Annotated in this window: 50 protein-coding genes, 1 tRNA gene and 1 pseudogene (1 of these 52 cut by a window edge); 22 read left to right on the top strand and 30 right to left on the bottom strand. The window is 72.1% G+C overall.

Annotated elements, in window-relative coordinates; genetic code table 11:
• A protein-coding gene (gene pnp / locus ACLBYE_RS03945; protein WP_447693119.1) for a polyribonucleotide nucleotidyltransferase crosses the window boundary here: on the top strand, nucleotides 1–1,223 show its 3' portion. Its footprint begins 997 nt before the window's first position; only the last 1,223 of its 2,220 coding nucleotides appear in the window; its start codon lies off the left edge, out of view; the stop codon is at nucleotides 1,221–1,223.
• 172 nt (nucleotides 1,224–1,395) lie between these two features.
• Complete coding sequence (locus ACLBYE_RS03940; protein WP_447693118.1) at nucleotides 1,396–1,617, top strand: YgaP family membrane protein; 222 nt, start codon at nucleotides 1,396–1,398, stop codon at nucleotides 1,615–1,617.
• A gap of 226 nt (nucleotides 1,618–1,843) precedes the next feature.
• Here the strand turns inward: ACLBYE_RS03940 and ACLBYE_RS03935 are convergent, their stop codons facing one another.
• Entirely contained in the window at nucleotides 1,844–2,107 is a 264-nt protein-coding gene (locus ACLBYE_RS03935; RefSeq protein ID WP_010685302.1) for a GlsB/YeaQ/YmgE family stress response membrane protein, read from the bottom strand.
• A 181-nt stretch (nucleotides 2,108–2,288) separates the two neighbouring features.
• Between ACLBYE_RS03935 and ACLBYE_RS03930 the strand changes: the two genes are divergently transcribed.
• Both ACLBYE_RS03930 and ACLBYE_RS03925 read left to right on the top strand, forming a co-directional pair.
• Nucleotides 2,289–2,645 carry a RidA family protein gene (locus ACLBYE_RS03930; protein WP_020093741.1) on the top strand — a complete coding sequence of 119 codons (357 nt, stop codon included), beginning with the start codon at nucleotides 2,289–2,291 and terminating at the stop codon, nucleotides 2,643–2,645.
• Nucleotides 2,642–3,769 carry a polyamine ABC transporter substrate-binding protein gene (locus tag ACLBYE_RS03925; protein ID WP_447693117.1) on the top strand — a complete coding sequence of 376 codons (1,128 nt, stop codon included), beginning with the start codon at nucleotides 2,642–2,644 and terminating at the stop codon, nucleotides 3,767–3,769. The genes ACLBYE_RS03930 and ACLBYE_RS03925 overlap by 4 nt, the downstream gene beginning before the upstream one ends.
• Before the next feature lie 25 nt (nucleotides 3,770–3,794).
• Here the strand turns inward: ACLBYE_RS03925 and ACLBYE_RS03920 are convergent, their stop codons facing one another.
• The 4 genes from ACLBYE_RS03920 to ACLBYE_RS03905 all read right to left on the bottom strand — a co-directional run bounded on the left by ACLBYE_RS03920 (nucleotide 3,795) and on the right by ACLBYE_RS03905 (nucleotide 7,401).
• Nucleotides 3,795–4,466: an ankyrin repeat domain-containing protein gene (locus ACLBYE_RS03920; RefSeq protein WP_447693116.1), complete on the bottom strand. Its 672-nt coding sequence runs from the start codon at nucleotides 4,464–4,466 to the stop codon at nucleotides 3,795–3,797.
• A 205-nt stretch (nucleotides 4,467–4,671) separates the two neighbouring features.
• Nucleotides 4,672–5,082: a DUF3597 domain-containing protein gene (locus ACLBYE_RS03915; RefSeq protein WP_447693115.1), complete on the bottom strand. Its 411-nt coding sequence runs from the start codon at nucleotides 5,080–5,082 to the stop codon at nucleotides 4,672–4,674.
• A gap of 121 nt (nucleotides 5,083–5,203) precedes the next feature.
• The gene (locus ACLBYE_RS03910) at nucleotides 5,204–5,527 is read right to left on the bottom strand and encodes a hypothetical protein (protein ID WP_447693114.1); all 324 of its coding nucleotides are present in this window, start codon (nucleotides 5,525–5,527) and stop codon (nucleotides 5,204–5,206) included.
• Nucleotides 5,528–5,550: 23 nt separating this feature from the next.
• Nucleotides 5,551–7,401: a DEAD/DEAH box helicase gene (locus ACLBYE_RS03905; protein ID WP_447693113.1), complete on the bottom strand. Its 1,851-nt coding sequence runs from the start codon at nucleotides 7,399–7,401 to the stop codon at nucleotides 5,551–5,553.
• Nucleotides 7,402–7,690: 289 nt separating this feature from the next.
• Here ACLBYE_RS03905 and ACLBYE_RS03900 point away from each other — a divergent pair.
• A tRNA-Tyr gene (locus ACLBYE_RS03900) sits at nucleotides 7,691–7,774 on the top strand.
• A gap of 17 nt (nucleotides 7,775–7,791) precedes the next feature.
• Here the strand turns inward: ACLBYE_RS03900 and ruvC are convergent.
• Nucleotides 7,792–8,415, bottom strand: a complete 624-nt coding sequence (gene ruvC, locus ACLBYE_RS03895; RefSeq protein ID WP_447693112.1) for a crossover junction endodeoxyribonuclease RuvC — start codon at nucleotides 8,413–8,415, stop codon at nucleotides 7,792–7,794.
• Between the two features lie 123 nt (nucleotides 8,416–8,538).
• Complete coding sequence (locus tag ACLBYE_RS03890; protein ID WP_020093734.1) at nucleotides 8,539–8,859, bottom strand: YnfA family protein; 321 nt, start codon at nucleotides 8,857–8,859, stop codon at nucleotides 8,539–8,541.
• 104 nt (nucleotides 8,860–8,963) lie between these two features.
• Between ACLBYE_RS03890 and ACLBYE_RS03885 the strand changes: the two genes are divergently transcribed.
• On the top strand, nucleotides 8,964–9,944 hold the full coding sequence (locus ACLBYE_RS03885) for a tyrosine recombinase XerC (protein WP_447693111.1): 981 nt from the start codon (nucleotides 8,964–8,966) through the stop codon (nucleotides 9,942–9,944).
• Between the two features lie 189 nt (nucleotides 9,945–10,133).
• Complete coding sequence (locus tag ACLBYE_RS03880) at nucleotides 10,134–10,955, top strand: response regulator (protein ID WP_447693110.1); 822 nt, start codon at nucleotides 10,134–10,136, stop codon at nucleotides 10,953–10,955.
• A gap of 158 nt (nucleotides 10,956–11,113) precedes the next feature.
• Here the strand turns inward: ACLBYE_RS03880 and lpdA are convergent, their stop codons facing one another.
• From lpdA to gloB, 10 genes are all read right to left on the bottom strand, one after another.
• On the bottom strand, nucleotides 11,114–12,517 hold the full coding sequence (lpdA, locus tag ACLBYE_RS03875; protein WP_447693109.1) for a dihydrolipoyl dehydrogenase: 1,404 nt from the start codon (nucleotides 12,515–12,517) through the stop codon (nucleotides 11,114–11,116).
• 67 nt (nucleotides 12,518–12,584) lie between these two features.
• The gene (locus ACLBYE_RS03870; protein WP_020093730.1) at nucleotides 12,585–13,340 is read right to left on the bottom strand and encodes an SDR family oxidoreductase; all 756 of its coding nucleotides are present in this window, start codon (nucleotides 13,338–13,340) and stop codon (nucleotides 12,585–12,587) included.
• Between the two features lie 7 nt (nucleotides 13,341–13,347).
• On the bottom strand, nucleotides 13,348–14,667 hold the full coding sequence (odhB, locus tag ACLBYE_RS03865) for a 2-oxoglutarate dehydrogenase complex dihydrolipoyllysine-residue succinyltransferase (protein ID WP_447693108.1): 1,320 nt from the start codon (nucleotides 14,665–14,667) through the stop codon (nucleotides 13,348–13,350).
• 50 nt (nucleotides 14,668–14,717) lie between these two features.
• Complete coding sequence (locus tag ACLBYE_RS03860) at nucleotides 14,718–15,017, bottom strand: YciI family protein (RefSeq protein ID WP_042671905.1); 300 nt, start codon at nucleotides 15,015–15,017, stop codon at nucleotides 14,718–14,720.
• Nucleotides 15,018–15,027: 10 nt separating this feature from the next.
• Entirely contained in the window at nucleotides 15,028–18,018 is a 2,991-nt protein-coding gene (locus ACLBYE_RS03855; protein WP_447693107.1) for a 2-oxoglutarate dehydrogenase E1 component, read from the bottom strand.
• 271 nt (nucleotides 18,019–18,289) lie between these two features.
• On the bottom strand, nucleotides 18,290–19,174 hold the full coding sequence (gene sucD, locus ACLBYE_RS03850; protein WP_447693106.1) for a succinate--CoA ligase subunit alpha: 885 nt from the start codon (nucleotides 19,172–19,174) through the stop codon (nucleotides 18,290–18,292).
• A 2-nt stretch (nucleotides 19,175–19,176) separates the two neighbouring features.
• On the bottom strand, nucleotides 19,177–20,373 hold the full coding sequence (gene sucC, locus ACLBYE_RS03845; RefSeq protein ID WP_020093726.1) for an ADP-forming succinate--CoA ligase subunit beta: 1,197 nt from the start codon (nucleotides 20,371–20,373) through the stop codon (nucleotides 19,177–19,179).
• Between the two features lie 112 nt (nucleotides 20,374–20,485).
• The gene (gene mdh / locus ACLBYE_RS03840) at nucleotides 20,486–21,448 is read right to left on the bottom strand and encodes a malate dehydrogenase (protein WP_020093725.1); all 963 of its coding nucleotides are present in this window, start codon (nucleotides 21,446–21,448) and stop codon (nucleotides 20,486–20,488) included.
• 400 nt (nucleotides 21,449–21,848) lie between these two features.
• Nucleotides 21,849–22,424, bottom strand: coding sequence for a TetR family transcriptional regulator (locus ACLBYE_RS03835; protein WP_012317921.1), 576 nt, complete (start codon nucleotides 22,422–22,424; stop codon nucleotides 21,849–21,851).
• Nucleotides 22,425–22,772: 348 nt separating this feature from the next.
• Nucleotides 22,773–23,549 (bottom strand): hydroxyacylglutathione hydrolase, encoded by a 777-nt coding sequence (gene gloB / locus ACLBYE_RS03830; protein WP_447693105.1) that lies wholly within the window; start codon nucleotides 23,547–23,549, stop codon nucleotides 22,773–22,775.
• 160 nt (nucleotides 23,550–23,709) lie between these two features.
• Between gloB and ACLBYE_RS03825 the strand changes: the two genes are divergently transcribed.
• The 4 genes from ACLBYE_RS03825 (at nucleotide 23,710) to ACLBYE_RS03810 (ending at nucleotide 27,012) form a co-directional block, all read left to right on the top strand.
• The gene (locus ACLBYE_RS03825) at nucleotides 23,710–24,444 is read left to right on the top strand and encodes a class I SAM-dependent methyltransferase (RefSeq protein WP_042671901.1); all 735 of its coding nucleotides are present in this window, start codon (nucleotides 23,710–23,712) and stop codon (nucleotides 24,442–24,444) included.
• A 5-nt stretch (nucleotides 24,445–24,449) separates the two neighbouring features.
• Complete coding sequence (locus ACLBYE_RS03820) at nucleotides 24,450–25,163, top strand: MarC family protein (RefSeq protein WP_447693104.1); 714 nt, start codon at nucleotides 24,450–24,452, stop codon at nucleotides 25,161–25,163.
• Nucleotides 25,164–25,744: 581 nt separating this feature from the next.
• On the top strand, nucleotides 25,745–26,578 hold the full coding sequence (locus ACLBYE_RS03815; protein WP_447693103.1) for a nucleotide-binding protein: 834 nt from the start codon (nucleotides 25,745–25,747) through the stop codon (nucleotides 26,576–26,578).
• Nucleotides 26,575–27,012, top strand: coding sequence for a hypothetical protein (locus ACLBYE_RS03810; RefSeq protein WP_447693102.1), 438 nt, complete (start codon nucleotides 26,575–26,577; stop codon nucleotides 27,010–27,012). The genes ACLBYE_RS03815 and ACLBYE_RS03810 overlap by 4 nt, the downstream gene beginning before the upstream one ends.
• A 22-nt stretch (nucleotides 27,013–27,034) precedes the next feature.
• Here the strand turns inward: ACLBYE_RS03810 and pbpC are convergent, their stop codons facing one another.
• The 4 genes from pbpC to ACLBYE_RS03790 form a co-directional block, all read right to left on the bottom strand.
• A complete protein-coding gene (pbpC, locus tag ACLBYE_RS03805; RefSeq protein ID WP_447693101.1) occupies nucleotides 27,035–29,167 on the bottom strand; it encodes a penicillin-binding protein 1C in 2,133 nt (710 codons plus the stop codon).
• 390 nt (nucleotides 29,168–29,557) lie between these two features.
• Entirely contained in the window at nucleotides 29,558–29,773 is a 216-nt protein-coding gene (locus ACLBYE_RS03800) for a hypothetical protein (RefSeq protein ID WP_447693100.1), read from the bottom strand.
• A 154-nt stretch (nucleotides 29,774–29,927) separates the two neighbouring features.
• Nucleotides 29,928–33,341: an acyl-[ACP]--phospholipid O-acyltransferase gene (locus ACLBYE_RS03795; protein ID WP_447693099.1), complete on the bottom strand. Its 3,414-nt coding sequence runs from the start codon at nucleotides 33,339–33,341 to the stop codon at nucleotides 29,928–29,930.
• A 154-nt stretch (nucleotides 33,342–33,495) separates the two neighbouring features.
• A complete protein-coding gene (locus tag ACLBYE_RS03790; RefSeq protein ID WP_020093716.1) occupies nucleotides 33,496–33,765 on the bottom strand; it encodes a hypothetical protein in 270 nt (89 codons plus the stop codon).
• Nucleotides 33,766–33,967: 202 nt separating this feature from the next.
• Between ACLBYE_RS03790 and ACLBYE_RS03785 the strand changes: the two genes are divergently transcribed.
• Both ACLBYE_RS03785 and ACLBYE_RS03780 read left to right on the top strand, forming a co-directional pair.
• Entirely contained in the window at nucleotides 33,968–34,978 is a 1,011-nt protein-coding gene (locus tag ACLBYE_RS03785; protein ID WP_447693098.1) for an SDR family oxidoreductase, read from the top strand.
• 188 nt (nucleotides 34,979–35,166) lie between these two features.
• Entirely contained in the window at nucleotides 35,167–36,042 is an 876-nt protein-coding gene (locus ACLBYE_RS03780; RefSeq protein ID WP_447693097.1) for an MBL fold metallo-hydrolase, read from the top strand.
• On the opposite strand, the gene ACLBYE_RS03775 is transcribed toward ACLBYE_RS03780, so the two are convergent.
• Genes ACLBYE_RS03775 through nthA form a run of 3 tightly spaced genes read right to left on the bottom strand, consistent with a single transcriptional unit; the run spans nucleotide 36,030 to nucleotide 37,677 of the window.
• Entirely contained in the window at nucleotides 36,030–36,353 is a 324-nt protein-coding gene (locus ACLBYE_RS03775) for a nitrile hydratase accessory protein (RefSeq protein ID WP_447693096.1), read from the bottom strand. The two genes, ACLBYE_RS03780 and ACLBYE_RS03775, sit on opposite strands and share 13 nt — an antisense overlap.
• On the bottom strand, nucleotides 36,350–37,009 hold the full coding sequence (gene nthB, locus ACLBYE_RS03770; RefSeq protein ID WP_447693095.1) for a nitrile hydratase subunit beta: 660 nt from the start codon (nucleotides 37,007–37,009) through the stop codon (nucleotides 36,350–36,352). The genes ACLBYE_RS03775 and nthB overlap by 4 nt, the downstream gene beginning before the upstream one ends.
• Nucleotides 37,006–37,677, bottom strand: a complete 672-nt coding sequence (gene nthA, locus ACLBYE_RS03765) for a nitrile hydratase subunit alpha (RefSeq protein ID WP_447693094.1) — start codon at nucleotides 37,675–37,677, stop codon at nucleotides 37,006–37,008. The genes nthB and nthA overlap by 4 nt, the downstream gene beginning before the upstream one ends.
• Before the next feature lie 202 nt (nucleotides 37,678–37,879).
• Between nthA and ACLBYE_RS03760 the strand changes: the two genes are divergently transcribed.
• Nucleotides 37,880–38,584, top strand: coding sequence for a sigma-70 family RNA polymerase sigma factor (locus ACLBYE_RS03760; protein ID WP_447693093.1), 705 nt, complete (start codon nucleotides 37,880–37,882; stop codon nucleotides 38,582–38,584).
• Between the two features lie 178 nt (nucleotides 38,585–38,762).
• Nucleotides 38,763–39,050, top strand: coding sequence for a hypothetical protein (locus tag ACLBYE_RS03755; protein WP_447693092.1), 288 nt, complete (start codon nucleotides 38,763–38,765; stop codon nucleotides 39,048–39,050).
• Nucleotides 39,051–39,161: 111 nt separating this feature from the next.
• Here the strand turns inward: ACLBYE_RS03755 and ACLBYE_RS03750 are convergent, their stop codons facing one another.
• Nucleotides 39,162–40,553: an amidase gene (locus tag ACLBYE_RS03750; protein WP_447693091.1), complete on the bottom strand. Its 1,392-nt coding sequence runs from the start codon at nucleotides 40,551–40,553 to the stop codon at nucleotides 39,162–39,164.
• Nucleotides 40,554–40,557: 4 nt separating this feature from the next.
• A complete protein-coding gene (locus tag ACLBYE_RS03745) occupies nucleotides 40,558–42,159 on the bottom strand; it encodes an ABC transporter substrate-binding protein (protein WP_447693090.1) in 1,602 nt (533 codons plus the stop codon).
• A 210-nt stretch (nucleotides 42,160–42,369) separates the two neighbouring features.
• Here ACLBYE_RS03745 and ACLBYE_RS03740 point away from each other — a divergent pair, with 210 nt between their 5' ends.
• From ACLBYE_RS03740 to ACLBYE_RS03725, 4 genes are read left to right on the top strand one after another with little or no spacing between them, the layout of a single operon-like run.
• Complete coding sequence (locus ACLBYE_RS03740; protein WP_447693133.1) at nucleotides 42,370–43,914, top strand: acetolactate synthase large subunit; 1,545 nt, start codon at nucleotides 42,370–42,372, stop codon at nucleotides 43,912–43,914.
• Complete coding sequence (locus tag ACLBYE_RS03735) at nucleotides 43,911–46,268, top strand: penicillin acylase family protein (protein WP_447693089.1); 2,358 nt, start codon at nucleotides 43,911–43,913, stop codon at nucleotides 46,266–46,268. The genes ACLBYE_RS03740 and ACLBYE_RS03735 overlap by 4 nt, the downstream gene beginning before the upstream one ends.
• 31 nt (nucleotides 46,269–46,299) lie before the next feature.
• The gene (locus ACLBYE_RS03730) at nucleotides 46,300–47,772 is read left to right on the top strand and encodes a M81 family metallopeptidase (protein WP_447693088.1); all 1,473 of its coding nucleotides are present in this window, start codon (nucleotides 46,300–46,302) and stop codon (nucleotides 47,770–47,772) included.
• Between the two features lie 8 nt (nucleotides 47,773–47,780).
• The gene (locus ACLBYE_RS03725) at nucleotides 47,781–48,923 is read left to right on the top strand and encodes a M20/M25/M40 family metallo-hydrolase (protein ID WP_447693132.1); all 1,143 of its coding nucleotides are present in this window, start codon (nucleotides 47,781–47,783) and stop codon (nucleotides 48,921–48,923) included.
• 17 nt (nucleotides 48,924–48,940) lie between these two features.
• Here ACLBYE_RS03725 and ACLBYE_RS03720 read toward each other — a convergent pair whose 3' ends face one another.
• From ACLBYE_RS03720 to ACLBYE_RS03705, 4 genes and pseudogenes are all read right to left on the bottom strand, one after another.
• Complete coding sequence (locus tag ACLBYE_RS03720; protein WP_165923085.1) at nucleotides 48,941–49,105, bottom strand: hypothetical protein; 165 nt, start codon at nucleotides 49,103–49,105, stop codon at nucleotides 48,941–48,943.
• A 73-nt stretch (nucleotides 49,106–49,178) separates the two neighbouring features.
• A complete protein-coding gene (locus ACLBYE_RS03715) occupies nucleotides 49,179–50,573 on the bottom strand; it encodes an amidase family protein (protein ID WP_447693087.1) in 1,395 nt (464 codons plus the stop codon).
• 542 nt (nucleotides 50,574–51,115) lie between these two features.
• Nucleotides 51,116–52,039: a metallophosphoesterase family protein gene (locus tag ACLBYE_RS03710; RefSeq protein WP_447693086.1), complete on the bottom strand. Its 924-nt coding sequence runs from the start codon at nucleotides 52,037–52,039 to the stop codon at nucleotides 51,116–51,118.
• 61 nt (nucleotides 52,040–52,100) lie between these two features.
• A pseudogene (locus tag ACLBYE_RS03705) lies at nucleotides 52,101–52,592 on the bottom strand (VIT1/CCC1 transporter family protein); the annotation flags it as partial.
• Between the two features lie 295 nt (nucleotides 52,593–52,887).
• On the opposite strand from ACLBYE_RS03705, the gene ACLBYE_RS03700 reads away from it, so the two are divergent.
• The 3 genes from ACLBYE_RS03700 to lpxK all read left to right on the top strand — a co-directional run.
• The gene (locus ACLBYE_RS03700) at nucleotides 52,888–53,673 is read left to right on the top strand and encodes a lysophospholipid acyltransferase family protein (protein ID WP_447693085.1); all 786 of its coding nucleotides are present in this window, start codon (nucleotides 52,888–52,890) and stop codon (nucleotides 53,671–53,673) included.
• Nucleotides 53,670–55,001: a 3-deoxy-D-manno-octulosonic acid transferase gene (locus ACLBYE_RS03695; protein ID WP_447693084.1), complete on the top strand. Its 1,332-nt coding sequence runs from the start codon at nucleotides 53,670–53,672 to the stop codon at nucleotides 54,999–55,001. Before ACLBYE_RS03700 ends, ACLBYE_RS03695 begins: the two co-directional genes overlap by 4 nt.
• Nucleotides 55,001–55,558, top strand: a 558-nt coding sequence (gene lpxK, locus ACLBYE_RS03690; protein WP_447693083.1) for a tetraacyldisaccharide 4'-kinase, incomplete at its 3' end; no start/stop codon positions are given. The genes ACLBYE_RS03695 and lpxK, both read left to right, overlap by 1 nt.

The following is a 55,558-nucleotide window of genomic DNA, read 5'->3' as shown; positions in this document are numbered from 1 at the left end:
GCGTGCTGCCCCGCGCCCACGGCTCGGCCCTGTTCACCCGCGGCGAGACCCAGGCCCTCGTGGTCGCCACCCTCGGCACCGGCGAGGACGAGCAGTTCATCGACGCGCTGGAAGGAACCTACAAGGAGCGCTTCCTGCTCCACTACAACTTCCCTCCCTACAGCGTCGGCGAGACCGGCCGGATGGGCTCGCCGGGGCGCCGCGAGATCGGCCACGGCAAGCTCGCCTGGCGGGCGATCCGCCCGGTCCTGCCGCCGGCCCACGAGTTCCCGTACACGATCCGCGTCGTGTCGGAGATCACGGAGTCCAACGGCTCGTCCTCGATGGCCTCGGTCTGCGGCGGCTCGCTGTCGCTGATGGATGCCGGCGTGCCGCTGCGCCGCCCGGTGGCGGGCATCGCCATGGGCCTCATCCTCGAGGGTGAGCGCTTCGCGGTCCTGTCCGACATCCTCGGCGACGAGGACCACCTCGGCGACATGGACTTCAAGGTGGCCGGCACGGACGAGGGCGTCACCTCGCTCCAGATGGACATCAAGATCGCCGGCATCACCGAGGAGATCATGAAGATCGCCCTCGCCCAGGCGAAGGACGGCCGCGCCCACATCCTGGCCGAGATGGCCAAGGCCCTGACGGCCGCCCGTCCGGAGCTCGGCGAGTACGCCCCGCGCATCGAGACGATGCAGATCCCGACGGACAAGATCCGCGACGTGATCGGCACCGGCGGCAAGGTGATCCGCGAGATCGTCGAGAAGACCGGCGCCAAGATCAACATCGAGGACACGGGCGTCGTGAAGATCGCCTCGGCCGACGGCAAGGCGATCAAGGCGGCCTACAACTGGATCCGCTCGATCGTGGCGGAGCCGGAGGTCGGCGTGATCTACGACGGCACGATCGTGAAGTGCATGGAGTTCGGCGCCTTCGTGAACTTCTTCGGCGCCAAGGACGGCCTCGTCCACATCTCGGAGCTCGCCGCGAACCGCGTCGCCAAGGTGACGGACGTCGTCAAGGAAGGCGACAAGGTCAAGGTGAAGTTCCTCGGTCAGGACGACCGCGGCAAGATCCGCCTGTCCATGAAGGTCGTCGACCAGCAGACCGGCGAGGACATCACCGAGAAGGTGAAGGCCCAGCGCGACGCCGAGCGGGCCGAGCGCGGCGACGAGCCGCGCGAGCCCCGCGAGGGCGGCCGCCACCGCGGCGAGCGCCGCCGCGAGGCCGGCGAGTAAGCACGCGGGACGCCCGCGCCGGCCTCGGCCGGCGGGATTGTCTCAGATGGGCGCGGTCCTCCGGGGCCGCGCCCTTTTCGTTGCGCCGCCGGGAGGGGGCTCCGCCGGCCGTCGGCCGGGAACGGGGCGCCGGATGCCGCGTTCCCCCGCGACTTCCCAACCGGAGACCCTCATGGCCAACGACATGATGCACGACATCTTCAGCGGGCAGCCGAACCTGTCGACGACGGAGCGCGCCGTCTCGGTGACGCTGGGCCTCGGCATCGCCGCCGCCGCCGCGCAGCCCCGTCCCAACAAGCTCCTGAGCCTGCTGGCGCTCGTGGTCGGCGTCGGGCTGGCGGTCCGGGGTGCGACCGGCCACTGCGCCGTGAAGGCCGCGTCCGAGCATCTCTGAGCCTCAGCCCACGGAGGGCTTCGGCGCCTCCGTCTTTGCGAGCGCAGCGAAGCAATCCAGGCAGCGCGACGTTCGACATCGTCGCGCTGCCCTGGGTCACGTCGCTGCGCTCGTGATGACGGAGGAGCGCTCGAGTGGGCGCTCCCGACCGGAATGCGGCTGACCGACAATGAGAAAGGGGCGCCCCGCGGGGCGCCCCTCGTCGTATCCAGACCTGCCGGACGGGTCAGTAAGTGGTGGTGCGGCGCCCGGCGATCATGCCGTAGATGAACAGCACCACCACGGCGCCCACGATGGCACCGATGAAGCCCGCGCCCTGGTTGGGCCCGTACCAGCCGATGGCCTGTCCCAGGAAGGTCGCCACGAAGGCGCCGACGATGCCGAGGATCGTGGTCAGGATGAAGCCGGCGGGCTCGTTCGGGCCCGGCATGATGAACTTGGCGATGACGCCGGCGAGAAACCCGATGATGATGGTCCAGAGAATACCCATGACTGACCCCGAGGCGTGATTGTCGATGGCGGCAGAACGCTTCGAGGCCCGCGACGGTTGCCCGCACCCGGCCACCGATGACGATTTTCCTCGGGTTCCCGCGGCGCGTGCGCGCGCGGCCCTTTACGGCCAGGCCGGTGCGGCGGCAGATACGCCGGTTCTCGAGGATGTGGAGACGGGTATGGACATTCAGCGGATCGAGCCGGGCAAGCGGATGTCGCAGGCCGTCACCTTCGGCGACATGGTCTACCTCGCCGGGCAGGTCGCGTCCGACACGGTCGGCACCGGGGTCACGATCCAGACCCAGCAGATCCTGTCGGAGATCGACCGGCTGCTCGCCGCGGCCGGCAGCGACAAGGCGCGGATCCTCTCGGCCACCATCTACCTCGCCGACATCGCGACGTTCGCGGAGATGAACGCCGCCTGGGACGCCTGGGTGTCTCCGGAGAACGCGCCGGCCCGCGCCACCGTCGAGGCCAAGCTCGCCGCGCCGGAGTACCTGGTCGAGATCGTGATCGTGGCCGCGAGGAGCCGGTGATCGGCCCGCGCCGGACCGTCCTGGCGGCGGCCGCGGCCGTCCTCGCGGGAGGGCTCCTGGCGGTCCTGCCCCTCGTGCGGCCGGCCCCGGCCGCCGAGGAGCGGGTCGTCAACATCTACAACTGGTCGGACTATATCGACCCGCAGGTGCTCGAGGCCTTCACCCGCGAGACCGGGATCAAGGTCGTCTACGACACCTACGACAACAACGAGATCCTGGAGACCAAGCTGCTCGCCGGCCGGTCGGGCTACGACATCGTCGTGCCGTCGGGGCCGTACCTGCAGCGGCTGATCCGGGCCGGCGCGTTCCTGCCCCTCGACAAGTCGAAGCTGAAGAACCTCGGCAATCTCTGGCCCGAGGTGACCAGCCGGCTGGCGGCCTACGATCCCGGCAACACCTACGCCGTCGACTACATGTGGGGCACGACCGGCATCGGCTACAACGTCGCCGCCGTGCGCGAGCGCCTGGGCGCCGGCGCGGCCGTGAATTCGTGGTCCGTCGTCCTCAATCCCGCCTCGGCCAACAAGCTGAAGGAGTGCGGGATCATGATGCTCGACAGCCCCGAGGACCTGATCCCCAGCATGCTCCCGGCCTTCGGCGCGAAGGCGGATTCCAAGCGCTGGGACGATATGACCCTGGTGACCGACGCCCTCTACAAGGTGCGCGGCGCCGTGCGGAAGTTCCACTCGTCGGAATACATCCAGGCGCTGGCCAACGGCGATATCTGCCTGGCCGTCGGCTATTCGGGCGACATCATGCAGGCCAAGCGCCGGGCCGAGGAGGCCAAGAACGGGATCGACATCGCCTACGTCGTGCCGAAGGAGGGCGCCCTGATGTGGTTCGACACCTTCGCGATCCCGAAGGATGCCGCCCACCCGGCCGAGGCGCTGGCCTTCATCGACTACATGATGCGGCCCGACGTGGCGGCGGCCAACACCAACTTCGTCTCCTACGCCAGCGGCAACCTCGCGGCGAAGAAGTTCGTGAAGCCCGAGATCCTGAGCAATCCCGGCATCTACCCGGACGAGGCGACGATGCAGCGCCTGTCCATCAACACCGCCTGGGACGACCGCACCCAGCGGTTCGTCACCCGCCTCTGGACCCGGGTCCGCACCGGGCGCTGACGCGGATCGGCGTCGGAGGAGTCCGTTAGCGTTCCGGATCCGCCGGCACGCCGCGGCTGGCGAGCCACGCGCGGACCGCCGCGCGGGTCTCGCGCCCGGACTCGTTCAGCAGGCGATCGGGGGTGGTGAAGAAGTACGGCTGGAAGGTCTTCCGCTGCGCGTTGCGCAGCGTCGGGTCGATCCCGGCCTCGAGCAGCCTCAGCACCCAGGGATTGGCCGCGCCGACCTGCGCGGCCACATGCAGCAGCGAGTTACCGGTGGCGTCGACCCGGTTCAGGTCCGCACCGGCCCGCAGCAGCAGCGCGATCTGCGCCTCGCGCCGGTTCTGGACGGCGCGGAACAGCGGCGTCCACTGACCGCGCGGGCTCACCGGGTCGACCGGCGCGCCGTGGCGCAGCAGGATCTCCAGGTAGGTCGGGTCCTCGACCATCGCCGCCATGTGCAGCGCGGTCTCCTGATCGAGTCCCGGCATAGACGGGTCCGCCCCCGCGTCGAGCAGGGCCGACACCGCACGCGGCCGCGCGTTCCAGATCGCCCATTCGAGCAGGGTGAGGTTCCGGTCGCCGCGGACGGAGAGATCCAGGTCGGGGGCCAGCGCGGCGATGCGGGCCACGTCACCGCGGGCGACCGCCGCGGCGATCGCGGCGAGCGGGGACGCCTCGAAGGCGCCGCTGTGCTCCCCGGTCGGGGTCTCCATGACCATTCGCTCCTCGACGCCGCCTGATTCGGCGCTGCGTGACGCGGGTCATGTGACCGAGAAAGTTGGAGGCGCCGCAAGGCCTCCTCGGTAAGTGTCGCCCCCGGGATCGCGCGCCGGCGCGCGATGTGGTCGAGAAACGACATCGCCACGGCGCCGGTCGAGGCCGTCCGCGGCGATGCTCGTCGATACCGGAATCGGCGCCCTAGTGCTTCAGATCGTCCGGAACCTTGCCGCCGTTCTCGGCGAGCTTCTGCATGACCTGCTTGTGCAGCCAGATGTTCATGCTGGCCGAATCGTCCTTGTCGCCGGTGTAGTGGAGCTCGTCGGCGAGTTGCTTGCGCGCGGCGAGGCCGGAATCGAGGCCCAGCAGCTTCATCAGGTCGACGATCGAGTGGCGCCAGTCGAGCGTCTGCGGGTTCTTCTCGGCGAGGCCGGTGAGCACCGCCGCGACGTCCACGGGCTCACTGCCGCCGGCCGTGCCGGGGGTCGACGTGGAGGGCGTGCTCGTGCCGGCCTGACCGCCGGAGCCGGCGTTGGGCGCGGGGGCGGCGTCCGCGGTGCCGCCACCGAACGGATGGAGGATCTTGCTGACGATGCTGCCGAGGAGGCTCATGGATCCGCTCCGATAATCGAGGCCCGATCTCCGCGCCGGGCGGCCATTCAACTGGCTGTGAGCCTTGGCGTTCCGCGATTCGGCGGGCTCGGGACGGTCGGCGCGGCGCGGCCCGGAGCGATCACGACCTCGGCCAGAGGGCGAGGACGAGCGCGGCCCGCTCCTCCGCGAGCGTGCCGTCCGGGACCGGGCGGCCCGCGCGGGCGTACCAGTAGCGCGCGTTGCCGTCGTCGCCCTCGACCCGGTGGAGATGGGCGTGGACCCAGGCCGCGTCGGACCCGCCGGCGTCCTGGACGAGGCGGTGCGCCCGCTCCCAGGCGGCGGAGGCCGGGCCGGACGCGTCCCGGGCGAGCCACCAGAGCGCGGCGAGCGGGGCGTCCCAGGCGCTCGGCGGCTCGGACGCGGCGAGTGTCGCGGCGAAGGCGGCGGGGAGGCTCTCGGTCATCGCTGTCTCCTTCCCGGGTGTTTCTAGCGGCCGGCGGCGCGCTCCGGCTGCCAGCGTCCGCGGCGCTGCCGGGCGGACCACGCGTAGCGGGCGTCGCCGTCGAGGCGGTCGAGATGGTCGGAGAGGCGGTTGCGCTCCAGCCAGGACAGGGCCGCCTCCAGCTCCGGGAGGGTCATGGTCGCGCGGCCCTTGCCGAGCACGCGCTTGAGAACGGCGTTGTAACGGTGGGCGAGGTTGCCGCCGCGGGGCACGCGCAGGGAGGTCTCGTCCTCCACCGCCTGGGCCGCGACCGCGGCGGCGAGCCGCTGGCGCAGGGTCCGCTCGGTGACGGAGGGCGGTTCGGGCGCGGGCGCCGCGGCGACCGGTTCGGGGAGGCGCGGGCGCAGCAGGGCGTAGCGCATCCCGATCGCGTTGCTCTCCAGGGGCGTGATCCCGCCGGGCTCGTCGTCGCGCCAGCGGGTCCGCTCGGGCACGACGGCGCTGGCCGGCCGCTCGCGGGGTGGCCGGACGCTGCTGCCCTGCTCGGTCTCGAGTTCGAGGCGGAACCGCGCGAAGAGCGGGTCGTCGGGATGGAAGATCAGCGCCTGCTGCCCGTCGTAGGGGCCGGCATGGGGGTCGACCCGGGTGGCCCGGGCGAGCATCTGCTCGAGCCAGGGCCGCGAACGGATATGCGTCAGGGCCGCGACCACCGCGACCTCCGGGGCGTCGAGACCCTCGTAGGCCATCGCCACCGTCACCAGCACGGCCGGCTCCGGCGTGAGCCGGAACGCCGCCAGGGCCGCGTGGGCGTCGCCCTGACCGGAGGTCGCGAGACGGACGTCGCGCGCGCCCTGCCCGGCCGGCATCCAGTCGCGCAGGGTCGCGAGATAGGCCCGTGCGCTCGCCTGATCGGGCGCCACCACGAGGAGCTTGCCGAGCCCCCGGGCCGGTTCGCCGGGCGGGAGATCGCGCTCCGCACGGCGCCGGGCGCGCAGGCGCTTCGTGGCGAAGAACGCCTCGCTCAGAAGGTCGCGGGCGAAGCCGGTCCGCAGGGCGGTGAACAGCGCCGGCCGGGTGGTGATCCGGACCGCGCCCGCGCCGAGCCGGTGCGGCCCGACGCGCGGGCTGTCGCCCGCGATCCGGCCGCCCTCCAGCCAGCTCGCCTCGCCGTCGAGGGCGCCGAACGTCACCGGCAGCACCGCCCGCTCGGCCAGCGCCTGCGCCCGCGAGTAGCCGATGACCGCGAGGCCGGTCGCGTCGAGATCGAGTTCCGGCCCGCGGCCGGGTGCGGCGGGCTGGTACGGCAGCCCGAGGATTCGCCGCCCGTCCGCCCGCTCCAGCGTGCCGGACAGGTACAGGCGCACGGTCGCCGCCTCCATGACGGGCAGCATCGCGCGGGACCACGCCCCCGCCTCGGCATCCTCCGCGGAGGTCTCGTCTGCGCCCGGGCGACCGGGGACCGGCAGGTGATGGACCTCGTCGACCACCAGCAGGGTGCGGTGCGCCCGCGCCTCCGCGAGGTGGAGCGCCGGGGCGGCGGCGACCGCCTGATAGGTGGTGACGTAGCCGGCCAGGCCCCGCGCCGGGTCGCGCTCGTTGTCGGCGGCCCGGACGTTGAGGGCGTGCCCGAAGGCCGCGCGCCACAGCGGGTCGGCGAAGGCTTCCTCGGCCTGCAGCCGCAGGGAATCCCGCGGCACCACCCAGACCACGCGCTCGACGAGCCCCGCCTCGATCAGCCGGTGCGCGGCGATGACCGGCAGCAGCGACTTGCCCCCGCCCGGCGTGACCGCGGCCAGGATCTTCCGGACATGGGCCGCCTCCCCGCTCGCCATGGCCGCGACCAGGGCCATCAGCGTGCGCTGGTGCGACCGCAGGGACGGGGCGGGACGGGTCAAGGGCCGGCGAAGCAGGGCGACATCGCCACACCGTGGCCGATCCGGATTCCTTTGTGAATCCCCGGGGTCGCGGAACGTTCGCGTTTTCGTCCCAATGGCGGAGCCCCGGTTACCGCGAGGCCGGAAGAGGGCCGACTCGGGACGCGCCGCCGCCCGGATCGCGGCGCTGCCGATTGAAACCGCCCCGCTCTCCACGATTGCCGCGTCCGGCGAGGCGGATCGGTGCACCATAAGCGTTGACACCCGGCCCACCCCTCACCATAAGGGCGCCGCGGGCGATGCCCGCCTTGGGGGAATGTCCCGAGCGGCAAAGGGGGCGGACTGTAAATCCGCTGCGTAAGCTTCGTAGGTTCGAGTCCTACTTCCCCCACCAAGTTCTTCCTGATCCCGTCAGCCTTGTTTCGCCAGCGCGGCCTCGATGCGCGCGGCCGCGGCGGCCGAGAAGCCCTTCCCCTCGAGCCCCTGTCCCGCGGCCGCCTGACCGGTGAGCGAGCGGCGCTTGCCGCCCGGAAGATGCGCCCGCCGCAGCGCGTGGGCGTCCCGGTGACTGGCATGGGTGATCGCGATGGCCAGCGCGTCGGCGGCGTCCGCGACGCGGAACTCGGCCTTCGGCAGGAGGAAGCGGACCATCGCCTGGATCTGCACCTTCTCGGCGTGGCCGGAGCCCGCGACGGTCTTCTTGATGAGGTTGGGGGCGTACTCGAACACCGGCAGCCCGGCGAGGGCCGGCACGAGCAGCGCCATCGCCCGCGCGTGGCCCAGCTTGAGCGTCGCCTGGGCGTCCTTGTTGACGAAGGTCTCCTCCACGGCGACCTCGTCGGGCCGCACGGCCTCGACGACGCGGCCGATCCCCTCGAACAGCTCCCGCAGGCGCAGGGCCAGCGGAAGCTCCCCGTCGGAGGTCACGATCCCGCAATCGCCGTAGGTGAGCTTCGTGCCCTGCGCGGTGATCAGGCCCCAGCCGGTGCGGCGGAGCCCGGGATCGATCCCGAGAATGCGGACGGCGCTGGTCATGGGGCTCCACGGCTCGGTGAACGGCCCGAGGCTGCCGTACGTATCGTGAACGCTTGGTTTCACCAAGGTTCCGATCGCGGACGCGGTCGGCCGTGGCCGGCCCGGCACGGTGCCGGGTCGAGCTCACCCTCGGCGACCGAGGAGGATCAGCGCCGTTCCGGCGAGGCAGACCGCGCTGCCCGCGAGGTCCCAGCGGTCGGGCCGCTGGCCCTCCGCGAGCCACAGCCACAGGACCGAGGCCGCGACGTAGACGCCGCCGTAGGCCGCGAAGGCGCGCCCCGCCGCGGGGCTGTCCACGAGGGTCAGGAGGGCCGCGAAGGCCGCCAGCGAGGCGAGGCCCGGCAGCGCCCACCAGGCCGACCGCCCGAGCCGCAGCCAGGCCCAGAACGCGAAGCAGCCGGCGATCTCGGCGAGGGCGGCGGCCGCGTAGGCGAGGAGGGTCATCGCGTCAGCTTGGCACGGAGCGCCGCGCGGGACGAGCCCGGCCCCGGCGGCGGACCGCGGGCGGCATTAAGCTCCCGGCAAGGAGGATCCGGTCGAGTGTCGCCATGAGCACGCATGCGAGCACCCGCGAGACCCAGGACGACCGGCTGCTATTTCCGGGGGACGCCCGCCTCCGCGACGCGGTCCTCGCCTGGATCGAGGCGCTGGCGCGAGAGCGGCGGATGTCGTCCAACACCGTCGAGGCGTACGGGCGCGACCTCCGTCAGTTCCTCCACCACCTCGCGTCCCGCCAGGGGACGCCGACGATCCCGATGCTGATCGGGCTCAAGGTGCGGGACATCCGCGGCTTCATGGCCGCGCGCAGGGCCGACGAGGTCTCCGGGCGCTCGCTGATGCGCATGCTGGCGGGTCTGCGCTCCTTCGCGCGCTTCCTCGAGCGGGAGGGCTTCGGCACCGTCTCGGCCCTGGGCGGCGTGCGCTCGCCCAAGGTCCCGCGGCGGCTGCCCCGTCCCCTGCCCGTCTCCGCCGCGGTGGCGCTGACCGATACCGCGATCCGCGCCGGCGAGGAGCGAGAGCCCTGGGTCCTCGCCCGGGACGCCGCCGTGCTGGCGCTGCTCTACGGCGCGGGGCTGCGCATCTCCGAGGCCCTGGGCCTGACCCGCCGTGACGCACCCCTGCCCGGCGTCGATCAGGTCACCGTGCTCGGCAAAGGCGGCAAGCAGCGCATGGTGCCGATCCTGCCCGTCGTGGCGCAGGCCGTGGCCGACTACGTCGCCGCCTGTCCCCTGCCGCTGCCGCCGGAGGGGCCGCTGTTTCTCGGTGCCCGGGGCGGCCCGCTCTCGCCGCGCATCATCCAGTACACGGTCGCGCGCGCCCGCGGCGCCCTGGGCCTGCCCGAGAGCGCCACACCGCACGCCCTGCGGCATTCCTTCGCAACCCATCTGCTGGCGCGCCAGGGCGAACTCCGGGCGATCCAGGAACTCCTGGGCCACGCCTCGCTCTCCACGACGCAGCTCTACACACAGGTCGACGCCGCCCGCCTCATGAGTGCCTACGCGGCCGCCCATCCGCGGGCCAGCCATTGAGCAAGATTGCTAAAAACTTCGACTTCGAGAGCGTTCATCATCGCCTATAGGCGCGTCTTCCCGTCCGCCCAGTGCAGAATCCCGCTCTTTAAGAGCTTCGTCACGATCTTCAGCCAATATGGGCAACGAACGGGATGGGGTTGGGCGGGCGTCATGGATCTTCAGGATGGGAGGGCGCCGGCACGTGTCGTGATCGCGGATTGCGATCCGGGCCGCCGCGTCTCCCTGAGAGAGATCGTCCTGCGGTTCGATCCCAGCGCGGTGATCGATGAGGCGACCTCGGGTCAGGCGCTCTGCGACATCCTCCTCCGCCACCGTCCCACCCTGGCCTTCGTGGGAATGCAGCTCGACGATCTCAGCGGCCCCGAAGCCGTCGCCGTCGCGCGCCGGGCGGGTGCGGAGCCCCCCTGCCTCGTTCTGGTAGCGACCCGCGTGCTGCCGCAGTGGCAGGAGATCGCCACGAGCCTCGGCGCCTACGAAGTCCTGAAGACGCCCCTCGACCCGAGCCATATCGAGCCGCTGCTCCACGCGGATGCCCGCCGTCGCGCACCGACCCGGGCCCTGCTCGCCTGCTCGACTCCGGCTGGGCGGTCGGCCATCAGCCGCGTCGTGGCGCGCAGCGGGTTCGCGATCGAGCTCGACGAGACGGATGACGGCCGCCACGCCCTCAAGCAGCTGAAGCTCGCCGCCTACGACTTCGCCTTCATCGACGTGAAGCTCGGCGGCATCGACGGGCTCGAACTGGCCTGCCAGATCCAGCCCCTCGGCCTCCCGACGCGGATCACCCTGCTGACCACGTCCGAGCTGGAGCCCGTCGCCCAGGCCGGCCGCTACTTCGGCGTCGACGCCGTGCTGCGGATGCCGTTCTACGCCCGCGACATCGACCTCGCCCTGCACAACGCGCTGGGCCTGCGGCGGCCGTATCTGCTGAACGCCCTGACGGCGCCGCCCGCGCCGAGCGCGCTGCTGCGGATCGCCGACCTGCCGAATTCCAGGCGCAAGATCGCCTGACCCCGCGCCGGTTCGTCGCTCTGCGGGCCACTCAGGTTCGAGGCGCGCGGCGTGTGACGGTGCGCGAAGGCCCCCTCTCCCGCGCGGGCGAGGGGGCCTTCTCACAGGCGGTCGAGCCCGCCGAGATATCAATCCGCGCCGCCGTGGGCCTTCGCCCGTCAGACGTGGATGGCGCGCTTGTTGACCGCCAGCGCGGCTTCCTTCACGGCCTCGGTCAGCGTCGGGTGCGCGTGGCAGGTGCGGGCGATGTCCTCCGACGAGGCGCCGAACTCCATCGCGACCGCCACCTCGGCGATCAGGTTGCCAGCATCCGCGCCCACGATGTGCACGCCGAGCACCCGGTCGGTCTGGGCGTCGGCCAGCACCTTCACGAACCCGTCGGTGGTGCCGTTCGCCTTGGCCCGGCCATTGGCCGTGAAGGGGAATTTGCCGGCGTTGTAGGCCACGCCGTCCTTCTTCAGCTCCTCCTCGGTCTTGCCGACCGAGGCGACCTCCGGGAACGTGTAGACCACGTTCGGGATCACGCCGTAATTCACGTGGCCGGACTGGCCGGCCAGCATCTCGGCGATCGCCACACCCTCGTCCTCGGCCTTGTGGGCGAGCATCGGGCCGGCGATCACGTCGCCGATGGCGTAGATGCCGGTGACGTTGGTGGCGTAGTGGGAATCGGTGAGGATCCGGCCCTTGTCGTCCCGCTGGACGCCGACCGTGTCGAGGCCGAGGCCCTCCGTGTAGGGCGTCCGGCCGATGCAGACGAGGACCACGTCGGCCTGCAGCGTCTCCGCCGCGCCGCCCGCGGCCGGCTCGACCGTGACCGTCGCGCCGCCCTTCTTGCCGACCTCGACGCCCGTCACCTTGGTGGACAGCTTGAAGGCGATGCCCTGCTTGGTCAGGATCCGCTGGAACTGCTTGCCGACCTCGCCGTCCATGCCCGGCAGCACCCGGTCGAGATACTCGACCACGGTCACGTCGGAGCCGAGCCGGCGCCAGACGGAACCCAGCTCCAGCCCGATCACGCCGGCGCCGATGACGAGGAGCTTCTTCGGCACCCGGTCGAGTTCCAGGGCGCCGGTGGAGGAGACCACGACCTTCTCGTCGATGGTGACGCCGGGCAGGCGCGCCACGTCCGAGCCGGTCGCGATGACGATGCTTTTCGTCTCGAGCATCTGGTTGCCGCCGTCCTCGGCGATGACCTCGACGCGGCCGGCGCCGGCGATCCGGCCGGTGCCGTGGAAGGTGTCGACCTTGTTCTTCTTGAGCAGGAACTCGACGCCCTTGGTGTTGCCGGCGACGCCCTCGGCCTTGAAGGCCATCATCTTCTTGAGGTCGAGCTTCGGCGTGCCGACGTCGATGCCGAGATCTGCGAAGTGCGTGTTGGCTTCCTCGAAGGCCTCGGACGCGTGGAGCAGGGCCTTGGACGGGATGCAGCCGACATTGAGGCAGGTGCCGCCGTGCGTCGCGCGCTTCTCGACCACCGCGGTCCGCAGGCCGAGCTGCGCCGCGCGGATCGCGCAGACGTAGCCGCCGGGGCCGGTGCCGATGACGACGAGATCGTAGGACATGAGGCTTCGCTTCCGCTCGGTCGTGCCGCGTGCGAGACGGGCAGGGAATGTCAGGTGGGGCTTGGCCTCAGCGGCCGCCGCCGATGTCGAGGATGGCGCCCGTGGTGTAGGAGGCCTCGTCCGAGAGGAGCCACACGATCGGTGCGGCCACCTCCTCGGCGGTGCCGGCCCGCTTCATCGGGACGCCGGGGCCCAGACGCTCGACCCGGTCGGGCTCGCCGCCGCTGGCGTGGATCTCGGTGGCGATGATGCCGGGCGCCACCGCGTTGACGCGGATGCCGTCGGCGGCGACCTCGCGGGAAAGTCCGATCGTCAGCGAGTCGATGGCGCCCTTGGAGGCCGCGTAGTCCACGAACTGGCCGGGGCCGCCGAGGCGCGCCGCCACCGAGGACAGGTTGACGATCGCGCCCCCTGCCCCGCCGCGCTTGATCGACATGCGCCGCACCGCCTCCCGCGCGCACAGGAAGCTGCCGACCACGTTGGTGGTCATCATGCGCTGGAGGCGGGCGACGCTCATGTCGGCGACGTCCGACTTCACGTCGACCACGCCGGCATTGTTGACGAGCGCCGCGAGGCGGCCGAGGCCGTCGGCCGCCTTGAACAGGGCGATGACGTCGGCCTCGTTGCCGACGTCGCCCTTCACGGCGAGCGCCCGTCCGCCCTTGGCCGCGATCGCGTCCACCACGCCCTGCGCGGCGGCGGCGTCCGACACGTAGCTCAGGCAGACGGCGTAGCCGCGCTCCGCCAGGAGGAGCGCCACCGCGCGGCCGATGCCGCGGCTGCCGCCCGTGACGATCGCGACCCTGTTCTCAGCGCTCGACATGGCTGCCTCAGAGGTCCAGCACGAGGCGCGCCGGATCCTCCAGCGCCTCCTTGACCCGCACCAGGAAGGTCACGGCCTCCTTACCGTCGACGATGCGATGGTCGTACGACAGGGCGAGGTACATCATCGGCCGCGCCTCGATCTTGCCGGCGCGGACCACCGGGCGCTCCTCGATGCGGTGCATGCCGAGGATGCCCGACTGCGGCGCGTTGAGGATCGGCGTCGACATCAGCGAGCCGTAGATGCCGCCGTTGGTGATCGTGAAGGTGCCGCCCTGCATCTCCTCGATAGAGAGCTTACCGTCGCGGGCCTTCTTGCCGAAGCCGGCGATCTTCTTCTCGATCCCGGCGATCGACAGGTCGTCGGCGTCGCGCACCACCGGCACGACGAGACCCTTATCGGTGCCGACCGCGATGCCGATGTGGTAGTAGTTCTTGTAGACGAGGTCCTGCCCGTCGATCTCGGCGTTGACCGCCGGCACGTCCTTGAGGGCGCCGATCACCGCCTTGGTGAAGAAGCCCATGAAGCCGAGCTTCGTGCCGTGCTTCTTCTCGAAGATGTCCTTGTACTGGCTGCGCATCGCCATCACGGCCGACATGTCGACGTCGTTGAACGTCGTCAGCATCGCCGCGGTGTCCTGCGCGTCCTTCAGGCGGCGCGCGATGGTCTGGCGCAGCTTCGTCATGCGCACGCGCTCCTCGCGCGCGGCGTCGTCCGGCGCCGAGGGCGCGCGCGGCAGGGTCGGACGGGCCTCCTTGGCGGGCGCCGACGGCGCCGGCCCCTTGGCGATGGCGCCGAGCATGTCGCCCTTCGTGACGCGTCCGTCCTTGCCGGACCCGCTCACCGACGACGGGTCGACACCCGATTCCCGGGCGAGCTTGGCCACCGCCGGGCCGTTGTCGCCGACTGGGCGCTGCTGGGCCGCCGGGGCGGCGGCATCGCCGTGGTTGCCGTAGCCGGCCGACGATTCCTGGGCCGGCGCCTCGGCCTTCGCGGGCGTGGCGGCCTTCGGGGCCTCGCTCCGGCTCTCGGCCTTGGTCTCGGCGGTCTCCTTCGGGGCGGCCTTCTTGGCCGTGCCGCCGCCGGCTCCGGCCTCGACGATCGAGCCGAGCAGGGCACCGGGCTCCACGGTCTCGCCGTCCTTGACCAGGATCTCGCCGAGTTCGCCGGCCGCCGGGGCGTTCACCTCCAGGGTGACCTTGTCGGTCTCGAGCTCGACGATCGGCTCGTCGGCCGCGACCGTGTCGCCGGGCTTCTTGAACCAGCGGCCGATCGTGGCCTCGCTCACGGATTCGCCGAGGGTCGGGACGAGGATGTCGGTTGCCATGCTCTCTTCTGCCCCGCGGGGGGGCCTCCTCTGGATGTCGGGCCGCGACGTCAGCGCCGCAGGATCAGGGATGGAACGGGCGAGACGGTGTACCGGAAGCCTGCCTGCGCCATCAGGACGGGATCTGCTTCGCCGAGCGCCTCGGCCCGGGCCGCGTCGTCGGCCTCGACCAGGGCCAGGCCCCAGGTGCCGCCGGACTCGAAGACGGGTCCGACCGCGATGGCGGTGCCGGCGGCTGCCTGCTCCATCCAGTAGCCGGAATGCGCCGAGAACAGCGCCTTCTCGGCCTCCGTCGCGTCGAACGGGAAGCTCGGGCGGGGCGGTTCCAGGCGGAGCAGGAAGTAGGCCATGGCCGGACGATCAGACCGCCAGGGCCTCGTTGAGGAAGGCCTGGAGCTGCGCCTGGTGCTTCGACATCTGGCCGACCGCCGTGGAGGCGGAGGCCGGACGGCCGACGTAGCGGGCGCGCTTCACCGCGGAGCCGGCTTGGCCGAGCACCCACTCGAGGTAGGGCTCGACGAAGGACCAGGCGCCCATGTTCTTGGGTTCCTCCTGGCACCAGATCACGTCGGCGTTGCGGAACCGGGCCATCTCGTTGGCCAGCGCCTTCAGGGGGAACGGGTAGAGCTGCTCGACGCGCATCAGGTAGATGTCGTTGAGGCCGCGCTTCTCCCGCTCCTCCAGCAGGTCGTAGTAGACCTTGCCGGAGCACAGCACGACGCGGCGGATCTTGTCGTCGCGCACGAGCTTGTTCTGCGCGCCCTCCTCCTCGGCGTCGTCCCAGAGGACGCGGTGGAAGGTCGAGCCCTCGGCCAGCGCGTCGAGGTTCGACACGGCGCGCTTGTGGCGCAGCAGCGACTTCGGCGTCATCAGCACCAGCGGCTTGCGGAAGTCGCGCTTCAGCTGCCGGCGCAGGATGTGGAAGTAGTTCGCCGGCGTCGTGACGTTGGCGACCTGCATGTTGTCCTCGGCGCAGGCCTGGAGGTAGCGCTCCAGGCGGGCCGAGGAGTGCTCGGGCCCCTGGCCCTCGTAGCCGTGCGGCAGCAGCAGCACGAGGCCCGACATGCGCAGCCACTTGCGCTCGCCGGACGCGATGAACTGGTCGATCACCACTTGGGCGCCGTTGGCGAAGTCGCCGAACTGGGCCTCCCAGAGGACCAGGGCGTTCGGCTCGGCGAGCGAGTAGCCGTACTCGAAGCCGAGCACCGCTTCCTCGGAGAGCATCGAGTTGATGATCTCGATCGCGGCCTGCCCCTCGCGGATGGCGTTGAGCGGCGTGAAGCGCTGCTCGTTCTCTTGGTCGATCACCACCGCGTGGCGCTGCGAGAAGGTGCCGCGCTCCACGTCCTGACCCGACAGGCGGACCCGGTTGCCGTCGAGGAGCGTCGCCCCGAAGGCCAGGGCCTCGGCGGTCGCCCAGTCGATGCCGACCCCCGTCTCCACCGCCTTGGCGCGGTTGTCCATGAAGCGCTGGATCGTGCGGTGCAGGTGGAAGCCGGGCGGCGCCTGCGTGATTCTGCGCCCGATCTCCTGCAGGGTCCCGGCCGGCACGGCGGTGCGGCCGCGGCGCGGGTCGTCCACGTCCTCGTGCACGGCCTTCACGCCGGACCAGCGGCCGTCGAGCCAGTCGGCCTTGTTCGCCTTGTAGTTGTTGGCGACGTCGAGCTCGCTGTCGAGCATCCCGCGGAACTCGGCCTTGCGGGCGTCGAGCGCCTCCTGGGTCACCGAGCCGTTCTCGACGAGCTTGCGGCCGTAGCTCTCCAGCACCGAGGGATGCTTGCGGATCCGCTGGTACATCTTCGGCTGGGTGAAGGCCGGCTCGTCGCCCTCGTTGTGGCCGAAGCGGCGGTAGCACAGCATGTCGATCACGACCGGCTTGCCGAACTTCTGCCGGTACTCGACCGCAACCTTGGCGGCGAAGGTGACGGCTTCCGGATCGTCGCCGTTGCAGTGGAAGATCGGCGCCTCGACCATCTTGGCGACGTCGGACGGGTAGGGCGAGGAGCGCGAGAAGCGCGGATCGGTCGTGAAGCCGATCTGGTTGTTGATGATGAAGTGGACCGAGCCGCCGGTGCGGTGGCCCTTCAGGCCCGACAGGCCGAAGCACTCCGCCACCACGCCCTGGCCCGCGAAGGCGGCGTCGCCGTGGATCAGGAGCGGCAGCACCGTGCGGCGCTCGATGTTGGGCTTGGCCCACTGGTCCTGCTTGGCGCGGACCTTGCCGAGCACCACCGGGTCGACGATCTCGAGGTGGGACGGGTTGGCGGTGAGCGACAGGTGGACGTTGTTGCCGTCGAAGGCGCGGTCCGAGGACGCGCCCAGGTGGTACTTCACGTCGCCCGAGCCCTCGACCTCGGCCGGGGAGGCCGAGCCGCCCTTGAACTCGTGGAACACCGCCCGGAAGGGCTTGGCCATCACGTTGGTGAGCACGTTGAGCCGGCCGCGATGGGCCATGCCGAGCACGATCTCGCGCACGCCCAGCGCGCCGCCGCGCTTGATGATCTGCTCCAGCGCCGGGATCATCGCCTCGCTGCCGTCGAGGCCGAAGCGCTTGGTGCCGGTGTACTTGAGGTCGAGGAATTTCTCGAAGCCCTCGGCCTCGATCAGCTTGTTGAGGATCGCCCGGCGCCCCTCGGGGGTGAAGGAGATCTCCTTGTCCTTGCCCTCGATGCGCTCCTGGATCCACGCCTTCTCGGCGGGATCCGAGATGTGCATGAACTCGACTCCGAGCGTCTGGCAGTAGGTCCGCTCCAGGATGCCGACGATCTCGCGGACCGTGCCGAACTGCAGGCCGAGGACGTTGTCGAGGAAGATCGGACGGTCCCAGTCGGCCTCCTCGGTGAAGCCGTAATGCTGCGGGTGCAGCTCCTCGTGGTCGCCCCGCGGCGCGAGCCCCAGCGGGTCCAGCTTGGCGTGCAGGTGGCCGCGCATCCGGTAGGAGCGGATCAGCATGATCGCCCGCACCGAATCCTTGGTCGCCTGCTCCACCGACACGCCGGTGGTGGCGGTGACGCTGTCCTGCGGCTTGCCGGGCTTGGGCTCCTTGGCTTCCCGCGCGACGATCTTGTCGCCGATCGCCTTCTCCAGGGCGCCCCAGTTGCCGTCGAGCGCCGAGACCAGCTCGCCGTTGAGCGGCACTGGCCAGTGCGGCTTCTCCCAGGAGGCGCCGGCGGCGTTCTTCTCGACCAGGGTCTCGTCCTCGCCGAGCCCCTTGAAGAAGGTCTGCCACTCCGGATCCACCGAGGACGGGTTGCGGGCGTAGGCCGCCTGCAATTCCTCGATGTAGGCGGCGTTGGCGCCGTAGAGGAACGAGGTTTCGAGGAGCGCTTCGTTCACGTCCTGGCGTGCCATGGTGCGTCCATCCTGATCGCGCGGGCAGGCTCCCCTGCCCTCCGGGCTCCCCGTCAGCGCGGCGGAGCGCCCTCGAACCGAAACGGGGCGGGTGACCGCCCCGCTGAGATCGTCTGCACGCCCGATCGGGGCGTTGCGGCCCTGCGACGGCCGCAACGCAGGCGCGCCGGGTGTTCGAGCACCGCACCGGAGACCGGAGCCGGTCCGATGCTCGAACCTTCGATGGGCATCATCGTGTCCGAAAGCCAGAGGCCGCCTTTCGGGACGATGCTCAGCCCTTCAGCACCTCGACGAGCGTCGAGCCGAGCCGGGCCGGCGACGGCGACACGCGGATGCCCGCGGCCTCCATGGCAGCGATCTTGTCCTCGGCGCCGCCCTTGCCGCCCGAGATGATCGCGCCGGCATGGCCCATGCGGCGGCCCGGAGGCGCCGTGCGGCCGGCGATGAAGCCGACCATCGGCTTCTTGCGCCCGCGCTTGGCCTCGTCCTTGAGGAACTGCGCCGCCTCCTCCTCGGCCGAGCCGCCGATCTCGCCGATCATCACGATCGACTCGGTCTTCGGGTCGGCGAGGAACAGCTCCAGCACGTCGATGAACTCGGTGCCCTTCACCGGGTCGCCGCCGATGCCGACCGCCGTGGTCTGGCCGAGGCCGGCATTGGAGGTCTGGAACACCGCTTCGTAGGTCAGCGTGCCCGAGCGGGACACGATGCCGACCGAGCCCGGCCGGAAGATGTTGGCCGGCATGATGCCGATCTTCGACTCGCCGGCGGTGACGATGCCGGGGCAATTCGGTCCGACGAGGCGCGACTTCGAGCCCTCGAGCGCCCGCTTCACCCGCACCATGTCGAGCACCGGGATGCCCTCCGTGATGCAGACGATCAGCGGCACCTCGGCGCTGATCGCCTCGCAGATCGCGTCGGCGGCGCCGGGCGGCGGCACGTAGACCACCGAGGCCTCGGCGCCGGTGGCCTCGCGGGCCTCCGCGACCGTGTCGAAGACCGGCAGGCCGAGATGGCTGGAGCCGCCCTTACCGGGGCTCGTGCCGCCGACCATCTTGGTGCCGTACGCGATGGCCTGCTCGGAGTGGAAGGTCCCGTTCTTGCCGGTGAAGCCCTGGCAGATGACCTTGGTGTTGGCGTCGATCATCACCGACATGATCAGGCTCCCTTCACGGCGGCGACGATCTTCTGGGCGGCGTCGTCGAGGTCGTCCGCCGGGATGACGTTGAGGCCGGAATTGCGGATGATGGCCTTGCCCTGCTCGACGTTGGTGCCCTCGAGGCGCACCACCAGCGGCACCTGCAGGCCCACCGCCTTCACGGCCGCGATCACGCCGTTGGCGATCACATCGCACTTCATGATCCCGCCGAAGATGTTGACGAGGATCCCCTTCACGTTCGGGTCGGCGGTGATGATCTTGAACGCCGCCGTGACCTTCTCCTCCGAGGCGCCGCCGCCGACGTCGAGGAAGTTCGCCGGCTCCTCGCCGTAGAGCTTGATGATGTCGAGCGTCGCCATGGCGAGGCCGGCGCCGTTGACCATGCAGCCGATCGTGCCGTCGAGCGCGATGTAGGCGAGGTCGTACTTGGACGCCTCGATCTCCTTGGCGTCCTCCTCGGTCTCGTCGCGGAGCGCCATGATGTCCGCGTGCCGGTAGAGGGCGTTCGAATCGAAGGCCATCTTGGCGTCGAGGCACTTGAGGTGCCCGTCGGCGGTCAGCACCAGCGGGTTGATCTCCAGGAGGCTCATGTCCTTGGCCACGAAGGCCGCGTAGAGCTTCTCGGTCAGCGCGGCCGCTTCCTTGGCCTGGGCGCCGGACAGGCCGAGCGCCTTGGCGACGGCGCGGCCGTGGTGGGGCATCACGCCGGTGGCCGGGTCGACCGCGATCGTGTGGATTTTCTCGGGCGTGTCGTGGGCGACCGCCTCGATGTCCATGCCACCCTCGGTGGAGACCACGAAGGCGACGCCGCCCGTGGCGCGGTCGACCAGCATCGAGAGGTAGAACTCCTCGGCGATCTGGGCGCCCTCCTCGATGTAGAGGCGGTTGACCTGCTTGCCGGCCGGGCCGGTCTGGATCGTCACCAGCGTCTGACCGAGCATCTCGCCGGCGAACTGCTTCACCTCGTCGATCGACTTGGTGACGCGCACGCCGCCCTTAGCGCCCTCGGGCGCGCCCTTGAAGGTGCCCTTGCCGCGGCCGCCCGCGTGGATCTGGCTCTTCACGACCCAGACGGGGCCGCCGAGCTCCTTGGCGGCGGCCTCGGCCTCCGACGGGTTGAAGATGGCCACGCCGCGGGAGACGGGCAGGCCGAACTCCTTCAGCACGGCCTTGGCCTGATATTCGTGGATATTCATCGGAGCCTCGTAAGGAGGAGCGAATAGGTGGCAGCGGGCGACGCGTAGAGAAATCGCGTGATCGAGATTCGAATCTCCGACCGCTACGCGCTGCCCGGTATCCGCTTACCGGTCAGGCGAGGCTGCTGTCGACGCCCTTGCAGGCCTCGATGAGTCCCGTCACCGAGGCGACCGACTTGTCGAACATGGTCTTCTCGGCCGCGTCGAAGGTCACCTCGAGCACGCGCTCCACGCCGTTGGCGCCGATCACGATCGGCACGCCGATGAACATGCCCGTCACGCCGTACTGGCCGTCGAGGTAGGCCGCGCAGGGCAGGACCCGCTTCTTGTCGCGCAGGTAGCTCTCGGCCATGGCAATGGCGGAGGCGGCGGGCGCGTAGAAGGCCGAGCCGGTCTTGAGCAGGTTGACGATCTCGCCGCCGCCCTTGCGGGTGCGGTCGACCATGGCGTCGAGCTTCTCCTGGGTGGTCCAGCCGAGCTTGACGAGGTCGGTCAGCGGCACGCCCGCCACCGTCGAGTAGCGGGTCAGCGGCACCATGTCGTCGCCGTGGCCGCCGAGCACGAAGGCCGTGACGTCCTCCACCGACACCTTGAACTCCTCGGCGAGGAAGTGGCGGAAGCGCGCCGAATCGAGCACGCCGGCCATGCCGACGATCTTGTTGGTCGGGACGCCCGAGAACTTCTGCAGCGCCCACACCATGGCGTCGAGCGGGTTGGTGATGCAGATCACGAAGGCGTCCGGCGCGTGGGTCTTGATGCCCTCGCCGACGGCCTGCATGACCTTGAGGTTGATGCCGATCAGGTCGTCGCGGCTCATGCCGGGCTTGCGCGGCACGCCGGCGGTCACGATCACCACGTCGGCGCCCTTGATGGCGGCGTAGTCGCTGGCACCCGCGTAGGTCGCGTCGAAGCCCTCGACCGGGGCGGCCTCGGCGATGTCCAGCGCCTTGCCCTGCGGCACGCCGTCGACGATGTCGAACAGCACCACGTCCCCGAGGTCCTTGAGGCCGGCCAGAAGGGCAAGGGTGCCGCCGATCTGGCCGGCGCCGATGAGCGCGATCTTGTTGCGAGCCATGTCGGATGTGTCTCCGTGCGTTCGACTTCGGTGATGCGTTGCGCGAGGCCGGAGCCGCTCGTCCGTCAGGGTCCGAGGCCGGATTCGCCACTCTGAAATCTGCGCGGCTGTGTGGCCGAAAAGCACCGTGGCTTCAACCCGATGAGGGCCGCGCGGGCGGCGCGTCCGGGGCGTCGGATCACCCCCGAGCGCCCCGATGGCCTCTCCGAAACGTCAACGTCGCGAGTGTTTTAGGTGCAGTGCACCCTGGCGCGGGACGGCCGCGAAGCCGCGATGACAGATCTGGAATCCTGTCATTTCGGGTCGCGGCGGGCGGCGTGCGGCGCGGGAGGCCGCACGAACGACGAAGGCCCGGACGGTGTGTCCGGGCCTTCGAGAGAGCCTGTGGGAGCGCGTCGGATCAGAGGATGCCGGAGCGCAGAACCCGCTGGATCGCGTGGATGACGGCCCCGAACCGGGCCTCGATCAGGTCGCGCGGCACCTCGGCATCGTGCTGGATCGCCAGCGGATGCGTGAAGCGGTAGCTCGCGTCGAAGATGTAGGCGATCGCCCGCTCCCGGTCCCGGGCCGAGAAGATCCCGGAGGTGATGCCCTCCTCGACCACGCGCTCGACGAGGCTGCGCAGCCGCACGCGGTGCCGCCGGGCGATCGGCCGGGCCGAGACGGTGGCGTCGAGATGGACCGCGAACAGGTTCGGCTCGTCGAACAAAGCGTCCCGCTGGACCGTCGCGAGGGCGGTCAGGAGGCGCTCGATCTTGTCGTCGGCGGGATCGGGCGCGTCGGCGATGCCGGCGAGCCGGGCTTCGACCTCGCGCAGCCAGCGGCCCGCCACCGCGTCGAGGAGCGCGTCCTTCGACGGGAAGTAGCGGTACACGTTCGCGTGCGTCATGCCGGCCTCGGCGGCGACGGCCACGACCGTCACGCGCTTGGGCCCGAGCCGCGAGAGGTGCTCGGTGGCGATCCCGAGGAGCCGCACGTCGGCCGCGACCGGCGCCCGCGGGCGGGCGGGACTGGCCGCCTCACCGCTCTCGCGGAGTGTGCCGGATTCGGCGTCGGCGACGGTGATCTTGGCCTTGGCGCTGAGCGCCTCCTCCTTGGACCCGTCGGACTCTGGCTTGAGGAAAGGAAGCGGAAGGCGGGAAGTGGACAGGTGGTAGGGCGAGACGGACCCCCATCATACCGGCTGAAGCGTCCCGGCGCTTCGCGTTGACGTTACGGCTTCCCCCCGGGAGCCCGGTTACCTGAGCGGATTAGGACCGCTTAAACACCCCTATGTGTCAGTTTGCCTTGAGAAGGCAACAAATTTTTCTCGTTATCACCTGCGTCAGAAGCGGTTCTTCCACGCCCGCAAGGCGACGAACACCGCCTCGGGATCGCTTTCCGGCGGAAGGTCGACGGATCGCGCCAGGGCCGGCTGCCCGCTGCGCAGGAACGGGTTGGTCGCCCGCTCCGCACCCATGGTCGAGGGGATGAGGAACCGCCCCTCCGCCCGGGCGCGCTCGGCCTCGGCGAGGCGCTTCCTCAGATCCGGGTTGTCCGGATCGGCCGCCAGGGCGAAGCGGGCGTTGGAGAGTACGTAGTCGTGGCCGCTGAAGACTCGCGTCGCGTCGGGCAGGTCGTCGAAGCGCCGCAGGGAGCGGTAGAGGGTCTCGGGCGGGCTCTCCATCACGCGCCCGCAGCCGAGGGTGAACAGGGTGTCGCCGGCGCAGACGAGGCCGGCCCCCGCGAACCAGTAGGTCACGTGGTCGGCGCAGTGGCCCGGCGTCTCCCAGACCTGCGCCTCGAGGCCGCCGACCGTGACCGTGTCGCCCTCCCGCACGGTCACGTCCGCCTGCGGGACCGCGTCGCCCGCCTTGGCGGGGGCGACCACCCGGGCGCCGGTCGCCCGCTTCACCTCCGGGATGCCCTCGACATGGTCGCCGTGCCGGTGGGTCACGAGGATGTCGGTCAGCCGCCAGCCGGTCTCGTCGAGGGCCTGGAGGACCGGTCCGGCCTCCGGCACGTCGATCGCCGCGCAGGCGCCGGTCTGCGGATCGCGGATCAGCACGCCGATGTTGTCGCTGCGGCAGAGGAAGGTGCGAATCTCGGTCTCGGCGGCCATCGGACGGGGTCTCCCAAGAACGCGAACGGGCGCGAAGCGGCGCGAAATCTGTTGCCGTGAACAGGTGATGGTCCGGCGAGGTTCCTCCGGCGCTTGCCGCGCGGCGCGCGGCTCACCATTGAGTACGACGACCGTTCCGTCCGCGATCTCCTGTCCCTCCATGCGCCTCGACGTCAACGGCTTGCGGGCCTTCTACGCCAGCCCTCTGGGCCGCACGACGCACCGCGTGGTCGGCCGGGCGCTCCACGACTTCCTCGGCTCGGTCTCGGGGCTGCGCGTCCTCGGGATCGGCTACGCGACGCCGTATCTCGGGCCGGTCCACTGCATCGCCGAGCGCACCCTCGCCTTCATGCCGGCCTCCCAGGGCGTGGTGAACTGGCCGGGCACCGGGCGCTCCTGCGCGGCGCTCGCCGATCCCACCATGATGCCCCTGCCGGAGGCCGCCATCGACCGGGTCATCCTGGTCCACGCCCTCGAATCGGTGGAGAGCCCGACGGAGCTGCTGCAGGAGGTCTGGCGCACCCTCACGCCGGGCGGCCGCATGATCCTCGTGGTGCCCAACCGCCGGGGCGTCTGGGCCCGCCGGGAGGCGACGCCCTTCGGCCACGGCCAGCCCTACAGCCGCTCGCAGCTCGGGCGGCTCATGCGCGACACGCTGTTCTCGCCGGTGAGCTGGGCCGAGACCCTGTACATGCCGCCGGCCCGCTCGCGCCTGATGCTGCGCACCGGGCCCGCCTGGGAGTGGCTCGGCACCGGCCTGTCCCTGCCCTTCGCGGGCCTGCACGTGGTCGACGCGACGAAGCAGCTCTACCGGCCGGTGGCCGTCCAGCAGGTGCGCCGCGCCCGCCGCCTCGCGCCGGCCCGGGTGCTGGTGCCGGCCCCCTCCCCGGGCTGACCCCGATGAGCCTCGACTTCACCACCCAGCAGTTCCTGCTCGCCCTGTCGGCGCTGTTCTCGATCGTGAACCCGGTCGGGGGCGCCTTCATCTTCGCGCAGGTGGCTGGCGCCTTCAGCCACGCCGAGCGCGTGCTGCTGTCGCGCCGGATCGGCGTCTACGCCGCCCTGGTGATGCTCGGCGCCCTCTGGGCCGGCACGCCGATCCTGAACTTCTTCGGCGTCACCCTGGGCGCGCTGCGCATCGCCGGCGGCCTCGTGGTCATGTCGTCGGCCTGGACCCAGCTGAACCGGCCCGAGGCCCGGGAGGCGCGCAAGCAGGCCGAGGCCTCCGGGTCGGCTGGCCGCGGGCCGGCCCCGGCGGAGCCGCCGGGCGACCCGGCGCCCGGCCCCCTCGCCGACATCGCCTTCTTCCCCCTGACGCTCCCGTTCACCACCGGGCCGGGGACGATCGCGGTCGCCATCACCCTGGGGGCCAACCGGCCGGAGGCCTACGCGGAGCGCTTCGGCTTCTACATCGGCGTCACGCTGGCGGCCCTCGCGGTCGCCGCCACGGTCGCGGTTCTCTACGCCTCCGCCGACCGGGTCGTCGCCTTCATCGGCCCGGCCCGCGCCCGGGTGATGGGCCGCCTCTTCGCCTTCCTGCTCCTGTGCGTCGGGACCCAGATCCTGGTGAACGGCCTCACCGACGTGTTCGCGCCCCTCGCCGCGGCGCGGTGACGTCCGGGTCACCGCCGGACAGGGCCGGGCAAGGCCCGCGGCCCAGATGACCCGCGCGGATTCCGGCCGGCCGAATCGATCGAATTGCGGGCGATGTCCGGGATGTTGTATATTGATCCAGATTTTGTGGTCGTAACTCGCTCATTACTGCAGTTTTTATAAATATAAATCTTCATTAACGATCTCATTCTAGAGCATTCGTCGAAAAGAGATCCGATTTTTCGAGGCTTGAGTCCTCCGCAGGTCCGCGCATGATCGTGCGTGAACCTCGACCGCGGCGGGGAAGACTTGCGGCCGGAGCCGTCGGCGAAGCGGATCCAGCAACGGAGTGCAGATCGTGGCGACGGATGTCATCGCGGGACCCGAGCGTCGGCCGTCCGCATTCGGGTCTCGAGCTCGGGGCGGCCGCGCCTCTGCCGACCCGTGCACGACCGGATCCCGCGCGTGACGCGACCGGCATTCCGCGCGGGCCGTGCGGCCCGGCCCGAGCCCGTGACCCCCCGAGATCCCGCAGCCCGGTGCCGCGCGCGGAGCGCGCGCGTCCGGCGGCCACCCCGCGCGTATCAGCAAGGAGACACCGCATGACCGACACGACGCAGAGCAAGGTTCCGGCCTGGTACAGCCCGGACGAGATCCAGGACATCCAGCGCGATCTCCTGGGCGCCGCCGCGAAGGTTCTCGTGCTCTGCCTCGGCGGCAAGGGCGGTGTCGGCAAGACGACCATCGCCCTCCAGGTGGCGGATCTCTGCGCGGAGGTCGGTCCGGTCCTGGCGATCGACACCGACCCGGCCAACCGGCACTTCCACACGGCGCTCATGCAGGAGACCACGCCCGGCAGCGACAACTTCGTCCCGCGCCGTCCCGGCATCACCGCCATCCGGCAGCGCCTGCGCGCCGAGGACAGCACGGGCCGCGTCGACCCGACCCTGTGCCAGGACCTGATCGAGCGCGTGACCGAGGCGGCCGAGCGCCTCGTCGTGGTCGACTTCCCGGCCGGCGACACCGAGACGACCCGCCGCTGCACCGAGATCATCGTGGAGAGCTGCCGGGAGGCGAATATCCGCCTCGCCGTGGTCGTCGCGGCCGGCGCGGTCGATCCCACTGCCCTGGAGGTCCTGCGCGAGCTCCGGCCCATGCTGATCGAGTGCGACCGGGCGATCCTGGCGAAGAACACCGCCCAGGCGACCAATTTCGACTATCTCGAATCGTCCGACCTCGTGCGAGCCCTGCGGAAGCAGTCGAACTTTCGCGTCATCGAGATCGAGCGGATCGGCGAGCGGCTGATCGAGGCCCTGCGGGTCCAGAACACGACCTGGCAGGCCTTGGCGAACAGCGCGCCGATGCGCCTGCGGGTCGAGGGCCGCCGCCTGCGGCGCAACTTCCACACGGCGTGGCGGGATGCCCTCCGGCCGTGACCAACCTCGAGCGGTTCTACCGGTCGGTCCACGGCCGCGATCTCCAGCCCTGGGAGCGTCAGCTCGCCGTGCGGATCGCGGCCGCCCTCAACACCACGACGGACGACGACTTCGTCGTCCACCTGCTGCTGGTGTACATGTCCACCAACGCCATCACGAACATGTACAACGAGCTGGTGGCGGCGCGGAACGGTCTCGCCGAACACAACCGGGACCTGATCCAGGCGCTGACGGCGGACCTGCGGCGCAACCGGCTGATCACCGCCGTTCTGCTCGGCGCGGCCGCCCTCGGCGTGCTCGTGAGCGTCGGGATCCTCTCCACTGTCCTCAACCTGTCTTACGGGTCCGCGGCCAGCGCGGCGCGCCTCGCCGCGGCGCTGGAATCCTGCGAGTCGCGCGGCCCGGCCGGCGCTCAGCGCGGCCTCGGTCGCTGACCCGAGGAACCCCGCCGTCGGCTCACTCGAGGCGGACGGACACGCTGTCGCTGGCGCCGGTCGCGTCCAGGACCGAGATCCGCGCGAAGCCCGCGCCCCCCGGGGCCCACTCGGCCTTCCGCCGCGGCGTCTGCACGACCGGCTGACCGTCGACCAGCCAGGTGAGCGGCGGCACGCCGCCCAGGGCCTTGAGGGCGAGGCCCGGGCCGCCCTCCGCGGCGCCGTGCCGGTCCGCCGCGAGGCCGAGATCGATCCGCGCCCCGTCCGGCGGATAGGCGATCCGCAGCGCCGGTCCCGTTGCCTCGGCCGCCTCGCGCCGCAGGTACCGCAGCGGCGGCGGCAGGCTCGCCGTTCCGACCACCAGCGCGTCCCGCGGCTGGGGCACCGGCTCGGGCTCGATCCCGAGGCGCGCGAAGGCGTCGAACAGGATCGGCGCCGCGACGGTGCGGCCCACGAGCCCCGGCACCGCGGCGCCGTCCGGGCGCCCGGCCCAGACGACGATCGTCGCGTGGCGGTCGAAGCCGGCGGCCCAGGCGTCGCGGTAGCCATAGGAGGTGCCGGTCTTGTAGGCGATGCGGTTCGGCAGGGCGTTCTCCGGCGGCGGTGTCCCGCGCAGGATGTCGGCGACGTACCAGGCCGCCACGGGCTCGGCGACGCGGTGCCGGGATTCGGCCGCGATCCCGTCGGCGCGGCGCAGCAGGTCCGGAACCGCGCCGCCGCGGGCGAGCCCCGCGTAGAGCCGGGCGAGGTCGGTGACCGTGATGCCGAGGCCGCCCAGCGCGACCGGCAGCCCCGGGGCCGCTTCCCGCGGGAGCTGGATCCCGGCCCCGGCGGCGCGCAGCCGGGCGATGAAGCGGGCGGGACCGACCGCGTCCATCAGCTCGACCGCCGGCACGTTCAGCGAGAGCTGCAGGGCCCGCCGGGCCGTGACCGTGCCCTGGAAGGTCAGGTCGAAATTCTCCGGCGCGTAGCTCGCCGAGAAGCGCGCCGGGCGATCCTCCAGCAGGGTCTCGGGATGCGCGAGACCGTCCGCGAAGGCCATGGCGTAGACGAAGGGCTTCAGCGCGGAGCCGGGCGAGCGCACTGCCAGGGTCATGTCGATGGCGCCGCGCCGGGCAGGGTCCAGGTAGCCGGCGCTGCCGACCTGGGCGAGCACCCGGCCGTCGCGGTTGTCGAGGACGAGGATCGCGGCCGAGAGGTCCGGGCCGGCGGCGGCGGCGCGCTCGGCCGCCAGGGTTTCCAGCCGCTCCTGCAGGCGCCCGTCGATCGCGAGGCGGATCGTGGCGGCACCGGGATCGGCCGCCACCGCCTCCTCGGCGGCGTGCGCCGCGAGCATCGGGAACGGCTTGCGCGCCGTCGGCACCGGCTCGGCCCGGGCGGCCTCGGCCTCCGCCGCCGTGAGGATGCCCCGCGCGACGGCCACCGACAGGACCCGGTCGCGGGCGGCGCGGGCGCGCTCGGGGAACCGGTCCGGGCGGCGGGTCTCGGGCGATTGCGGCAGGGCGACGAGCAGGGCCGCCTGCGCGGCGGTCAGCCGGACCGGCTCGCGCCCGAAATACGCGACGCTCGCCGCACGCACGCCTTCCAGCGGGCCGCCATAGGGGGCGAGTGCCAGGTAGAGGTCGAGCAGCCCGGCCTTGCCGAGGCGCCGCTCCAGCGCGACCGCCCGCACCATCTGGCGGAGCTTGGCCTCGAGCGACCGCTCGCGCCGCGGCTCGACGAGGCGCGCCACCTGCATCGACAGGGTGGAGGCGCCGGACACGATGCGGCCGCGCGTCAGCCACTGGCCGGCGGCGCGCAGCACCGCGGCCGGGTCGATGCCGGGATGCGCGGCGAAGCGGCGATCCTCGTAGGCGAGCAGCATCGCCCGGTAGCGCGGATCGACCGCCTCCGCGGTGACCGGCAGGCGCCAGCGCCCGTCCGCGGTCGCGAAGGGGCGCAGCAGCGTGCCGGACCGGTCCAGCACCACCGTCGAGCGTGATTCGGCCGCGGCCAGGTCGAGGGGCGGCAGCGCGTCGGCGTAGCGCCAGAGCGCGGCGGTGCCGGCCCCCAGGAGGCCGAGACCGAGCGCCGTCGCCCCGAGCGCCGCGCGCAGGCCCCTCGCCCGCTTCCGGGGAGGCGCCGACGCGCGCGGATCCGACCCGTCGTGCGGCACGCATCCTCCCGGTCTCGGCTCCGACGGCGCAGGATCCCGTGTTCCCGCGCGCCCGGCAAGCCCCCGGTCCGGCCGGCGTCCCCGGCGGCGGGCGTCGGCCCGGCCGAGGCCGGCCTCTCGCGCCGTTCTCGATCGGATCGGGACGGAGGCCTTGGCCGAACCCGTGCCACACGAGGCGCGGGTCCCCCTGTCCCGTGCGGGAGAGGGACAGGGTGAGGGATCAGGTCCGTCCGGATGAGCCACACCCTGCCCGAGCCGCAGTGGCGCGCGCGATCTCGAAGCGTCTTGTCCCTCACCCCAGCCCTCTCCCGCACGGGAGAGGGAGAGTGGCGCGGGTCTCGATCGGGATCGCCGTCTCTCCAAACCGTTGCAACTCGATCGGACGCGGCTTCAGGCCGTGCCGACGCCCCGCAGGTCCTCGAAGGCGGGGCGATCCGGCCGATTCATCCGGATCGGGAACGGCACGACGTTGGAGGGCATCGCGGCGGCCACTGTCTCAGGGGGCTGCGCCGCCTTGCGCACCTTGCCGGGCTTCGCCCAGCGCTCGATCCGCTTGAAGTAGGTCCGCCTCGCCAGCCAAGCCGGAACTCGCGTGCCCTTCCGCATGATCTGTCCCTCGCCGTTGCGTACCGAGTCCCCCTCAGACCCGCGCCCCGAACGCGTCAAGCGGTTCGAATCACGGCTGTATTCACGATACGAGCGGATCCCGGGGAGCCCCGCATCCCCCGTTTGGGTGACGCGGGAGGCCCGGCCGCGACCGTCAGGCCGCCGCGTTCTCCTTCGCCCGCTCCAGCGCGAGCTTCGTGACGGCCACTTGGTCGACCTTGCCGGTGCCGAGCATCGGGATCGCGTCCAGCACCACCACCTCGGCGGGGATCGCGACGTCGGAGGCGCCGCGGCCCTTGGCGAAGCTCTGGTAGGCGGCCCGGGTCGCCCCCTTCTCCTGCGTGAACAGGATCAGCCGCTCGCCCTTGCGCGCGTCCGGCACCGCCGCGACGGCGCTCGGACGTTCGGGCCAGAGCTCGGCGGCCAGGGACTCGATGCCGGCGAGCGACACCATCTCGCCCGCGATCTTCGCGAAGCGCTTGGCCCGACCCTTGATGGTGACGAAGCCCATCGGGTCGATCGCCACGATGTCGCCGGTGTCGTGCCAGCCGCCCGGCGGCGGCTCCAGCACGCCGGGCTTCTCGGCGCGCAGGTAGCCCAGCATGATGTTCGGCCCGCGCAGGGACAGGCGGCCGCCCTCGTCGATTCCCGGCACCGGCTCGAGGCGGGTCTCGATGCCGGGCAGGATCCGCCCAACCGTGCCGAACCGGTTGAACATCGGCGTGTTGAGGGCGACGACCGGGCCGCACTCGGTGACACCGTAGCCCTCCAGGATGCGCAGCCCGAACTTCTCCGCCCAGGTCTTCCGGGTGGTCTCCTTCACGGCCTCGGCGCCGGCCACGACGTAACGCAGGGAGCGCAGGTCGTAGGAATGGGCCGACCGGGCGTAGCCCGTGAGGAACGTGTCGGTCCCGAACAGGACGGTGCTGTTCGAGCCGTAGATCAGCTCCGGCACGATCCGGTAGTGCAGCGGCGACGGGTAGAGGTAGACCGGCACCCCCGAGACCAGGGGCAGGACCAGCCCGGCCGTGAGCCCGAAGGCGTGGAACACCGGCAGGACGTTGAACACCTTGTCCATCGGGCCGAAATCGATCCGGGCCGCCACCTGCGCCACGTTGGCGAGCATGCAGCGGTTGGCGAGCACCACGCCCTTCGGCGTGCCCTCGCTGCCCGAGGTGAACAGCACCGCTCCCGGATCCTCGCCGGCGCGCGCCACCAGGGGGCGGCGCGGCGCCAGGAGGCCGCGGATCTTGTCCCCCGTCGTGATGCCGGCCCGCACGTCCTCCAGGTAGATCAGCTCGACCGAGCCGCGGATCGCCTCGACGAGCGGGCCCAGCCGCCCCTTCTCGATGAAGGCCCGGGAGGTCAGGATCCTGCTGACCTCCGCGGCCCGGCAGGCCGAGAGCACGTTGGCGGGGCCGGCCGAAAAGTTGATCATCGCCGGCACCCGGCCCGCGGAGGCGAGGGCGAACAGCGTCACCGCGGCGCCGTTGGCGTTCGGCAGCATGACGCCGATCCGGCCGCCCACGGGCGCCAGCGGCATCAGCTTGCGGCCGAGGATGTTGGCGCCCATCACGAGCCGGCTGTAGGTGAGGCGGCCGCCGACCGGATCCTCCAGGGCGTTGCGGCCCCAGCCGTGGCGCTCGCCCGCCTCGATCAGCGCCGCCATCAGGCCGCGGTCGATGTCGGCGGTGCGGAACACGAGGTCCGACATGATCCCGTAGAGGGCGGCGCCCGCCGCCTGCCGCCGCGCCTTGCCCTTGAGCGCGGGGTCCACGGTCAGCCGCACCGGCGGCATCACCGTCACGGTCACCTTGGGCCACCAGCGGCGGCGCACCTGGCCGCGCGACAGGCGCGAGAAGACGGTGCGCTCCAGGCCGTCGAGCTTCACCGGGACGACCATCGCGCCCGACTTGTCGGCGATCAGACCGGCGCCGTCGTAGACCTTCATCAGGCTGCCGGTGACCGTGAGCCGGCCCTCGGGGAAGATGATCAGGGTCTCGCCGCTCTTGACCGCGTTGATCAGCGTCCGGGTGGCGAGCGGCCGGGTCGGGTCGAGCGGCATCGCCTTGGTGATGCGCAGGAACGGGCGCACCCACCAGCGCTGCGCGATCCCGCTGTCGATGGCGAAGACCGGCTCCTGCTCGAGGAGCGACAGCGCGAGCGGCGCGTCGAGGAACGAGACGTGGTTGAGGGCGATGATGGCGTTCGGGCCGGCCGCCGCGAGGTTGTCGAAGCCGCGGACCTCCAGCCGGTAGAAGGCCCGGAACAGGATCGACAGGAAGTCGCGGAACGGGCTCGTCGGCAGGGTCGCGAACACGAGCGCGCCGACGATCAGGTTCAGCACCGCCACCACCGCGAGGAGGCTCGCGATCGTGAGGCCCGCGCCCTGCAGCGCCGCGAGCGCCAGGGTGCCGGCGACCATGAAGGCCGCCGTCATGACGTTGACCGCGCCGATGATCCGGGCGCGCATCGCCTTCTCGGCCCAGGCCTGCACGGCCGCGAAGGACGGGACGATGTAGAGGCCGCCGGAGATCGCGAGACCGAGGAAGTCGATCCCGGTGCGCAGGCCGTGGCCGGTCTGCAGGAAGCCGAGGGGGCCGATCGGCTCCGCGGGCGGCGCCGGCAGGTGGCCGACCGTCCAGGCGAGGTCGAGGCCGAACAGGCCCATCAGCACCGCGCCGACGGGCGTCGGCAGCAGCACGATCCGGCCGCTGGCGAGCCACGAGGCGAGGCCGGAGCCGACCGCGATGCCGATCGAGAACAAAGCCAGCAGCAGCGTGATCACCGTCTCGGTGCCGTTGAAGGCGCCGCGCACCAGCACCGGCAGCAGCGACAGCACCACCACGCCGACCAGCCAGAACCAGCTCACCGTGAGCGAGCCGCGCCACAGCCGCGTGTCGGCCCAGAGGTCGCGCAGCAGCGCGTAGGTCGAGCGGGCGATGTTCGGGTCGACGCGCAGGTCCGGGGCCCCCTCGCCGGTCGCCGGGATCATCCGGGCCGAGAGCCAGCACAGGACGGCGAAGCCCATCACCAGCACGCCGAACACGAGTCCCGAGCCGCCCATCGCCGAGGCCGCGCCGGCCGCGATCGTGCCGAGCAGGATCGCCAGGAAGGTCGCCGCCTCCACGAGGGCGTTGCCGGCGGGGAGCTCCTCGCGCCGGAGGTGGTCCGGCAGGATCCCGTACTTGATCGGGCCGAACAGTGCCGCGATCGTCCCGAACAGGCCGAGCGCCACGAACAAAACCGGGATCGAGTGCAGGAGGAAGCCGAGCACGGCGGTGCCGGCCGCGAAGATCTCGGCGAACTTGAGCCGCCGCGCCATCAGCGCCTTGTCGTAGCGGTCGGCCCACTGGCCGCCGAGACCCGACAGGATGAAGAACGGCCCGATGAACACGGCGCTCGCGAGCGTCACGAGGACGCCGGCATGGGCGTCCGCCTGGCCGCCGATCCCGAACAAGATCAGGAAGGCGAGTGCGTTCTTCAGGAAATTGTCGTTGAACGCCGAGAAGAACTGGCACCAGAACAGCGGCGCGAAGCGCCGCGCAGACATCAGGGTACGGAACATGGCGATCTCTCGGTTCCGAACCTGACTGGCCCACGAGAGACCGTCAGGTCAAATCGGACCGAGGCGAACGCACAGGGATCGCGGGGGCCGCGCGGCCGGGCCGTGTGGACCGGCACGGCTCAACGCCGCCCGGCCGTCGATCCGCTCCCGCGCGTCAGGCCTTGTGGACGAGCCGGCCCCGCCGCGCGACGGCGGCCCCGGCATGCCGGGCGATGAACGCGTGGAGGGAGGCTCCGAGATCGTAGGACCAGTACACGTGGGCCGCGAGCGTCGTGAACACGAGGAGCGCGGCCCCGACCGCGCAGGCCGGCACGAGCAGCAGGCCGGTCAGGACCATCCCGACGGCGGTCCGCTCGGCCAGGGACGCCTGCGGCCAGGGATCGATCGGGAGCGAGAAGAGGGAGAAGCGTCGTCCAGTGCGCATGGCTGCGACCCTCGATGGTTCGGCATGACGCGGTACAGGCAGTCAACAGCGCCCGCGGTCGGACGTTGCGTCCCGGTCCGTGAAATCGGCATCGCGATCGGTATCCCGATCCGCTTCCCCGTGACGTTCCGGCCCATTCGAGCGGCGCAACCGAGCGCGCCGCACCGTGTTGCCGGTTCGGTCTGTCGCGGATGAGGTCGGTATGGCACGGGTTGCGGTCGTTACGGGGGGCACGGCCGGAATCGGGCTCGCCACCGCGCATGAATTCGCCGCGCGCGGCTGGTCGGTCGCGGTGATCGCGCGGGATCCCGGCCGTCTCTCCGCGGCCGAGCGGGCGCTCGCCGCCTACGGCCAGCCGATGCTGGCGATCGGCGCCGACGTCGCCGACCCGGAGGCCGTGGACGCGGCCGCCGAGCGGGTCGAGCGCGAGCTCGGCCCGATCCGCGCGTGGGTGAACAACGCCATGTCGACGGTGGTGAACCCGGCCGACCGAATCACCCCGGACGAGTACCGGCGGGTGACCGAGACCACCTATCTGAGCCAGGTCTACGGGACGCTCGCCGCCCTGCGTTACATGAAGCGGCGCGACCGCGGCGCGATCATCCAGGTCTCGTCGGGCCTCGCGATCCGGGCGGCGCCCCTGCAGGCCCCCTACTGCGCGGCCAAGTTCGCGGTCTCGGGCTTCACCGACGCCCTCCGCTGCGAGCTGCTGCACGACCGGGTCAATGTCAGCCTCAGCGTGATCTACCTGCCGGCGGTCAACACGCCGCAGTTCAACTGGGCGCGCAACCGAACCGGCCACCGCCAGTACGCGCCGGACCCGGTCTTCGACCCGCGGCTCTGCGCCGACGCGATCCTGTACGCGGTCGAGCACCCGCGCCGGGAGGTCTGGGTCGGCCGGTCCTCGGTGATGATGGCGGCCGCCCAGGCGCTGGCGCCGGCGCTCGCCGACCGCAAGGCCGCCTCCATGTGGTCGGCGCAGCTCTCCGACGAGACCATCCCCGAGATGGCGGGCAATCTCGACGCGCCTGTACCCGGCCCGGCCGGGATCGACGGGCGCTTCTCCGGGCGGACCAAGGCGAGCCGCGCCGAGTTCGTCACGAGCCGCACCCGCGACGTCGTGGTCGGCGGCCTCCTCGGCCTGGCCCTCGTCGGCCTCGCCGGCACCGTCCACGCCGCCCGGTCGGCGCGCCGCCTGCCCGGGCGGACCTGACGGCTGCTGAGCCCGATCCCGTCGACAGGCCTGCCACCGTCTTTGCGAGCGGAGCGAAGCAATCCACAGTGACGCCCCGCTTGAAGAAGGCCTTCTGCCCTGGGTCGCTTCGCTGCGCTCGCGATGACGGGGACGGCGAGTTCAACTAGGGCCGTATCGCACGCACCGCCCGAGGAAGGTCCCAGACGATGCCCGGCTATCTGCCCTTCGCGGGCGCCCTGAAGCTGCCCGCCTACACCTGCGACAATTGCGGGTTCTGGCAGCGGCACTTCGAGACGCCGGCCGCCTGCCCGATGTGTCTCGACGCCCGCCACGTCGTGCCGCAGGACGGCTGGCGCTTCCGCACCGCCCGCCAGGCGCAGGAGGCCTTTCCCTGCCACTGGCAGGAGCTTGAGCCGGGGGTCTGGCGCTTCTGGAACGAGCCGGTCTCCGGCATCGGGCCGTCCGCCTATCTGATCCGGACCGAGCGCGGGAACATGGGCTTCGAGGGCTGCCCGGTCTTCAGCGAGGCCGCCCTCGACCAGATCGAGCGGCTCGGCGGGATGGCGGTCCTCTCGGCCTCGCACCCGCATTCCTACGGGGCGCTGACGCAGCTCCAGGACCGGTTCGACCCGGAGCTGTGCCTGCCGGCGGCCGACTTCACGTGGAGCGCCGCGCTCCAGGTGAGCTGGCCCTACGACGATTTCCTCGAGCCGCTGCCGGGGCTGGAACTGCACCGCACCGCGGGCCATTTCGATGGCCACGCGATCCTGTACGACCGCGGGCGAAAGATCTGCTTCTGCGGCGACGCGCTGAAGTTCGAGCTCGACCCGGCGGATTCCCGACGCGCCACCACGATCTCGGCCCATAAGGCCTTCGTGCGCGGGGTGCCGCTCACGCCGAGCGAGCTGCGCCGCTACCGCGACGTGTTCGAGCGCCTTGACTTCACCCAGACCTGGACGCCGTTCGAGCCCGCGCGCAATTGCGGGCGGCCCGAGGTCCTGGCCCTGCTCGACCAGCTGATGAGCGGCCGGTCGCACGCTGCGCCGGTGCCGCTCGACGGCCTGCGGGCTCAGGGCCGGTAGAGCGGGTCGTTCTCCAGGCGGATCGGCTGGCCGTGGGGCGTCGCCTCCGCGGCCCGCAGGAAGGCCTCGGTCCGCGCCGCGACGCTCTCGGGTCCCGCCACGCCGCGCTCGGCCAGGAGCGCTTCCAGCGTCGCGAGCCACGCGCCGTAATCGGCCGCCTGCTCGGGGGCCTCGGCCGGGCGGATCTGCCGGCCGAGGCGGTCCGCCCATTCCGACCACGTGAACAGCCCGGATTCGCGCAGGGACACCACCAGGGCGAAGACCTGCGCCTCCCAGGGCGCCGCGAAGGGGCTCGGCGACGGGGCGGTCACGCGGGCTCCAGGTACGGTTCGAAGGCCGCCACCGTGACGACGCCGCCCAGGTCGCCGCTCTCGCCCCACAGTTCCTGCGCGGTGAAGGCGACCGTGTAGAGCCAGGTCGGGTTCTCACCCGACCCGTAGGCGTTGGTGTCGGGGAAGACGTAGACCCCGTCGACGCGCACGATCCGGCCGCGCTTGCCGCGCACGTAGCGGGGCAGCCGCGTGTGGCCGGTCGGGTGGCTGTTGCGCGCCAGGACGGCGTCGCCGACCGCGAAGCGCGCCGGGGCGTCAGCGGCGCGGCTGCTCGGGAAGCCGGCCCGGAAGCGCTGCTCCAGGCCGTCGCGGGCCAGGACCCTCGCGACGGGCTTGGCCGGCTCCGCGGACCGGCCGCTCGCGATCTCGGCCGGCGTCGCCAGGCCGGTGGCGGCGACCTGCTTCTCCAGCGCCCTGAGCCAGATCTCGTAGTAGCTCGACGCGAGATATTCCGCCGGCGGCAGGGATTCTCGGTTGGCCCGGCTGCCGTCGAGGTTCCAGGCGCCCGTGTAGCCCATGGCCATGGCCAGCGCGAAGACGCGGCGCTCCCACGCGGCGTGGAAGACCGGCTCGTCCGGCTCCGGCACCACCGGCCCGAAGCCGTGCGCCCCGCCGAGATCCTGGGCTCCGTTCATACCGGCATCTCCGCGGGCGCGACCGGGATCGCCCTGGGCAGCCCCGTGCCGATCATGGAATCGCGGGTCACGAGGGCGGCCAGGGCCTCCTCGGAGAAGCCGTCGGTCTCGGCCGGCCGCATCGGCAGGACCATGTAGCGGGTCTCGGCCGTCGAGTCCCAGACGGTGATGCGGGTGGTCTCCGGTAGCGTCACGCCGAACTCGGCGAGCACGCCGCGCGGGTCGATCACCGCCCGGGCCCGGTAGGGCGGCGCCTTGTACCAGACCGGGGGCAGGCCGAGCACCGGCCACGGGTAGCACGAGCACAGGGTGCAGACGACGAGGTTGTGGATCTCCGGCGTGTTCTCGACCACCACCATGTGCTCGCCGCCGCGGCCGCCGATGTCCAACTCGGCGATGGCCGGCGTGGCGTCGGCCAGGAGCCGCGCCCGGAAGGCGGGGTCGGTCCAGGCCCGGGCCACGACCCGGGCCCCCGCGTGCGGGCCGACCTTGGTCTCGTAGAGCTCGACCAGGGCATCGAGGGCCGCCGGGTCGACGTAGCCCTTCTCGGTCAGCAGCGATTCCAGGGCGCGCACCCGGGCCTCGACCGGCGACAGGTCGCTGCCGTGGTGATGATCGTGGTGGTGATCGTCGTGGCCATGCGCGTGCTGCGCGTGATCGTGGGTCATCCCGCTCTCCTGACGCTGCGCACTCTGCATCGACCGGCCCGCCGCTGCCAGTCCGGGGGCCCGTATCCGGCCGCCGTTGTCACCCCGGCCATCATGCTTAAATTCCCTGTCACAATTGGGAGCGTTTGGCATCGGTTCAGGATTCTGCCGCTACCGACGTTAGAGCTATTCCAGTATACCAGCGTTGGAGGCGGAACCGTTCATGACTGAGGACGCTGCGGACCGGCCAGACGGAGGCGCGGGCACCCGGGATGGGGCCGGCTACGCCGCTTCCATCGGCCTGCACCTCGCCCTGCCGATCCGGGAGTATTTCAAGGTCGTCGAGCTTGAGCCCCTGCCGGCGCAGCTCGCGGCCCTGGTGTCCCGCTTCGAGGCGGCGGTGACGGCGCACGGCGAGACGGTCCCCTTCGACTTCCGCGGCGACATCATCAAGGCGCTGCCGGCCCTGCGCACCTTCGCCCTGTCGCTCGTGGGCGACGTCAGCCGCGCCGACGACCTGGTGCAGGAGACCTTCGTGAAGGCCTGGGCGAACCAGCAGCGGTTTCGGCCCGGCACCAACTTCACCGCGTGGCTGTTCACCATCCTGCGCAACCAGTTCTACACCGACCTGCGCAAGACGCGGCGGGAGGTGGAGGACGTGGACGGGACGCATGCCGGGCAGATGACCAGCCCGTCCGACCAGGAGGATGCCAGCACCCTCAAGGTCGTCTGGGAGCGTCTCGGCGACCTGCCCTCCGCGCAGCGCCAGGCGCTGCTGCTGGTGGGTGCCGAGGGCCACACCTACGAGGAGGCCGCTGTCATGCTCGGCTGCCAGGTCGGCACCGTGAAGAGCCGGGTGAGCCGTGCCCGGTCGTCGCTCCTCGACACGCTCGGCGTCGTCGTGGCCGGGCAGGCTCCGGCCGTGTGATCGATCCGTCCCCGAACGGCGCAGCCTGACGCGCCCGCGCTCCGCCGGCGCCGCACCGAGCCGCCGCACGCCGGATGTGGACCCGCCGCCGGGCCCGCGCCGATCCTGTGCGCCTCCTCACGAGGACCGGACACCGCGTCCCGTATGGTCGATGTCAGTCATCGATTCGGGGTCGCACATGCAGCACGTGTCCGCAGACAACGACCGGGTGGCGCGGTGGTGCGGGGCGCATCCCGTCCTTCTCGCCTTCGCCCTGTGCGCGTTCGGCCTCGCCGTCGTCGCCGCGGTCTGGGGACTCGGGATCCTCACGCCGGCCACGGCCACGGTCATCGCCTTCATCTATGTGGCCTGCCTCGGCGGCTTCCTCATGGAGTACTTCGGGATCAATGAACTCATCAGAGGCGTGAGATTCCTCTGGTTCGTTCTGACGGGCGTCTGGTGGCTGTTGACCTTCTGGCGGGCGTGACGGGGCCGTTGATCCCGTCTCCGCGTCACCGGATCGCCCGCGGACTCCCGCAGGATGGGGGCGTCGGCAGGCCCGCTGCCCGACGCCGGAGGCGCCGAGACTCCGCGGGTCTCACACCGGCGGCCGGCGCAGGTGCCAGTCGGTCGCGCGCTGGTAGGCCTGTCCGATCCGCAGGGCCGTCGTCTCCTCGTAGCCGCGGCAGACGATCTGCAGCGAGAGCGGCAGCCCGGACGCGGTGAAGCCGTTCGGCAGCGCCAGGGCGCAGAGGTCGAGCAGGTTGCCGAAACGGGTGAAGCGCGACGGGAGGTGCGCCTCGTCGACGGCGTCGAGCGCGACGGCCGCGCTCTCCGTGGTCGGCGTCAGGAGAGCGTCGATGCCCGCGAGGGCGGCGTCGTACTGCTGCTTCATCGCGGCCCGGCGGTGGAGCGTGCCGAGATACTCCTGGGCCGAGACGTTCGCGCCGGCCAGGATCCGGGCCCGGACGGCGTCGCCGAGCTGGGCGGACGGATCCTCCGCCAGATCCCCGTTGACGAAGTAGGCCTCCGCGTTGGTGATCTGGCTCATGGCCACGCAGTCGCTGAACCGGAACGGCAGGACGACGTCGACGATCTCGGCGCCCTGCCCGGCCAGGAGATCGAGGGCCGCGTCGTAGGCGGCCAGCATGTCGGGGGCGACCCCGTCCCGCTCCGAGGCCGGCATCCGGCCGAGGCGCAGGCCGCGGATCCCGCGGTTCAGCGCCGGCCAGGGCGCGTCCGGCGCGACCCCGCGGGTCGTCGGATCGCGGGGATCGGGGCCGGAGATCGCCTCGTAGAGCAGCGCCGTGTCCTCCACGGTGCGGGCCAGCGGTCCGGGCGTGTCGAGGGTCATCGACAGCGGCACGATCCCCCAGGTCGAGACGCGCCCGACCGTCACCTTGAGGCCCGTCAGCCCGCAGAAGGAGGCCGGCAGGCGCACCGAGCCGCCGGTGTCGGTGCCGATGCCCCAGGGCGCCATCCGGGCCGCCACCGACACGCCGGTGCCGCTGCTCGACCCGCCGGGGGTGCGCGGCGTCTCGACGTCCCAGGGGTTCCACGGGGTGCCGAGATGCTGGTTCGTGCCCCAGCCGCCGTAGGCGAACTCGACCGTGTGGGTCTTGCAGAGCACGATCATGCCCTGGCCGATGAGGCGCCGGGCGATCGTCGCGGTGCGCGCGGCCCGGCGCGCCCGGTGGGCGGCCGAGCCGCCCATGGTGATCCGGCCCTCCAGGTCGATCAGGTCCTTGAGCACGACCGGGACGCCGTGGAGCGGCCCCACGGCGTGGCCGGACCGGATCGCCCGGTCGGCCCCCTCGGCGGCGAGGCGGGCATCGGCGGCGAAGACCTCCGTGAAGGCCTGGAGCTTCGGCTCCAGCCGGTCGATCCGGCCGAGGAGGGCGTCGACGGCGTCGACCGGCGAGAGGGTCCGCGCCTGGATCGCGCGGCCGAGCTCGGCCGCGGAGGCGTGTACGGGATCGATGTCGGGCATGGGGTCACTGCACGCTGACGAGGGTGAGGTCGACGAACCAGGATTGCGGCGAGACGAAACCCTGGACCTTCTTGGACATCCCGCGGGGATTGAGGTCGTGGACGACGAACAGCCAGGGCGGATTGTCCACGAGGCGCTCGTGGGCGACCTTGGTCTGCGCGTCGATCACCTTCGCGTCGGTGGTCTCGGCGAGCGCCTTGAGGGCGGCGTCGAACGCGTCATCCTTCCAGGTGGGGAAGTTGAAGCCGTTCGGCGGGAACCGGTCGCCCGCGAAGTAGCGCGCCATGACGGCCGGGTCCGACGAGGGCGACGAGACGTTGAGCGCCATCGCGCCCTGGAGGGTCGGCGCGTCGGGGAGCGCGCGGCCGGCATTCAGCAGCACCTGCCACTCGACCACGTTGAAGGTCAGGTCGACGTTGCAGGCCTGCTTCAGGTTCTCCTGCAGGTACTCGTTCATCGGCATCGGCAGCATCTGCCCCGAGCCGGAGGAGGAGATCATCACCTTGAGGCTGAGCGGCTTCTTGTCGGTGTAGCCGGCCTCGGCCAGCAGCGCCTTCCCCTTGGCGGCGTCGAAGGTGTAGCGGTTCTTCGGGCTGCCGAAATTCGGGTCCATGTCGTTGAGCCAGCCCGAGGCCGGCTCGGCCGTGCCGTTGAGGAGCTCCACGATCCCGGCCCGGTCGATGCAGTAATTCAGGCCCTGCCGGACGCGGACATCCTTCAGCGGGCTGTCCTTGGCGCCCATGTTGAAGAAGTAGGGCCAGACATGCGGGTACGAGCCCGTGGTGATGGTGAAGCCCGCCTGCTTCATCGACGGGATCGCGTCGGGCGCCGGCACCTCGATCCAGTCGACCTGGCCGGCCCGCAGGGCGGCGACGCGGGCGTTGGCCTCCGGGATCGGCAGCAGCCGGACCCGGTCGACCTTCGCCATCCGGTCCGGGTCCCAGTAGCCGTCGAACTTGGCGAGATCGACCGCCTCCCGCGGGGCGACGCGGGTAATCCTGAACGGGCCCGTCCCGGCCGCCGGCAGGGCCGCGACCTTGCTCCAGTCGCGCCCGGCCTTCTCGAAGGAGGCGGGCGAGGTGAAGAGCAGGTAGACCACCATGTAGGGGAAGTACGAGGCGACCTGGGTGGTGGTGATCTGCACGGTCGAGTCGTCGACCTTCCTGTAGCTCCCGACCAGCGGCGCCCGCGCCCGGGAGATGCCCGCGCCCTGCGGCTCGAATTGCGGGCTGTCGTTCTTGAAGTAGCGGTCGAGGTTCCAGATCACCGCGTCGGCGTTGAACGGCGTCCCGTCGTGGAACTTCACGCCCTGGCGCAGGTGGAAGGTCCAGACCGCCTTGTCGTTCGGGTCCTGCTCCCAGCGCTCGGCCAGCGCCGGGATGATGCCGGCGAGCTTGGTGGTGCTCTTGAGGTCCCACTGCACCAGCCCCTCGAAGATCGGGTAGCCGAGGAAGCGCATCCCCTCGAAGCCGTTGTTGGGCATGCCCGTCGTGGTGGGGATGTCGCTCGCCGTCATGGCGATGCGCAGGACGCTCTCGGCGCTGGCCGATCCCGTCAGGGCCACGGTACCCGCCAGGGCGGCGGCAATCAGGCGGCGAAATGTCATCCGGATCCCAATCGTCGAAGTTGCGGCGCGGCCGGGCGCAATTCCCGCGCCACGCTCAGGCTTAGGCCCTGCGTCCGGCGAACAGAAGATGCCGGACGTCGCCCCTTGCGCGTGGCGCCCGCTGCGCCACGATAATAAAAAATGCGAGTCGCCAGCCCGGACGGCCGGCCCCCGAAGGAGACGCCCGTGACCGACGAGACGCCGCGCGCCATGAACGGGGCCGAGAGCTTGGTCCGGACCCTCGTGGAGGGCGGGGTCGAGGTCTGCTTCACCAATCCCGGCACCTCCGAGATGCACTTCGTCGCGGCCCTCGACCGGGTCGAGGGCATGCGCTGCGTCCTGTTCCTGTTCGAGGGCGGGGCGACCGGCGCCGCCGACGGCTACGCGCGCATGGCCGACAAGCCGGCCTCGACCCTGCTGCATCTCGGGCCCGGCCTCGCCAACGGGCTGGCCAACCTCCACAACGCCAAGAAGGCGCGCACCCCCGTCGTCAACATCGTCGGCGAGCACGCGACCTACCACCGCGAGTACAACGCGCCGCTCACCTCGGACATCGAGGGGCTGGCCCATCCGATGTCGTCCTGGGTGCGGACGGGCATGAGCGCGACCGAGATTGGCTCCGACGGCGCCGCCGCCATCGCGGCCGCCCGGACCGCCCCGGGGCAGGTCGCGACCCTGATCCTGCCGGCCAACACCGCCTGGGATCCCGGCGCCGGCCCTGCGCCGGTGCCGCCGATCCCCGAGCGGGCGCGGGCCGGCGACGACGCAATCGCGGCGGCCGTGAAGGCCCTCCAGAGCGGCGAGCCGGTGCTCCTGCATCTCGGCGACCGGGCCGTGCGGCGCGAGGGCCGGGTCATCGCGGACCGGATCGCCCGCAAGACCGGCGCCCGGCTGATGGCGATGACCTCCAACGCCCGGATCGACCGCGGCGCCGGCACCGTGCCGATCGAGCGCCTCCCCTACCCGATCGACCAGGGCATCGACGCCCTGAAGGGCTTCCGCCACATCATCCTGATCGGCGCGACCCCGCCGGTGGGCTTCTTCGCCTACCCGGGCAAGCCGAGCCTCCTGGCGCCTGAGGGCAGCACCACGATCACGCTGGCCACGCCCGAGGAGGACCAGATCGACGCCCTCGAGCGGCTCGCCGAGGCGGTCGCGGCCCCGCCGGCCGAGCCTGTCGCCGTCGGGCCGCGCCCGAAGCTCCCGACCTCCGGTCCCCTCGACCAGGACACGATCGGGCAGGTGCTCGGCGCGCTGATCCCCGAGGGCGCGGTGATCTGCGACGAGTCGATCACCACGGGCCGCAACTTCTTCGCCCTGACCCGGGACGCCGCGCCCCACACCTGGCTGCAGCTCAGCGGCGGCTCGATCGGCCTCGGCATCCCGATGGCGACCGGCGCGGCCGTGGCCTGCCCCGACCGCAAGGTCATCAACCTGCAGGCCGACGGCAGCGGGCTCTACACGGTGCAGGCGCTCTGGACCCAGGCCCGCGAGCACCTCGACGTGGTGACGCTCGTCTGGTCGAACCGCTCCTACGCGATCCTGCGGGCGGAACTCACCAATGTCGGCGCGCTCAATCCCGGCCCGAAGGCGCTGGGCATGCTGAGCCTCGACGATCCGGCCATCGATTGGGTGAGCCTCGCCCGCGGCTTCGGCGTCGCGGGGCGGCGGGTCGAGACCCTCCCCGACTTCATCGAGGCGTTCCAGCACGCCCTGGCCAGCAAGGGACCGCACCTCATCGAAGTGGCTCTGTGAGCGGGGCGGCCCACGCCCTCCCCGGCCTCGACGGGCCGGCGGAGATCCGCGTCGACCGCTGGGGGCTGGCGCATATCCGCGCCGGCACCGCGCTCGACGCCTTCCGCGCGCAGGGGTTCAACGCCGCCCGGGACCGGCTTTGGCAGCTCGACCTCTGGCGCAAGCGCGGCCTCGGCCTGCTGGCGGCGGATTTCGGACCGGGCTACCTCGCGCAGGACCGGGCCGCCCGGCTGTTCCTCTACCGCGGCGACATGGCGGCCGAGTGGGCGGCCTACGGGCCGCAGGACACGCGGGCGATCGTCACCGCCTTCGTGGCGGGGATCAACGCCTACGTCGCCCTCACCGAGGCGCGGCCCGACCTGCGCCCGCCGGAATTCGCCGTGACGGACACGCGCCCGGCCCTGTGGCAGCCGGAGGACGTGGTGCGCATCCGCAGCCACGCGCTGATCCGCAACGTCCTGTCCGAGGTCGCCCGCGCGCGGGTCCTCGCCCGCGGCCGGAGCCCGGCGGACGGGCTGGCCACGGACGACCTGCGCAAGCGGATCAGTCCGCCGCACGACCCGATCATCCCCGACGGGCTCGACGCCGCCGACTGGCCGGACGATCTCCTCGACGCCTTCCGGCTGGCCACGGCGCCGGTCGGGTTCAGCCCCGAGCGGAGGGCGGCCTCCCGCGCGGAGGCCTGGGAGTGGTCGAAGGTCGACGCGCACGGAACCGTCACGCGCGGCCCCCGCGGCGCGGCGAAGGAGCCGGCCGAGGGCTCGAACAACTGGGCGGTGGCGCCGTCCCGCACCGCCACCGGGCGGCCGATCCTGGCGAGCGACCCGCACCGGATCTACCTGCAGCCCTCGCTGCGCTACGCTGTCCACCTCACCGCGCCGGGACTCGACGTGATCGGGGCCGGCGAGCCGGCCCTGCCCGGCATCTCCATCGGCCATAACGGCCACGCCGCCTTCAGCCTCACCATCGCGCCGATCGATCAGGAGGACCTGTTCGTCTGCGAGACCGACCCGGCCGATCCCGACCGCTACCGCTCCGGCGACGGTTGGGCCCCGATCGCGCGCGTCGCGGAGCGGATCCCGGTGCGCGGCGGGCCGGACGAGACCGTGATCCTCGGCTTCACCCGGCACGGGCCGGTCCTCCGCGAGGAGAGGGGCCGCGCCTTCGCGCTGCGGACCGTCTGGTCGGAGCCGGGCGCTGCCGCCTATCTCGGCAGCCTCGCCTATCTCGGCGCCACGACGCCGGAGGCCTTCGGCGAGGCCCTGCGCCACTGGTCCGCACCCTCCGTGAACCAGCTCTACGCCGACACGGCGGGCCGGATCGCGTGGTTCATGGCCGGCAAGGCGCCGCTGCGGCCCGGCCATGACGGTTTGCTACCGGTGCCGGGCGACGGCCGCTACGACTGGGCCGGCTTCCACGATCCCGCCGCCCTGCCCCGGAGCGTCGATCCGGAAGCGGGCTGGCTCGCCACCGCCAACGAGATGAACCTGCCGCCGGACTATCCCGCGGAGGACCGGAGGGTCGGGTTCGAGTGGGCCGAGCCCTGGCGCGCCCGCCGCATCCGGGCAGTCCTCGGCGGGCAGGACCGGCACAGTCTCGCGGATTCGCGGGCGCTCCAGGGCGACGTGGTATCCGAGCCGGCCCGGCGGCTGGCCGACCTGATGCGCGACCTGCCGGCCGCCGGCGATCCCGATGTCGCCGCGGCCCAGACTGTGCTGGCCGCGTTCGACGGCGCGCTGCACCACGGCTCCGCGGCGGCCGCCCTCGTCGAGGTGGTCTGGGTGCGGCACCTCCGCCCGGCCCTGATCGCGACGCTCGTGCCCGATGACGGGACGCGCCGCCTCCTCCCGCCCGGCGACACGCTGAGCCTGATCGAGCGTCTGGAGACCGGTCTCGACCCGGCGACGCGCGCGTCCCTGCTCACCGACGCTCTCGGCGCCGGCCTTCGCACCTGCCGGGAGCGGATGGGCATCGATGCCGCGGGCTGGTCCTGGGGCCGCCTGCACCGCGCGCTGTTCGAGCACCCGCTGACGGCCCTGGCGCCCGGGACCGGCTGGGACGTCGGCCCGCTGCCCGTGGGCGGTGCCGCGGCATCAGTCATGCACGCGGAGTACCGGACCGACACGTTCCGGCTCACCCACGGCGCCTCGTTCCGCATGGTCGTGGACGTGGGCGACTGGGACCGCTCGGTCTTCATCAACGTGCCGGGCCAGTCGGGGGACCCGGGCAGTCCGCACTACGCCGACCTGGCCCCGGTCTGGGGGCGCCAGGACTACGTGCCGATGCTCTACGGCCGCGCGGCCGTGGACGCGGCGACCGAGACGGTCATCACGCTGACCCCGAGCCCCGCCTGACCCGGCGGCCGGGACGGATTGGGACAGGACCTTGAAGATCTTCATCGCCGGCCTCGCCACCGAGACCAACACCTTCGCGCCGCTGCCCACCGGACGGTCGGCGTTCCACGCCGACTACGCCCGCCGGGACGGCAGCCGGAACCCGCCGAGCCTCAGCAATATCGGCCTCAAGGCCTGGCGCGCGCTGGCCGAGGCGGACGGGCACACGGTCGTCGAGAGCCTCTCGACCTTCGCGCAGCCCGGCGGGATCACCCTGCGGGCCGTCTACGAGGAGCTGCGCGACGCCCTGCTGGAGGACCTGGAGGCCGCGATGCCGGTCGACGCGGTGCTGCTGTTCATGCACGGGGCCATGGTGGCCGAGGGGTACGACGACTGCGAGGGCGACACGTTGGAGCGGGTCCGCGCCGTCGTGGGGCCGGACGCCACGATCGGCGTCGAGCTCGACCTCCACTGCCACCTCAGCGAGACGATGCGGGCCAGCGCCGACGTCATCGTGATCTACAAGGAATACCCCCACACCGACATCGTCGACCGCGCCCGCGACCTGTACCCGCTGGTCGTCCGGACCGTGGCAAAGGACATCCGGCCGGTGATGGCCTACGCCGACTGCCGGATCGTCAACATGTGGCGCACCAGCCGCGAGCCGGTCGCGGGCTTCGTCCGCCGCATGGAGGCGCTGGAGGGGCGCAACGGCATCCTGTCGGTCTCCTTCGGGCACGGCTTCCCCTGGGGCGACGTGGCCGATGTCGGCGCCAAGATGCTGGTCGTGGCCGACGGCGATGCCGGCAAGGCGCAGGCGCTGGCCGACGAGCTGGCCGGCGCCGTCTGGGCGATGCGCGAGGAGGCGGCGAGTCACTGCGACACGATCGACGCGGCCATCGACTGGGCGCTCGCCTCCGGCGACCCGCGCCCGATGGTGCTCGCCGACTTCGCCGACAATGCCGGCGCGGGCGCGCCCTCCGACAACACTGCGATCCTCGCCCGCCTCGCCGAGCGGGGCATCGCGGACGTGGCGCTCGGCCTGATCTGGGATCCCGGCGCGGTCGGCATCTGCCACGAGGCCGGCCTCGGGGCGACCTTCACCCTCCGGATCGGCGGCAAGTGCGGCGTGACCTCCGGGAACCCGGTGGACCTGCGCGTCACGGTTCGCGGCCTCTCGGACGACCACAGCCAGACCGGCCTCAGCGGCGGCCGGGCCCATCTCGGCCCCGCGGCCTGGGTGGAGGCGAACGGGATCCACGTGGCGCTGACCCACAAGCGCCAGCAGGCCTTCGCGCCCGACGCGTTCACGGGCCTCGGCCTGAGCCTCGACGACAAGCGGATCGTCGTGGTGAAGTCGATGCAGCACTTCTACGCCGCCTTCGCGCCGATCGCGAGCGAGGTCCGCTACGTCGCGGCGCCCGGCGCCGTGCCGCCGGATTACGGCGCGATCCCCTACACCAAGCGGTCCGGCCTCTACTGGCCGCGCGTCGCCGATCCGTTCGCCGAGGAGAACGCCCGATGATCCCGGAGATGATCCCGGACCTGTCCTTCGACGCGCGCGAGATCCTCGCGACCCTGCAGCCCTGGGTGCTGTGCGAGAGCCCCACCCACGACGCGGCGGCGGTCAACCGCATGATGGGCGTCGCCGCCCGCGACCTCGCGCTCCTCGGGGCGACCGTCGAGACGATCCCGGGCCGCATGGGCCTGAGCGACTGCGTCCGCGCCCGGTTCCCGCACCGGGACCGCGACGCGCCCGGCATCCTGGTGCTCGGCCACCTCGACACGGTGCATCCCGTCGGCACCCTCGGGAGCCTGCCCTGGCGGATCGAGGGCGACCGCGCCTACGGTCCCGGCATCCTCGACATGAAGGGCGGCAACGTCATCGCGCTGGCGGCGATCCGCGCCCTGGCGGCGGCCGGGATCGAGACGCCGCTGCCGGTGACCGTCCTGTTCACCGGCGACGAGGAGGTCGGCAGCCCCTCCACCCGCGACCTGATCGAGGCGGAGGCCGCCCGCCACGCCTTCGTGCTGGTGCCCGAACCCGGCCAGCCCGAGAACGGGGTCGTCACCGGGCGCTACGCCATCGCGCGCTTCGACCTCGAGGCCCTGGGGCGCCCGAGCCACGCCGGCGCCTCGCCCCACGAGGGGCGCTCGGCGATCCGCGCGATGGCGCGGAAGATCCTCGCCATCGACGCGCTGTCGGACGCCGACTGCACCGTCTCGACCGGGATCGTCTCGGGCGGGCAGTGGGTGAACTGCGTCCCGACCGTCTGCCGCGGGCAGGCGCTCAGCATGGCCAAGCGGCAGGCCGACCTCGACCGCGGCGTCGAGCGGATGCTGGCCCTGTCGGGCGAGGAGGACGGCGTCCGCTTCACCGTGACCCGCGGCGTGACTCGGCCGGTCTGGGAGCCGGATGCCGGCTGCATGGCGCTCTACGAGCGGGCGCGCGCGCTGAGCGAGGCGCTCGGCCAGCCCCTGCCCCATCGCAGCGCCGGCGGCGGCTCGGACGGCAACTTCACCGGCGCCAACGGCGTCCCGACCCTCGACGGGCTCGGACCGCTGGGCCAGGGCTACCACACCCTGGAGGAGCACGTGCTGATCGAGACCCTGCCGCAGCGGGCCCGGCTCTTCGCGGCCCTGCTCGCCAACCTCGGCGCCGCCGGCCGGCCCTGAGGCCGGCCGCGCCGCGATCAGGCGCGACCCCGGCCGAGGGCCGCGACCGCCAGTGCGCCCAGCAGGCCCCCGGCCGTGCCGCCGCCGAAGAAGCCCGCCAGGGCGAGGAGCGGTCCCGACGACGCGGTCAGGAGACAGAGCAGGGTGCTTCCGAGGCACCCGCCGGTGGCGATCATCGACATGCTGCGCCTTATGCAACCAATGGTTGTAAAAGCATAGCAGCCAAGGTTCGGTTCCGGCGGACGCGGTTCCGCCTCAGGCCGGATCGACCGGCATCTCCGGCGCGCCGCCGGCCTCGATCGCCGCGCCGGCCGCGAGGCAGAGGTCTTCCCGGTAGCGGGCGGCGACCAGCTGAACGCCGACGGGTGTCCGCCCGACGAGCCCGGTCGTCACCGTGAGCGCCGGGACGCCGATCGGCGCCAGCCCGACCTGCAGCAGGTTCGCCTCGAAGGCCCTTGCGATCCCCGCGTCGCCGGTGCGGTCGAGACCGTCCGGGAAGGGCAACTCCCCCGAGACCGGGACCAGCAGCACGGGGTTCTCGGCGAGGAACAGCGCCCAGTCCCGCGCCAGGGTCGCGCGCCGGGTCAGCGCCCGGGCGATGGCGTCGGGCGCCATCGCCTCGGCCCGCGGCCGGAAGCTCTCCAGGAGGCCGATCGCCGCCGGATCCCCTTCCCGCTCCGCCGCGGCCCGGACCGCCGCGTAGCCGTCGCCGAGCCAGAGCTGGAGCTGCAGCTCGCACGCCTCCCGGATCGGCGGGGTGTCGGCAATCTCCGTGACCGTCCAGCCCGCCTCGCTGAGGCGCCGCGCGGCCTCGCGCAGGGCGGCCTCGACCTCCGGTGCGGTGGCGAGCCCCCCGGGCCGCACGCAGAGCGCGACCTCGCGCGCGACCGGCGGCCCGTCCAGCGGCGCCGGCACCCACCACGGGTCGCGCGGGTCGGGCGCCGCCATGACCTCGAGGCCGAGGCGCACGTCTGCGATGCTGCGCGCGAGTGGGCCGGAGACCGCCATCAACTGGGGGCCGATGCCGCGCTCGGGCGAGGACGCGTTCCAGGCCGGGATCCGGCCCAGGCTCGGGCGCAGCCCGTGCACCCCGCAGGCATAGGCCGGGTAGCGCACCGAGCCGGCGATGTCGGTGCCGTGCGCAATGGCGCCGATCCCGGCCGCCACCGCGGCGCCGGCGCCCCCGGACGAGCCGCCGGGCGTCAGCGCCGGGTCACGGGGATTCTTGGTGTCGCCGTGGAGCTGGTTGGTGGTGAACCAGCGCAGCGAGAAGGCCGGGGTGTTGGTCCGCCCGAGCAGCACGGCGCCGGCCCGGCGCAGGTTGGCGACGACGGGGTTGTCGTCCGTCGCCACGAGGTCGCGCTGGAGGCGCAGCCCGTTCGTCGTCGCGAAGCCGCGCTGGTCGGCGTTGACCTTGACGGTGACCGGCACGCCCGTCAGCGGTCCGGAGGCCTCGCCGCGCGCCCGGGCGGCGTCCACCGCGTCCGCCTGCGCCAGCACGTCCTCGGGCCGGTGCTCGACCACGGCGTTTATCCGCCCGTTGACCGCGTCGAGCCGGTCGAGGGCGTCCCGTGCCACCTCCCGGGCCGAGACCTGGCCGGAGCGGATCAGGGCCGCGAGGTCGGTGGCCGTGAGACGCCAGAGCTGCATGGGTGTTCCTTTCGCGCCCGGACGGGCGGGATCCATCCTACGATTCGCACCGCCCGGGCGGCTCCCGGGCGGCCCGCGCAGCATATTCAAAATGCAAGACGGCGGCCGCTTTTTTGCGCACCCGCGGATCGCGAGCCCGGCCAAGGCTTTGCCGCAATGCAGCAGAAGGACCTAAGCATTTCGACGTATACGACCCTTGCCACCTTTGGAACGACTGATAACCTCGCCCTCGTTCGCGCGTTCGACCGGCCATTCCAGCGAGAAGGGACGATTTCCTCAGACGAAAGCAGGCAACCTCCAGCATAAGGCAGGCTCCCATGGCAGAGGTGATTCGCGTCAGGCCGACTCACGACGGCACCTATACCGTGTATCGCGGGACACTCGCGTTGATATGCGGTCTCACCCGCCTCCAGGCCGAGCGCTACGAAGCAAGTCTCAGCCGACAGCAGCGCGCCGACCTCGCGGTCGCCGGCATCTGAACCGCATCGTTGCCGATCATCGGGCCGGCGCCGCCGTCACGACGGCCGTGCCGGCTCACGCCCTCAGGCCCCGCCCGGCGCGCCGAGGTCGAGCGTGCCGAGATCGCCTACGGTGCCTGACGCGTCGAGGCCCCGCCGGCGGGCCGTGACCGAGAACCCCTGGTCCGCCCGGCCGATCTCGAACAGCAGGTAGGAGGCCCGGCGCGACGCGATCGCGCCGTGACCGTCCGCGCGCGCCGAGGCGGAGGGGGCTCCGATGACCGGGACGGTCCGCCCGTCCGGCCCGGCGATCCGGGCGGTGCTGGTGACGTGATTGTGACCGTGCAGGATCAGGTCCGCGCCGGCCCGCCCGATCATCGCGGTGAACGCCGCCGCGTCCTTGAGCTCGCGCCCCGGCGAGGCGCCGCCGGGCTGCGGCGGATGGTGGATCATCACCACCCGGAATGGCCGACCGGGCTCGGTGGCCAGGGCGCGGAGCAGGGTCTCGGCCGCGGCGAGCTGCGACGCGCCGAGGCGGCCGGTCGCCACGAACGGCTTCGTCGGGATCGCGCTGGACAGGCCGACCAGGGCCAGGGGTCCGCGCCGACGCAGGTACGGGAAGTGGCCCCAGGAGCCCGAATCGTCCCCCGTGTAGCGGCCGCAGGCGGCGAGCAGGCCTTCCAGGGAGCCGCGGACATAGGCGTCGTGGTTGCCCGGCACGAAGCTCACCGCTTCGGGGGATCCGAGGGCTTCCAGGAAGGTCCGGGCGGTCTCCCACTCGCTGGGCAGGCCGATGTTGCACAGATCGCCCGTGCAGGCGACGTGCCCGGCCTCCTGCGCCTTCAGGTCGGTGACCAGGGCCTCCAGCACGGTCATGTCGTGGCTGCGCGAGCGCCCCCGCCGCCAGTTGGCGTAGCCGGTGGCGCGCTTGCCGAGGAGCTGGCGGAGGCGCACCGGCCCGAGGGGCCCGACATGCGGATCGCTGAGATGAGCGAGGCGGAAGGTCAACGCCGGTGGTCACCCTCGACACGGGGAAAGGCGCCCCGCATCGCGGGCGCGGCGCGTCCCGTCAAGCGCTTCCGATCAGCATCCCGACGACCAGCACCAGCGCGCCGCCGAGCATGACCTGCAGGGCCGCGCGCCAGAACGGCGTCGCCATGAAGCGCGTGCGGATCGCCGCGATGACCGCGAGTTCCACGATCACCACCAGAACCGCGAGGCTCGTGGCCAGGACGAACGGGTTCGGCCAGCCGGCCGGGAGCGTGTCGGGGATCGCGTAGGGCAGCGTGTGGCCGAGGCCGCCGAGGGTCGTCATCGCCCCGCAGACGAGGCCGCGCAGCCACGGATCGCCGCGGCCGGTGACGGCGCCGTCGTCCGACAGGGCCTCGGTGAACCCCATGCTGATGCCGGCCCCGACCGAGGCCGCGAGCCCCACCAGGAAGGTCGCGCCGTTGTGACCGGTGGCGAAGGCCGCCGCGAAGATCGGCGCGAGGGTCGAGACCGAGCCGTCGATCAGGCCGGCGAGGCCGGGCTGCACGTAGCGCAGCACGAAGGCGAGGCGCGCCTCGGCGTGCAGGTCGGCGGCGCTGTCGAGGGCGGCGGCCATGCGAATCTCCTTCTTTAGATCCGTTCCAATCTATAGTCTGGAATTGATCTAAACAAGGCCCGCTGCCGTGTTTTCGCCGCGCCGCGGGAGCATCCGCGGCGCCGAAACGCCTGCCGATCCCGAAGGCCTAACCGTGTGGTTGTGGACGAGACCGATTGTCTCGTCTCCGGAGCGGGAGCTAGACCATGCGCGGTCGAATTCGATCCGGACCTGATCGGGCGGCGGCACGCCGGCCCGCCCAAAGCGTGACATGAGCCTCGGTAAGCGTCTCCTCCGTAATCCCCCCGTGCAGCGCCTCCTCGGCCGTGTCGCGGCGGCCTATCTGCGGCTCGTGCGCCTCACCAACCGCTTCGAGATCCACGCGGGCGAGGCGTCCGCGGGCGCGGCGGATGGGTGGATCGACGCGCGCACGCCGCTGATCCTCGGCATGTGGCACGGCCAGCACATCATGATGCCGCTCCTGCGCCGGCCGGGCGACCGCGTGGCGACGATCATCTCGCGGAACCCGGACGGGAACATCAACACCATCGCGCTGGAGCGCTTCGGCGTCCGCGTGATGCGCGCCTCCGGCGCCCGCGGCCGCGGCCGCGCCACCGATCAGCGCGCCAAGGGCGGCGCGGAGGGCTTGCGGGCGATGCTGCGGGCGCTGAAGGCCGGCGAATCCGTGGCCTTCAGCGCCGACGTGCCGAAGGTCTCCCGCCGGTGCGATGCCGGGATCCTCACCCTCGCGCGCTTCTCCGGCCGGCCGATCGTCCCGGCGGCCGTGGTGACGAGCCGGCACCTGCGCTTCAGTTCGTGGGACCGGGCCTGCCTCGGGCTGCCCTTCGGCCGCGGCGCGATCGTGCTGGGCGACCCGATCTACGTTCCGCGGGACTGCGAGGGCGAGGCGTTCGAGACGCTCCGCCGCTTCGTCGAGGCCGAGATGAACCGGGTCCACGCCCGCGCCTACGCGCTCGTCGGGCGCGCCGACCGGGCGGCGCTCTACCGCGACCAGGTCCCCGAGATCGGGCAGGCGCCGGTGGGAGACCTCGCGTGAGGCGCCCCTCCGTGACCCTGCCGCTGCAGGCCTACCGGGCCGGCCTGCGCATCGGCGAGCCGGCGCTGACCGGACTGCTCGCGTGGCGCGCGCAGCGCGGCAAGGAGGATCCGCGCCGGCTCCCGGAGCGGCGGGGCCTGCCGGGCCGGGCCCGGCCGGTCGGACCCCTCGCCTGGATGCACGGCGCCAGCGTCGGCGAGGCCTTGTCGCTGATCGGCCTCGTCGAGGGCATGATCGCCCGCGGCTTCTCAGTCCTCGTCACCACCGGCACGCGCGCGGCCGCCGAGCTGGTCGGCGTCCGGCTGCCTCCGGGCGCGGTGCATCAGTACATGCCCCTCGACGCGCCGCGCTGGGTCGGACGGTTCCTCGACCACTGGCAGCCGGACCTCGCGGTGATCGCCGAGTCGGAGATCTGGCCGAACACGATCCTGGCGCTCGACGAGCGCGAGATCCCGCTGATCCTGGTCAACGGGCGCATGTCGGAGCGCTCGTTCCGGAGCTGGGAGCGCTGCCCGCGCACCGCGAAGGCGCTCCTGGCGCGGATCGCGATCTGCCTCACGCAGACCCAGGAGGACGGCGAGCGCTTCGCCAAGCTCGGCGCGCCGCGCGTGAGCATCGCCGGCAACCTGAAGTTCGACGCGTCGGTGCCGCCGGCCGACGCGCAGCAGCTCGCCTATCTGGGATCGATGGTGGCCGGCCGGCCGGTCTGGGTCGCGGCGAGCACGCATCCCGGCGAGGAGGCCATGGTCGCCTACGCGCACGCGATGCTGAAGGCGCAGTTTCCCCAGCTCCTGACCATCATCGCCCCGCGCCACCCGGCCCGGGGGGGCGAGGCCGTCGCCTGCGCGAACGCCGTCGGCCTGCGCAGCGCGCTGCGGTCCACCGGCGGGCGGCCCCATCCCTCGATCGAGGTCTACGTCGCCGACACGATCGGCGAGCTGGGGCTGTTCTACCGCCTCAGCCCACTGGTGTTCCTCGGCGGCTCCCTGGTTCCGCGGGGCGGCCAGAACCCGATCGAGCCGCTGCGGCTCGACTCGGCGGTGCTGCACGGGCCGCACACCGAGAATTTCGGCGTGATCTACCAGGCCCTCGACCGTGCCGGCGGCGCCATGCCGGTGCGCGACGGCGTCGAGCTGGCGGCGGTCGCCGCCGAACTCCTCGGCGACCGGGAGCGCCTCGCCGACATGGCCCGCGCCGGGCAGCGCGCCCTGGAGCCGTTCGAGGGGGCGGTGGCGCGCACGCTCGCGGTCCTCGACCCGTTCGTGGCGCAGATGAAACTCCAGCGCCTCGACCGCGGCAGCCCCGCGCGCCCGCTCGCGCGGGCCTGATGCGACCGCCAGCCTTCTGGGCCGCGGGGCCGGATCACCCGGCCGCGCGCGCGCTGGCGCCGGTCGGCGCGGTCTACGGGGCGCTCGCGGCGCGGCGGATGGACCGCCCCGGCGCGCGGGCCGGCTGCCCGGTCCTGTGCCTGGGCAACTTCACCCTCGGCGGTGCCGGCAAGACGCCGGCAGCCCTGGCGGTCGCGGGCCTCGTCGCCGAACTCGGCGCCGCGCCGGCCTTCCTGTCGCGCGGATACGGCGGCCGGCTCGCGGGCCCGGTGCGGGTCGATCCCGCGCACCACGCCGCCGCCGATGTCGGCGACGAGCCGCTGCTCCTCGCCCGCCTCGTGCCCGCGATCGTCGCCCGCGACCGCCCGGCCGGGGCCGCCCTGTGCCGGAGCCTCGGCGCCGACGTCGTCGTGATGGATGACGGCCTCCAGAACCCGAGCCTCGCCAAGGACCTCAGCCTCGCGGTGGTCGACGGCCCCGCCGGCCTCGGCAACGGCCTGCCGTTCCCGGCGGGGCCGCTGCGCGCGCCGCTCGCCCGGCAGTGGCCGCATGGCGGC

The sequence above is a fragment of the Methylobacterium sp. A52T genome, assembly GCF_053346095.1.
This window is presented reverse-complemented; position numbering and strand designations above follow the sequence as displayed.

What these genes read in the sequence shown, in the direction of transcription:
- ACLBYE_RS03940 (WP_447693118.1), top strand. Translation starts at nt 1,396, where the DNA reads ATGGCCAACGACATGATGCACGACATCTTCAGCGGGCAGCCGAACCTG.
- ACLBYE_RS03820 (WP_447693104.1), top strand. Translation starts at nt 24,450, where the DNA reads ATGAGCCTCGACTTCACCACCCAGCAGTTCCTGCTCGCCCTGTCGGCG.
- ACLBYE_RS03715 (WP_447693087.1), bottom strand. Translation starts at nt 50,573, where the DNA reads ATGCAGCTCTGGCGTCTCACGGCCACCGACCTCGCGGCCCTGATCCGC.
- ACLBYE_RS03785 (WP_447693098.1), top strand. Translation starts at nt 33,968, where the DNA reads ATGGCACGGGTTGCGGTCGTTACGGGGGGCACGGCCGGAATCGGGCTC.
- ACLBYE_RS03740 (WP_447693133.1), top strand. Translation starts at nt 42,370, where the DNA reads ATGAACGGGGCCGAGAGCTTGGTCCGGACCCTCGTGGAGGGCGGGGTC.
- ACLBYE_RS03750 (WP_447693091.1), bottom strand. Translation starts at nt 40,553, where the DNA reads ATGCCCGACATCGATCCCGTACACGCCTCCGCGGCCGAGCTCGGCCGC.
- ACLBYE_RS03890 (WP_020093734.1), bottom strand. Translation starts at nt 8,859, where the DNA reads ATGACCCTCCTCGCCTACGCGGCCGCCGCCCTCGCCGAGATCGCCGGC.
- sucC (WP_020093726.1), bottom strand. Translation starts at nt 20,373, where the DNA reads ATGAATATCCACGAATATCAGGCCAAGGCCGTGCTGAAGGAGTTCGGC.
- mdh (WP_020093725.1), bottom strand. Translation starts at nt 21,448, where the DNA reads ATGGCTCGCAACAAGATCGCGCTCATCGGCGCCGGCCAGATCGGCGGC.
- sucD (WP_447693106.1), bottom strand. Translation starts at nt 19,174, where the DNA reads ATGTCGGTGATGATCGACGCCAACACCAAGGTCATCTGCCAGGGCTTC.
- nthB (WP_447693095.1), bottom strand. Translation starts at nt 37,009, where the DNA reads ATGAACGGAGCCCAGGATCTCGGCGGGGCGCACGGCTTCGGGCCGGTG.
- ACLBYE_RS03920 (WP_447693116.1), bottom strand. Translation starts at nt 4,466, where the DNA reads ATGGAGACCCCGACCGGGGAGCACAGCGGCGCCTTCGAGGCGTCCCCG.
- ACLBYE_RS03725 (WP_447693132.1), top strand. Translation starts at nt 47,781, where the DNA reads ATGATCCCGGACCTGTCCTTCGACGCGCGCGAGATCCTCGCGACCCTG.
- ACLBYE_RS03745 (WP_447693090.1), bottom strand. Translation starts at nt 42,159, where the DNA reads ATGACATTTCGCCGCCTGATTGCCGCCGCCCTGGCGGGTACCGTGGCC.
- ACLBYE_RS03870 (WP_020093730.1), bottom strand. Translation starts at nt 13,340, where the DNA reads ATGTCGAGCGCTGAGAACAGGGTCGCGATCGTCACGGGCGGCAGCCGC.
- ACLBYE_RS03755 (WP_447693092.1), top strand. Translation starts at nt 38,763, where the DNA reads ATGCAGCACGTGTCCGCAGACAACGACCGGGTGGCGCGGTGGTGCGGG.
- ruvC (WP_447693112.1), bottom strand. Translation starts at nt 8,415, where the DNA reads ATGACCAGCGCCGTCCGCATTCTCGGGATCGATCCCGGGCTCCGCCGC.
- ACLBYE_RS03720 (WP_165923085.1), bottom strand. Translation starts at nt 49,105, where the DNA reads ATGTCGATGATCGCCACCGGCGGGTGCCTCGGAAGCACCCTGCTCTGT.
- odhB (WP_447693108.1), bottom strand. Translation starts at nt 14,667, where the DNA reads ATGGCAACCGACATCCTCGTCCCGACCCTCGGCGAATCCGTGAGCGAG.
- ACLBYE_RS03885 (WP_447693111.1), top strand. Translation starts at nt 8,964, where the DNA reads ATGAGCACGCATGCGAGCACCCGCGAGACCCAGGACGACCGGCTGCTA.
- ACLBYE_RS03935 (WP_010685302.1), bottom strand. Translation starts at nt 2,107, where the DNA reads ATGGGTATTCTCTGGACCATCATCATCGGGTTTCTCGCCGGCGTCATC.
- ACLBYE_RS03700 (WP_447693085.1), top strand. Translation starts at nt 52,888, where the DNA reads ATGAGCCTCGGTAAGCGTCTCCTCCGTAATCCCCCCGTGCAGCGCCTC.
- nthA (WP_447693094.1), bottom strand. Translation starts at nt 37,677, where the DNA reads ATGACCCACGATCACGCGCAGCACGCGCATGGCCACGACGATCACCAC.
- ACLBYE_RS03915 (WP_447693115.1), bottom strand. Translation starts at nt 5,082, where the DNA reads ATGAGCCTCCTCGGCAGCATCGTCAGCAAGATCCTCCATCCGTTCGGT.
- ACLBYE_RS03815 (WP_447693103.1), top strand. Translation starts at nt 25,745, where the DNA reads ATGACCGACACGACGCAGAGCAAGGTTCCGGCCTGGTACAGCCCGGAC.
- ACLBYE_RS03800 (WP_447693100.1), bottom strand. Translation starts at nt 29,773, where the DNA reads ATGCGGAAGGGCACGCGAGTTCCGGCTTGGCTGGCGAGGCGGACCTAC.
- ACLBYE_RS03910 (WP_447693114.1), bottom strand. Translation starts at nt 5,527, where the DNA reads ATGACCGAGAGCCTCCCCGCCGCCTTCGCCGCGACACTCGCCGCGTCC.
- lpdA (WP_447693109.1), bottom strand. Translation starts at nt 12,517, where the DNA reads ATGTCCTACGATCTCGTCGTCATCGGCACCGGCCCCGGCGGCTACGTC.
- ACLBYE_RS03790 (WP_020093716.1), bottom strand. Translation starts at nt 33,765, where the DNA reads ATGCGCACTGGACGACGCTTCTCCCTCTTCTCGCTCCCGATCGATCCC.
- ACLBYE_RS03780 (WP_447693097.1), top strand. Translation starts at nt 35,167, where the DNA reads ATGCCCGGCTATCTGCCCTTCGCGGGCGCCCTGAAGCTGCCCGCCTAC.
- ACLBYE_RS03860 (WP_042671905.1), bottom strand. Translation starts at nt 15,017, where the DNA reads ATGGCCTACTTCCTGCTCCGCCTGGAACCGCCCCGCCCGAGCTTCCCG.
- ACLBYE_RS03825 (WP_042671901.1), top strand. Translation starts at nt 23,710, where the DNA reads ATGCGCCTCGACGTCAACGGCTTGCGGGCCTTCTACGCCAGCCCTCTG.
- ACLBYE_RS03760 (WP_447693093.1), top strand. Translation starts at nt 37,880, where the DNA reads ATGACTGAGGACGCTGCGGACCGGCCAGACGGAGGCGCGGGCACCCGG.
- ACLBYE_RS03930 (WP_020093741.1), top strand. Translation starts at nt 2,289, where the DNA reads ATGGACATTCAGCGGATCGAGCCGGGCAAGCGGATGTCGCAGGCCGTC.
- gloB (WP_447693105.1), bottom strand. Translation starts at nt 23,549, where the DNA reads ATGGCCGCCGAGACCGAGATTCGCACCTTCCTCTGCCGCAGCGACAAC.
- ACLBYE_RS03855 (WP_447693107.1), bottom strand. Translation starts at nt 18,018, where the DNA reads ATGGCACGCCAGGACGTGAACGAAGCGCTCCTCGAAACCTCGTTCCTC.
- ACLBYE_RS03795 (WP_447693099.1), bottom strand. Translation starts at nt 33,341, where the DNA reads ATGTTCCGTACCCTGATGTCTGCGCGGCGCTTCGCGCCGCTGTTCTGG.